The sequence below is a fragment of the Pseudoalteromonas ruthenica genome, from assembly GCF_008808095.1.
GTDB lineage: Bacteria > Pseudomonadota > Gammaproteobacteria > Enterobacterales > Alteromonadaceae > Pseudoalteromonas > Pseudoalteromonas ruthenica.
In genome coordinates this window covers 115,343-173,013 of the sequence record NZ_CP023397.1, presented here as the reverse complement: position 1 = coordinate 173,013, position 57,671 = coordinate 115,343, and the positions used below count along the sequence as shown (strand labels likewise).

At 48.8% G+C, this 57,671-nt stretch carries 48 protein-coding genes and 2 pseudogenes (2 of these 50 running past the window's edge); 28 read left to right on the top strand and 22 right to left on the bottom strand.

What is annotated here, in order from left to right; all coding sequences use genetic code 11:
• Positions 1-3,607: the 5' portion of a rhombosortase-dependent M36 family metallopeptidase gene (locus tag PRUTH_RS16100; protein WP_151173866.1), read on the bottom strand. Its footprint begins 407 nt before the window's first position; 3,607 of the gene's 4,014 nt are visible here — the first part of the coding sequence; it begins with the start codon at positions 3,605-3,607; its stop codon lies beyond the left edge, outside the window.
• A 77-nt stretch (positions 3,608-3,684) separates the two neighbouring features.
• On the opposite strand from PRUTH_RS16100, the gene PRUTH_RS16095 reads away from it, so the two are divergent.
• From PRUTH_RS16095 to PRUTH_RS16085, 3 genes are all read left to right on the top strand, one after another.
• Entirely contained in the window at positions 3,685-4,101 is a 417-nt protein-coding gene (locus PRUTH_RS16095) for a hypothetical protein (RefSeq protein WP_151173865.1), read from the top strand.
• 151 nt (positions 4,102-4,252) lie between these two features.
• Positions 4,253-5,032, top strand: coding sequence for a hypothetical protein (locus PRUTH_RS16090; RefSeq protein ID WP_151173864.1), 780 nt, complete (start codon positions 4,253-4,255; stop codon positions 5,030-5,032).
• A gap of 92 nt (positions 5,033-5,124) precedes the next feature.
• Positions 5,125-7,389, top strand: a complete 2,265-nt coding sequence (locus tag PRUTH_RS16085; protein ID WP_151173863.1) for a tetratricopeptide repeat protein — start codon at positions 5,125-5,127, stop codon at positions 7,387-7,389.
• Between the two features lie 42 nt (positions 7,390-7,431).
• Here PRUTH_RS16085 and PRUTH_RS16080 read toward each other — a convergent pair whose 3' ends face one another.
• Positions 7,432-8,928, bottom strand: a complete 1,497-nt coding sequence (locus tag PRUTH_RS16080) for an arylsulfatase (RefSeq protein ID WP_151173862.1) — start codon at positions 8,926-8,928, stop codon at positions 7,432-7,434.
• Between the two features lie 460 nt (positions 8,929-9,388).
• On the opposite strand from PRUTH_RS16080, the gene PRUTH_RS16075 reads away from it, so the two are divergent.
• From PRUTH_RS16075 to PRUTH_RS16065, 4 genes are all read left to right on the top strand, one after another.
• Positions 9,389-10,879 carry a SulP family inorganic anion transporter gene (locus PRUTH_RS16075; protein WP_151173861.1) on the top strand — a complete coding sequence of 497 codons (1,491 nt, stop codon included), beginning with the start codon at positions 9,389-9,391 and terminating at the stop codon, positions 10,877-10,879.
• 9 nt (positions 10,880-10,888) lie between these two features.
• Positions 10,889-11,740, top strand: coding sequence for a universal stress protein (locus PRUTH_RS16070; protein ID WP_151173860.1), 852 nt, complete (start codon positions 10,889-10,891; stop codon positions 11,738-11,740).
• A 355-nt stretch (positions 11,741-12,095) separates the two neighbouring features.
• Positions 12,096-12,263, top strand: a complete 168-nt coding sequence (locus tag PRUTH_RS19170) for a hypothetical protein (RefSeq protein WP_170268987.1) — start codon at positions 12,096-12,098, stop codon at positions 12,261-12,263.
• A 163-nt stretch (positions 12,264-12,426) separates the two neighbouring features.
• The gene (locus PRUTH_RS16065; protein ID WP_151173859.1) at positions 12,427-13,947 is read left to right on the top strand and encodes an arylsulfatase; all 1,521 of its coding nucleotides are present in this window, start codon (positions 12,427-12,429) and stop codon (positions 13,945-13,947) included.
• 27 nt (positions 13,948-13,974) lie between these two features.
• Here the strand turns inward: PRUTH_RS16065 and PRUTH_RS16060 are convergent, their stop codons facing one another.
• Positions 13,975-14,616 (bottom strand): class I SAM-dependent methyltransferase, encoded by a 642-nt coding sequence (locus PRUTH_RS16060; RefSeq protein WP_151173858.1) that lies wholly within the window; start codon positions 14,614-14,616, stop codon positions 13,975-13,977.
• A gap of 9 nt (positions 14,617-14,625) precedes the next feature.
• The gene (locus PRUTH_RS16055) at positions 14,626-15,108 is read right to left on the bottom strand and encodes a DUF2938 family protein (RefSeq protein ID WP_151173857.1); all 483 of its coding nucleotides are present in this window, start codon (positions 15,106-15,108) and stop codon (positions 14,626-14,628) included.
• A 94-nt stretch (positions 15,109-15,202) separates the two neighbouring features.
• On the opposite strand from PRUTH_RS16055, the gene PRUTH_RS16050 reads away from it, so the two are divergent.
• Together PRUTH_RS16050 and PRUTH_RS16045 are read left to right on the top strand one after the other, a co-directional pair.
• Positions 15,203-16,105, top strand: a complete 903-nt coding sequence (locus tag PRUTH_RS16050; RefSeq protein WP_151173856.1) for a LysR family transcriptional regulator — start codon at positions 15,203-15,205, stop codon at positions 16,103-16,105.
• Positions 16,106-16,274: 169 nt separating this feature from the next.
• On the top strand, positions 16,275-16,865 hold the full coding sequence (locus PRUTH_RS16045) for an acyl carrier protein phosphodiesterase (RefSeq protein WP_151173855.1): 591 nt from the start codon (positions 16,275-16,277) through the stop codon (positions 16,863-16,865).
• Here PRUTH_RS16045 and PRUTH_RS16040 read toward each other — a convergent pair.
• The 3 genes from PRUTH_RS16040 to PRUTH_RS16030 form a co-directional block, all read right to left on the bottom strand.
• Entirely contained in the window at positions 16,862-17,236 is a 375-nt protein-coding gene (locus PRUTH_RS16040; protein ID WP_138548133.1) for a diacylglycerol kinase, read from the bottom strand. The two genes, PRUTH_RS16045 and PRUTH_RS16040, sit on opposite strands and share 4 nt — an antisense overlap.
• A gap of 39 nt (positions 17,237-17,275) precedes the next feature.
• Positions 17,276-19,150, bottom strand: coding sequence for an LTA synthase family protein (locus PRUTH_RS16035; protein WP_257221100.1), 1,875 nt, complete (start codon positions 19,148-19,150; stop codon positions 17,276-17,278).
• Between the two features lie 295 nt (positions 19,151-19,445).
• Positions 19,446-19,616, bottom strand: coding sequence for a cold-shock protein (locus PRUTH_RS16030; protein WP_151173853.1), 171 nt, complete (start codon positions 19,614-19,616; stop codon positions 19,446-19,448).
• Positions 19,617-19,963: 347 nt separating this feature from the next.
• Between PRUTH_RS16030 and PRUTH_RS16025 the strand changes: the two genes are divergently transcribed.
• The gene (locus PRUTH_RS16025; protein WP_151173852.1) at positions 19,964-23,179 is read left to right on the top strand and encodes a S41 family peptidase; all 3,216 of its coding nucleotides are present in this window, start codon (positions 19,964-19,966) and stop codon (positions 23,177-23,179) included.
• 715 nt (positions 23,180-23,894) lie between these two features.
• Here the strand turns inward: PRUTH_RS16025 and PRUTH_RS16020 are convergent.
• From PRUTH_RS16020 to PRUTH_RS16000, 5 genes are all read right to left on the bottom strand, one after another.
• A complete protein-coding gene (locus tag PRUTH_RS16020; protein WP_151173851.1) occupies positions 23,895-24,563 on the bottom strand; it encodes a M15 family metallopeptidase in 669 nt (222 codons plus the stop codon).
• A gap of 86 nt (positions 24,564-24,649) precedes the next feature.
• Positions 24,650-25,660 (bottom strand): tetratricopeptide repeat protein, encoded by a 1,011-nt coding sequence (locus PRUTH_RS16015; protein ID WP_151173850.1) that lies wholly within the window; start codon positions 25,658-25,660, stop codon positions 24,650-24,652.
• Positions 25,661-25,787: 127 nt separating this feature from the next.
• Positions 25,788-27,725: a phytase gene (locus tag PRUTH_RS16010; protein ID WP_151173849.1), complete on the bottom strand. Its 1,938-nt coding sequence runs from the start codon at positions 27,723-27,725 to the stop codon at positions 25,788-25,790.
• Entirely contained in the window at positions 27,715-28,710 is a 996-nt protein-coding gene (locus PRUTH_RS16005; protein WP_151173848.1) for a metallophosphoesterase, read from the bottom strand. The genes PRUTH_RS16010 and PRUTH_RS16005 overlap by 11 nt, the downstream gene beginning before the upstream one ends.
• A gap of 44 nt (positions 28,711-28,754) precedes the next feature.
• The gene (locus PRUTH_RS16000) at positions 28,755-31,049 is read right to left on the bottom strand and encodes a TonB-dependent receptor plug domain-containing protein (RefSeq protein WP_151173847.1); all 2,295 of its coding nucleotides are present in this window, start codon (positions 31,047-31,049) and stop codon (positions 28,755-28,757) included.
• A 285-nt stretch (positions 31,050-31,334) separates the two neighbouring features.
• Here PRUTH_RS16000 and PRUTH_RS15995 point away from each other — a divergent pair, with 285 nt between their 5' ends.
• The 3 genes from PRUTH_RS15995 (at position 31,335) to PRUTH_RS15985 (ending at position 33,655) form a co-directional block, all read left to right on the top strand.
• Complete coding sequence (locus tag PRUTH_RS15995) at positions 31,335-32,261, top strand: GGDEF domain-containing protein (protein WP_151173846.1); 927 nt, start codon at positions 31,335-31,337, stop codon at positions 32,259-32,261.
• On the top strand, positions 32,236-33,240 hold the full coding sequence (locus PRUTH_RS15990; protein WP_151173845.1) for an AraC family transcriptional regulator: 1,005 nt from the start codon (positions 32,236-32,238) through the stop codon (positions 33,238-33,240). Before PRUTH_RS15995 ends, PRUTH_RS15990 begins: the two co-directional genes overlap by 26 nt.
• Positions 33,241-33,316: 76 nt before the next feature.
• Entirely contained in the window at positions 33,317-33,655 is a 339-nt protein-coding gene (locus PRUTH_RS15985; RefSeq protein ID WP_053909528.1) for a DUF1232 domain-containing protein, read from the top strand.
• On the opposite strand, the gene PRUTH_RS15980 is transcribed toward PRUTH_RS15985, so the two are convergent.
• The 3 genes from PRUTH_RS15980 to PRUTH_RS15970 form a co-directional block, all read right to left on the bottom strand.
• Entirely contained in the window at positions 33,652-36,498 is a 2,847-nt protein-coding gene (locus tag PRUTH_RS15980) for an FAD-binding and (Fe-S)-binding domain-containing protein (RefSeq protein ID WP_151173844.1), read from the bottom strand. The genes PRUTH_RS15985 and PRUTH_RS15980 overlap by 4 nt on opposite strands.
• A 216-nt stretch (positions 36,499-36,714) precedes the next feature.
• Positions 36,715-37,098, bottom strand: a complete 384-nt coding sequence (locus tag PRUTH_RS15975) for a hypothetical protein (protein WP_151173843.1) — start codon at positions 37,096-37,098, stop codon at positions 36,715-36,717.
• Entirely contained in the window at positions 37,086-37,889 is an 804-nt protein-coding gene (locus PRUTH_RS15970) for a hypothetical protein (protein WP_151173842.1), read from the bottom strand. Before PRUTH_RS15970 ends, PRUTH_RS15975 begins: the two co-directional genes overlap by 13 nt.
• A 493-nt stretch (positions 37,890-38,382) precedes the next feature.
• On the opposite strand from PRUTH_RS15970, the gene PRUTH_RS15965 reads away from it, so the two are divergent.
• The 8 genes and pseudogenes from PRUTH_RS15965 to PRUTH_RS15930 all read left to right on the top strand — a co-directional run.
• On the top strand, positions 38,383-40,203 hold the full coding sequence (locus PRUTH_RS15965; protein WP_151173841.1) for a glycoside hydrolase family 3 N-terminal domain-containing protein: 1,821 nt from the start codon (positions 38,383-38,385) through the stop codon (positions 40,201-40,203).
• Between the two features lie 31 nt (positions 40,204-40,234).
• Positions 40,235-41,029 carry a putative hydro-lyase gene (locus PRUTH_RS15960; protein ID WP_151173840.1) on the top strand — a complete coding sequence of 265 codons (795 nt, stop codon included), beginning with the start codon at positions 40,235-40,237 and terminating at the stop codon, positions 41,027-41,029.
• An 8-nt stretch (positions 41,030-41,037) separates the two neighbouring features.
• Positions 41,038-41,766: a 5-oxoprolinase subunit PxpA gene (locus tag PRUTH_RS15955; RefSeq protein WP_151173839.1), complete on the top strand. Its 729-nt coding sequence runs from the start codon at positions 41,038-41,040 to the stop codon at positions 41,764-41,766.
• A 41-nt stretch (positions 41,767-41,807) separates the two neighbouring features.
• A complete protein-coding gene (locus PRUTH_RS15950) occupies positions 41,808-42,626 on the top strand; it encodes a glutamate cyclase domain-containing protein (protein WP_257221099.1) in 819 nt (272 codons plus the stop codon).
• A complete protein-coding gene (locus PRUTH_RS15945) occupies positions 42,623-43,480 on the top strand; it encodes a D-amino acid aminotransferase (RefSeq protein ID WP_151173838.1) in 858 nt (285 codons plus the stop codon). Before PRUTH_RS15950 ends, PRUTH_RS15945 begins: the two co-directional genes overlap by 4 nt.
• A 203-nt stretch (positions 43,481-43,683) precedes the next feature.
• Positions 43,684-44,607: pseudogene (locus PRUTH_RS15940) on the top strand (MFS transporter); the annotation flags it as partial.
• 59 nt (positions 44,608-44,666) lie between these two features.
• A protein-coding gene (locus PRUTH_RS15935; RefSeq protein WP_151172498.1) for an IS3 family transposase occupies positions 44,667-45,775 on the top strand; the annotation gives its coding sequence in 2 pieces (ribosomal slippage) (positions 44,667-44,916 and positions 44,916-45,775; 1,110 coding nt in all).
• Positions 45,776-45,791: 16 nt separating this feature from the next.
• A pseudogene (locus PRUTH_RS15930) lies at positions 45,792-46,100 on the top strand (hypothetical protein); the annotation flags it as partial.
• A 3-nt stretch (positions 46,101-46,103) separates the two neighbouring features.
• Here the strand turns inward: PRUTH_RS15930 and PRUTH_RS15925 are convergent.
• On the bottom strand, positions 46,104-46,805 hold the full coding sequence (locus tag PRUTH_RS15925) for a FadR/GntR family transcriptional regulator (protein ID WP_130146181.1): 702 nt from the start codon (positions 46,803-46,805) through the stop codon (positions 46,104-46,106).
• A 189-nt stretch (positions 46,806-46,994) separates the two neighbouring features.
• On the opposite strand from PRUTH_RS15925, the gene PRUTH_RS15920 reads away from it, so the two are divergent.
• Both PRUTH_RS15920 and PRUTH_RS15915 read left to right on the top strand, forming a co-directional pair.
• Positions 46,995-48,494 (top strand): dipeptidase, encoded by a 1,500-nt coding sequence (locus tag PRUTH_RS15920; protein ID WP_151173836.1) that lies wholly within the window; start codon positions 46,995-46,997, stop codon positions 48,492-48,494.
• 200 nt (positions 48,495-48,694) lie between these two features.
• Positions 48,695-49,567 carry a LysR family transcriptional regulator gene (locus PRUTH_RS15915; RefSeq protein ID WP_022945468.1) on the top strand — a complete coding sequence of 291 codons (873 nt, stop codon included), beginning with the start codon at positions 48,695-48,697 and terminating at the stop codon, positions 49,565-49,567.
• A gap of 144 nt (positions 49,568-49,711) precedes the next feature.
• Here PRUTH_RS15915 and PRUTH_RS15910 read toward each other — a convergent pair whose 3' ends face one another.
• Both PRUTH_RS15910 and PRUTH_RS15905 read right to left on the bottom strand, forming a co-directional pair.
• On the bottom strand, positions 49,712-49,966 hold the full coding sequence (locus tag PRUTH_RS15910; protein WP_052698265.1) for a hypothetical protein: 255 nt from the start codon (positions 49,964-49,966) through the stop codon (positions 49,712-49,714).
• A gap of 213 nt (positions 49,967-50,179) precedes the next feature.
• Entirely contained in the window at positions 50,180-50,785 is a 606-nt protein-coding gene (locus tag PRUTH_RS15905; RefSeq protein ID WP_052698264.1) for a DUF2306 domain-containing protein, read from the bottom strand.
• Between the two features lie 365 nt (positions 50,786-51,150).
• On the opposite strand from PRUTH_RS15905, the gene PRUTH_RS15900 reads away from it, so the two are divergent.
• Positions 51,151-51,636, top strand: a complete 486-nt coding sequence (locus PRUTH_RS15900; protein WP_138510463.1) for a tetratricopeptide repeat protein — start codon at positions 51,151-51,153, stop codon at positions 51,634-51,636.
• Positions 51,637-51,773: 137 nt separating this feature from the next.
• Here the strand turns inward: PRUTH_RS15900 and PRUTH_RS15895 are convergent, their stop codons facing one another.
• Together PRUTH_RS15895 and PRUTH_RS15890 are read right to left on the bottom strand one after the other, a co-directional pair.
• Positions 51,774-52,151: a hypothetical protein gene (locus PRUTH_RS15895; protein WP_138510465.1), complete on the bottom strand. Its 378-nt coding sequence runs from the start codon at positions 52,149-52,151 to the stop codon at positions 51,774-51,776.
• Positions 52,151-52,513, bottom strand: coding sequence for a hypothetical protein (locus tag PRUTH_RS15890; RefSeq protein WP_179954360.1), 363 nt, complete (start codon positions 52,511-52,513; stop codon positions 52,151-52,153). Before PRUTH_RS15890 ends, PRUTH_RS15895 begins: the two co-directional genes overlap by 1 nt.
• 219 nt (positions 52,514-52,732) lie before the next feature.
• On the opposite strand from PRUTH_RS15890, the gene PRUTH_RS15885 reads away from it, so the two are divergent.
• From PRUTH_RS15885 to PRUTH_RS15870, 4 genes are all read left to right on the top strand, one after another.
• The gene (locus PRUTH_RS15885; protein WP_151173835.1) at positions 52,733-53,296 is read left to right on the top strand and encodes a dihydrofolate reductase family protein; all 564 of its coding nucleotides are present in this window, start codon (positions 52,733-52,735) and stop codon (positions 53,294-53,296) included.
• Between the two features lie 354 nt (positions 53,297-53,650).
• Complete coding sequence (locus tag PRUTH_RS15880) at positions 53,651-54,160, top strand: hypothetical protein (RefSeq protein WP_151173834.1); 510 nt, start codon at positions 53,651-53,653, stop codon at positions 54,158-54,160.
• A gap of 111 nt (positions 54,161-54,271) precedes the next feature.
• A complete protein-coding gene (locus PRUTH_RS15875) occupies positions 54,272-54,730 on the top strand; it encodes a nuclear transport factor 2 family protein (protein ID WP_151173833.1) in 459 nt (152 codons plus the stop codon).
• Positions 54,731-54,834: 104 nt separating this feature from the next.
• Complete coding sequence (locus PRUTH_RS15870; protein WP_151173832.1) at positions 54,835-55,419, top strand: DJ-1/PfpI family protein; 585 nt, start codon at positions 54,835-54,837, stop codon at positions 55,417-55,419.
• Positions 55,420-55,564: 145 nt separating this feature from the next.
• Here PRUTH_RS15870 and PRUTH_RS15865 read toward each other — a convergent pair whose 3' ends face one another.
• On the bottom strand, positions 55,565-56,524 hold the full coding sequence (locus PRUTH_RS15865) for a glycoside hydrolase family 18 protein (RefSeq protein WP_151173831.1): 960 nt from the start codon (positions 56,522-56,524) through the stop codon (positions 55,565-55,567).
• Between the two features lie 216 nt (positions 56,525-56,740).
• On the bottom strand, positions 56,741-57,671 hold the final stretch of the coding sequence (katG, locus tag PRUTH_RS15860) for a catalase/peroxidase HPI (protein ID WP_151173830.1). Its footprint extends 1,280 nt past the window's final position; the window shows 931 of its 2,211 coding nt (coding positions 1,281-2,211); its start codon lies off the right edge, out of view; the stop codon is at positions 56,741-56,743.

The following is a 57,671-nucleotide window of genomic DNA, read 5'->3' as shown; positions in this document are numbered from 1 at the left end:
CACACCCTTCCACGTCGCCGGGTACAACCTGATAAAACACCTCAGAGCTGATCCCCGCAATACTGACATTGTCTATCCACCAACCGGTATCTTCTACGCTACCATCGGAGCTGATACGAAAACGCAATTGCACTTGCTCACCTGCCAGTTGCTGGCCAAAATCAATGGTTTCCATATTGCCAAACACGCTGTCGGTGCTATTGCGCCCAGTAAACACAGGACGCTGTTGCAGCGACTGAGCCGGGTTCTGGTTGAGTTGTCTATTATAGCCGACAGCGAACTGCCCTCCCGCCTCGGTGACATCTTGCCAACCTTGATCATTGATGTTCACTTCAACGACCGCGCCATCCCAAAACTCTTCTAGGGCATAGAAGTGCCAAAAAGAGACGCTAAAGTCTTGCTCTTCAGCAACCGTAAACGCTCGCGTAGTCAGAGCCACATCGGACTCAAAACTATTGTTGCGTAAAAATAAGCTTTGCTCGCCCAGCTGCACACCTCCTTGTTCAAAGGTGTCGATGATATCTGAATTATCAAAGCTTAATGTTTGCTCAGAACCCACCGTGTCTTTGAGCAAAGAAAGCGCTAAGTTCTCTTTACTCAGTGCCGCTAATTCCATGTCGTCACTTTGACTACCATCGGTGAGAGGCGCATCCGCAAAGGCAATATTTACTGTAAACGTCTGGGTGATAGGTTCGGGACGTTGCACGCTCTCGCCATCATCGGGGAAGCTAACTTGAAGCTGTAAAGGCGAGGCGATATCAGCACCATTTAAGCTCACATCGATGGGCGTGCTTTGAGCGCTGGCAAAGGGCTCAATGGACACCACTTCACTCTCACCGCCATTGCCTAGGGTTACATCTTGCGGCGATAGGACGCTAAATTGCACAGGAATGTTATTAAGCGTTTCACTTCCGGTGTTACTGATTTGCACCGTCAGCGTACCGGTTTCACCAATATCAAGGTAGCCATCGGCACTACAGAAGCTCACTCCTTCGGGGTCGAGCGTTATTTGCTCGACACTAAATGCTGACGCTTGTGTTTCATAGGACTCGACCACGCCATCTAAAGTAGTACTGAAACGCTCAGGCGATTGCGCACCCAGCCCCATCCCTCGGTTGGCAAAGGCATTCAGTGCGAGGCGATAGTCGTCGACGTCCTCTGCGGCAATGGCCGCTAATAAAGCATCTCGTGCTTCGGTGTAAAGCGGAGAGACCGGGGTCATTTTATACCCGGCAACGAGATAGCGCGCCATGCGTTGTTGGGCCTCACTAAAGCCATGTTCATTAATCAACGCCACGTAGCTATCCCACAGCACAGATGCCCATAGCTCACCCGGTGCATGAGGTGAGGCGACACTGGTAGGCGGTAAACCAACGTCGCCACCTGCACCTTCAGTGATATGCCTAAAGTTCAGTGGGTTGATATCTTGGTTCGGCGTATAAGGAACACGACGAATACCGAAGTAAAAATCCTCTACAAAGGTGCCGGTAGCATAAGGCTTGGTAAAGTCGCTATTACCCGCAATTTGCGCATCACTGGCTTTAGCAATAAACAGCAGTGAATGAAAATCTGCCCAGCCCTCGCCCATAGCACGGCCTTGGAAGTTACCCAGCCCGGAGCCGTTGCCAATCAAACGGTTACTGATGTAATGACCCCACTCATGAGCGATTATACCGTTATCAAAGGTGCCATCTTTGAGCGGGTTGGTATTAAACATTCGCACCGTGACCGAGCCCAACAGCATGGCATTATACAGCTGTTGGCCGTCATCGAAGCTGAGGCCCATATTGCCAATGGTGACGGTCGCGTCCTCACCGCCCATGGGGGCTGGGGTGCCATCATCGACATTGTTAGTAACAATAGCGCCTAATGCACCAGCATCTTGTGCGTTTTTAACCTTCACCGTGAAGTTACAACTGCCACGCTCGATAATAGCGATTTTATTCGCCAAGGTGCTGGGGTCGGCAGCGGACTCACATCCATCAAACACACTGCCTGAATCAACATCGTTGCCATCGTTAAAGCGCGCAAGCTCGCCTGTTATATCAAATTCTGAAGGGCCAAAGGCCGAGCGCTGTGATGAGCTCAAAGTGCCTATTCCCGTCGGCCCGATAACACCAAAATCCTGACCAACTTGGGCGTCTTTGGAGTTATACAAATACATTTGCATTCTTGGGCTGGCGCCATCTGCAGGGGTGGCCATATTAGCGTTATTCAAACCACTGTAATCTTGTGCCTGCGCCTCTATCGGGTCGCCAGCAGCGCCACCTCGACCATAATTATTTTGCTGAGCGACCCCGGCGGCCTCATCAAAGCCATAGTCGTAAAAAAAATCATGTAAAAAGTTATTCATGTAAAAGAGGTTCACCACCGCCGCTTTTACATTGCCTTCAGCAGTCGGAGCTAATTCGGGATCAATGGGATAGTCAAAAGTGAACGCCGAGGTCGTCTCGGCGGTGATATCGCCAGAGGTAAAACCTTGGGGAGCATTGATATCTGCATAAGCAAAAACGTTGTTACCCTCGGTGCGAGTGGCACTCTCGCTAAGCCATGGGTCTTGAGTTGAAATCGCCGAATAATAGGCAAGAGTAACCAGTGGTGCAGCTAGAATCGTGGTTTCGTCGGTTTGATTCGGTCCATCGGCGGGGATCACATCACCATGCGGCCCCTCTAGGGGATAGCCGCTTTGCATATCAGCGTAAACTCGGTAGTTATACTCCGTGGCATGACTGTGCAAATTGTTTTTAAACAGCACTTTACCGGTGTCACTGGCAATCACATAAGCAAAGTAATCACTCTCCAGTGAATCGCTGCGTTTGCGTTCCACTTCAACGTAATGGGCAGCTTTCAACTCATCGGCAAGTGGATAGAACACCGCCTTCACGCGCACATTGTCAAACTGCTGCTGGTCGCTGGCACTGCGCACTTCAAAATGGTTATATCCTTGACGAATACGGCGTGCATCGAGTTGTACCGGCACATCACTGAGCTCGGCGATAGCCCTAAGAGCTGCCTCCTGCTCAGACGAAAATGCGCCAAGGGCGGTAAAGTTCTGCGCGCTTTGCGGTACATCAGCAAAATATCCAGCGCCAGCAACGAGGCTACCTTGACGGTTGAGCATAACGCTGTAGCGGCGATTAAATACTTCAATACCTTGCACAAATTGCTGATAACGCGCCACGATAGCGCCAGTACTTATGTCGTGCCAGTCATTGAGGCGCACATCCACCTGAGATGATTTGAGCGCACTGATGCCGCTGAGCCGTTGCATATGTGTGTGTGCTCGGGTTTTTAAATCTGTGACTTGGGCAGTGACGGGTACCGTCTTAGCTTGACCCCACACGAAGGTGGCGCGCTCTAGGGTGTTATCAAAATGAGATTGATGGCCACTGGCCGTTGGTTGCTGTGCTAGCCTTCTTTGCGCCACTGCCAGCGGCGCTGCGGCCTTAACCACCGCTTGGTAATGGTCTTCGCCAGCCTGTTGTGGCGCGCCATGCAGCGTTAGCGGCATACTCAATAAAGCAGCGCTCAATGCAGTAGTAACTGCAACGCTTGATGCCGTTCGCGTTAATTTAAAAGAGTTACTGCGTTGTTGAGATTGAGCCATAAGTCACCTTGCGTTCGCGGTTAAATCGGAGCTACCTTAAAGGTAGACCATATTACTAATACACAGTCGGAGTAATAATGCGATCAATTTACCTCCTACTCAGCGCGCTATTGCTAACCAGTTGCATGCCTCAGGCGCCGACTTCTTCCACGGCACAAAAAACCACACCGGCTGTTTACACGCTAAACAACAACGGCGATAAGATTCGCTGGCAAACCCCTCGCTTGCAGGCTGGAAACAAGGTATTCAACGTATCGACAGGTGAATATGGCACGGTGGTAGGCGATATTGTTGTGACCAGCCAAGCATTACCCGCTGACATGCTGCGTGCTCGGTATAAAATAAACAGCCTCTCTGGGAATAATTATCGCTTAACCCCCATAAATAAAATTGATTTAGCCGCTGAGATGATGCAACTGCAACAAAACGAAGCCATCGACGTTGTTGAACTATTAGTGGATTATTCAAAACCAAGCCAAGCGGCTATCAAGTGATGAGAAGCATTCTGGTTGTGCTAGCACACTGAGCTCGGTTAAATAAAATGTATCTTTTGCAGGAACTTTTTAGGGTCTAAGCTATACTCTTTAGCATTTGTGGGAAGACTCGCTCTCGCGCTTATTGTGGACTGTTTTGTTAAGGATAATCATGAAACCCCTCATTTTTTTACTATTGCTTACTCCCATGCTGGTTCTCGCCAATGACGATGAAGTCCAAGATATGTCTGATCCCTTGGCAGTGTATACCCAAGCCGGTGTTGGCGTTACCGACAAAGGAGTCAATTTTAAAGTCGGCCAGTCTTACGATACTGGTAATGAACAAACCGCCGCAATGAATATCATCGAGGCTAAAGGCCTGTTAGGCGACACTCTAGGTTGGCGCTCTGATATGCGTACGTCACAGTCACTCGACTCATTTCGTTTTCGCAACTTCAATGTTACGCTCCCCAAAGGCCAAGCGAAGCAGCTCGATGTTAATTACAACTTTCGCGGCAGTTTGGTTGCTGATGAAAGCGCTGATATCTCTTACAGTTTTATTCAGACACTGCCTGCTCACGGAGCTCTTAGCTTCTACCCGCTCGCCGGGGTGGGTCTTTCTGTGGGTAAAGACCGAGTGCAAAGCGATGGCGGCATTGATGACGGCTACGCGCTTATGGGCAGTTATGGATTGTTAGGTATGTACTCTAAATGGGCTATCAGCGACAACATTTGGGTAAACTACAACCCTTTTTGGTTAACTACGCTAACCGGCTCCAGTCAATACAGAGATAACTACTATGGCGCCCAAGAAAGCACCCTACTCACCCATGAGTTCGCCCTCAGCTATCAGCTCACCCCGCGTATGAACCTGCGCTACTTTGCTAATTGGAATGAAAACACCGACTTTTTTGCTGGCGATCATCGCTTAGAGTTTAACTATCAGCTTTAGTAACAAATACTTAGTGCAAAAATGCTGTGCTTTACTGCGCAGCAAATAAACTGTTATAAACAAGTTAAATTATCAATGCAGTGAATGTAGCAATGGATTTGAGCAAATTAGGCAAATGGAGGATCGTTGGTATTGCCTTGGTGCTCTTTACTACACTCGCTTTTGCCGACCCTAAGCAGTGCGCCACCTGCCATCAACAACAGGTCATGGATTGGCAGCAATCAGATCATGCCAACGCGATGGCGCTAGCCAGCAAAGAGACCGCCTTAGGGGCATTCGATAACCGCACATTGGCGTTTCAAAACCAACAAGCGACCTTTAAGCAACGCAATGCGCAATTAATTATCTCCATGCCTGACTTACAAGGGCGAACGCGTGATATTGAGGTGACTCACACCTTCGGTCACTTCCCTTTACAACAATACATGTTTGCGTCAGACAATGGCCAACTACAGTTTTTTCCATTCGCTTGGGATAGTCGCCCAAAGGCACAAGGAGGCCAGCGTTGGTTTGTTCTTCACCCTGAACAGCAGCCCCACGACGAATTCCATTACAGCCAAAAAGGGCAAAACTGGAATCATATGTGCGCTGATTGCCACTCCAGTGATTTTGAGAAACGTTATTTAGCAAAACAGCAACAATTCGACTCGCGTTACAGCGCTATTAATGTCGGCTGCGCGTCCTGTCATGGCGATAGTCAGGCGCACTTGGCATGGGCAAAGGGCGACAAAACCATTAACGATAAAGGCTATGAACACACTATCGGTGTAAAAACGCCGCTGTTTGAGCGCCAGACGGATGGCAGTATGAAAGCGGCCAGTCCACTGCGTCCCAGCTCTCAAGTTGCAGTGTGTGCCACTTGCCATGCACGACGCTCGCAAGTAGCCGACCGCCAAGGTCCGCATAGTTTTATGGACAGTTTTCAACCAGCGCTGCTGGAACCTGAGCTGTACCATGTTGATGGTCAGATATGGGATGAGAACTATGTTTGGGGCTCATTTGTGCAAAGTAAAATGCACCAAGCGGGTGTCACGTGTGCGAACTGTCATAACCCGCACAGTGGCAAATTAACTCTGCCAGGGAATCAAACCTGTACCCAGTGCCATACTGCTGAAGTCTTTGATACCGCCAAACACCATGGCCACAAACACGACGGTGAGGGCAGTCAGTGTGTCGATTGCCACATGCCAGCAACTACTTTTATGCAGGTGGATGCACGTCGCGATCACAGTTTTCGCGTACCACGTCCCGATTTAACGGCGAAAACACAGGCTCCCAACGCCTGTAACGGTTGCCATCAAGATAAAACGCCGCAATGGGCAACGTCGCACATAAAGCGCTGGCACCCGAACTCAAATTACTTGGGCACGCCGCACTTCTCCGAGGCCTTTTATGCTGCAGACAATGACTTGCCGAGTGCATCCGCCATGCTGACAAAAATAGCGCAGGATAAGAGTTACCCAAATATCGTCCGCGCTTCAGCATTGGCTCGCATGGCAGATCAGCCAGATAGAAATGCCGTGGTCGCAATTGTTCGCGCGGTGCGGGACGACGAGCCTTTAAAACGCCAAGGAGCCATAGCCGGTGCGCGCAACTTTGCCATTGCCGAGCGTTATCGTATGCTACAGCCTTTGCTCACAGATCCTCGCCTGCCCATTCGCGCGGAAGCAGGGCGAGCCTTAGCTGAAATGCTCACAGCTCGCTTTGCGACTCAATTAAGTGATAAGCAGCGCCTTGAGCTTGAAGATGCACTAAAGGACTACCGTCAAATGCAGCATTATCAAGCTGAGCGCGGCTACAGTCATACTAATCTTGGAAACTTGGCACGCTCACTAGGCGAGCATCAGCAGGCTGAGCAACATTACTTAGCTGCCATCGCAGTGGAACCCATTTTTATTCCGGCTTATGTCAATCTGGCCGACCTTTACCGTGCGCTATCGCAAGAGCGAAAGGCCCGTACTACGATTGAGCAAGGGCTAAGCGTTAATAAAAATGCTCCCGCATTGCACTACGCTTTGGCCATGAGCTTAGTGCGCTCAGGACAAAAACAGCAAGCACTCTCCCATTTAGCGCGCGCAGCACAAAGTAACAATGGTGATTATGTGTATACCTATGCGCTACTTCTGCAAGATAGAGGGCAGCACCAAGAGGCGCTTGTGCAACTAAACAACGCATTTGCACTTACACCAGCCAACCCTGATATCAGCTATAGCTTGATGCAATTGCATGCACAGCAAAAGCAGTATCGCCAAGCCTATCGCTATGCCCAGCAACTACAGCAATTGCTGCCAGATAACCCACAGATAGCGGCCATGGTCGAGAAGCTCGCGATGATGCAGCAATTGCAAAACCAGTAACAGCGCAACCAGAGTGAGCAACCTCACTCTGGTTACACGCGCTTAACGGTTATGCGATGCCGATTTCGCCTTTTTAATTGCCTCATTAATATTTAGTGAAGCTGCTTCTTGGCGCGGCGGGAATTTTTCAAAGCTCTTAATGTGTTTGGTCAACAGGGCAATGGCTGGTTGGAATACCCAGCTTTTTTTCATGATTTGGTGAAAGCCTGTCACGCCATCATAATGCTCCATTGGGTCTTTGCGCAGATTAAACAACTTCGGCATGGTATGAGTTACTAAATCTTCGTAGTAGCGGCCACCGGGTTTTGAAGCAAAGTGCATTTTCCATGGGCCAACGCGAATAGCTGTTAGTTGTGATTCATAGTAATAAAAGAAATGATTGCGCGCAGACTCATTAGCCTTACCACGCCAATAATCCAGATTGTTCTCACCGTCGATATAAACATCGAACTCTTTTTCCATCTCGGTACGTAAATCATCCTCACCGACGGCTGCGGCTAAGGTCGGGAACACGTCCTCATGCGAAGAAATACCATTGAGTTTTAAACCAGCGGGAATTTCCTTGGGCCATCGCACTAAAAATGTCACGCGCACTCCCCCCTCCCAGGTTGTCATTTTTTCACCCCTGAACTTGGTGGTGCCAGCATCCGGCCAAGAACTCTGTTCAGGGCCATTGTCGGTGGTATAAATAACAATCGTATTATCAGCGACTTTCAACTCATCCAGCTTATCCAATAACTGACCAACATGGCCATCATGCTCCAATAAGCCACTGCCAAATACGTCTTCTTCGGAGCTAATATGAGTTGCTAAATGGCGGCTTTCAGGTTTGAGGTGAGTGTAGACATGCATACGACTAGGGGCATGCCAAATAAAAAACGGTTTATCGGCGGCCACCGCTCGCTCCATAAAATCCAATGATTTGGCTAACACTTCCTCATCAAAGGTTTCCATACGCTTACGCGTCAACGGGCCGGTATCGACAATACGACCATCGGCAAACGCCTCAATCACCCCGCGCGGTCCAAACTTGTTCTTAAACTCTTTGCTTTTTGGGTAATCCTCTTGTTCAGGCTCTTCCGACACATTGAGGTGATAGAGGTTGCCGTAAAACTCATCAAAGCCATGACGAGTGGGTAAGTGCTCGTCCAAATCACCTAAGTGATTCTTACCATACTGCGCGGTCATATAGCCGCGCTGTTTTAGAAACTCTGCCAAAGTTGGGTCGGCCTCTTTGATCCCTAATGGATTTCCTGGCTGACCAACTGTTGTTAAGCCTGTGCGTACTGGCAGTTGCCCCATTAAAAAGGCAGCTCGTCCAGCGGTACAACTGGGCTGGGCATAATGGTCGGTAAATAGCGCCCCTTCGTTGGCAATACGGTCAATATTTGGGGTGTTATAGGTCATTCCATGGGAATACGCACTTAATGAAACTTGCGCCACATCATCCACCATAATGGCAAGCACATTGGGATCATCCTGTGCACTTAAGGTGAAAGTACTTAGCGCTAACACAGCCGCCCCTAGGTATTTTTTCATGATGTTTCCTTACTAACATTTGTACGATTTATTTAATTGCAAATAAAATATAGCAGAACAGGGACAAGCTGCTGGGTGAGCACCGTAATTGAGTAAAGTTTCCAACAATAAGTTGATCTGAGCCCATATAGACCGAGCAAAGCTGCTGTTATTAAGTGCGCACATCATCGCTAGGCGATTGTTTTTCATACGCTAACCGTGTAGCCTAAAAAAATAATTAAGTATTTGGAGCGTCATTGTGACATTTACGCCGCCCTAGGCTTTTTCCTTCCTTTTGTGCACTACACTTAGTGCCGCAACCTTTATTGTGTGCGCAGTATGCGAACACACTCAATAACACAATCATTGTCCATTGAGGCAACGAATAGTTCGTGCCATGTTATCGAGGCTGTGACGCGTAGCTTTTCAGCGTTTGTAGCTTACCCAAGGGCGCCAACTAGTAACGCGTTAGGTTATCTCTATGTTTGAACACGTAAGACAAGACTGGTTTTCTAATATTCGCGGCGATGTGCTTGCTGGAATCGTAGTGGCGCTTGCACTGGTGCCCGAAGCCATTGCTTTTTCCATTATCGCCGGGGTCGACCCTAAGGTGGGGTTATACGCCTCTTTCTGTATCGCCGTGGTAATCGCCTTTGTTGGTGGTCGTCCGGGGATGATTTCGGCGGCCACCGGTGCCATGGCGCTGCTGATGGTCACACTCGTTAAAGAGCACGGCTTAGAGTATTTACTGGCCGCGACCCTACTCACTGGGGTGCTGCAAATCATTGCTGGCGCACTGCGCCTCGGTGAGCTAATGCGGTTCGTTTCTCGTTCGGTGGTCACCGGCTTCGTCAACGCCTTGGCAATATTGATATTTATGGCACAACTGCCGGAGCTCACTAATGTCACCTGGCATGTGTATGCCATGACCGCTGCCGGCTTGGCTATTATCTATTTATTCCCTTATGTTCCCGTGGTCGGCAAAGTGATCCCCTCGCCACTGGTATGCATCGTATCGATGACCATTGTTGCCATGGTCATGGGCTTAGATATTCGCACTGTCGGCGATATGGGTGAGCTGCCAGACACCCTCCCGGTATTTTTGTGGCCGGATGTGCCTTTGAACCTTGAAACCCTTAGCATTATCTTCCCCTACTCTGTCGGTCTTGCCGTGGTGGGCTTACTGGAATCGATGATGACCGCCACTATCGTCGACGATTTGACCGATACCCCAAGCGATCGTAACCGCGAATGTAAAGGCCAAGGTATCGCCAATATTGGTGCTGGCTTGTTCGGCGGTATGGCCGGGTGTGCCATGATTGGGCAATCTATTATCAATGTTAAATCCGGCGGTCGTGGTCGGCTTTCTACTTTTGTTGCTGGCAGCTTTTTATTGATCATGGTGGTGTTTCTCGATCAATGGCTAAAACAAATCCCCATGGCGGCGTTGGTGGCAGTGATGATAATGGTGTCGATTGGTACTTTCTCGTGGTCGTCTATTCGCGACTTACGCACCCACCCATTATCGACTAATGTGGTGATGATCAGCACCGTTATCGTGGTCGTTGCCACCCATAACCTCGCCTTGGGTGTGCTCGTTGGGGTGTTACTCGCCACGCTATTTTTCGCCAATCGCATTGGTCGTTTTATGGCGGTTACAACCAGTCATAATGAACAGCAGCACAGCGTTACCTACACCGTCAAAGGGCAAGTCTTTTTTGCCTCGGCAGAGCAATTTATTGCTGCTTTTGACTTTAAAGAAGCGGCCCCCAAAGTGATTATTGATTTAACTCATGCTCACTTTTGGGATGTGACAGCCGTGGCTGCGTTAGATAAGGTAGTCATAAAATATCGCCGTGAAGGCGCAGAGGTCAGTGTTATCGGAATGAACGAAGCCACCGAAACCGTAGTAGACAAATTTGGCGTTCACAACGATCCCAAAGAAGTGGATAAGCTCATGGGCGGACATTAGGAGCATACTATGAAGAAAATAATTACCTGCGTGGATGGCTCAGCAATCACCCAAGCGGTCACTGACGCCGCTATATGGTCAGCAAATAAACTGCAACACCCGCTGTGTTTTTTACACACCATTGAGCGCCAACAGCAACACGGCGCGGACGACCTTAGCGGTGCTATTGGTCTCGGAGCCCGCTCATCGTTACTCAATGAGATGACAGAGCTCGATGAAAAGCGCGGCAAAATGGCGTTGGAGTTGGGGCAGCAGCTACTCGAAGATTTGGCCACACAAGCCAAACAGGCTAACGTTGAGCAAGTAGAAACGCGCCAACGCCATGGCGATGTGGTCGAGGCCATTATTGACCTCAGTGACATGTCACGGTTAATCGTTATTGGCCGCTGTGGTGAAAACCATGAAAATAACTTCAAAGCATTGGGCTCACACATCGAGACTTTACTACGCCAGGCCAGCGCGCCAGTGCTATTGGTGCCAAAGCAGTTCTCAGCACCGAAGTCATTTATGATTGCCTATGATGGCCGCGCCACCGCCGACAAGGCACTGCAAAAGGTTATCGACGGGGGCCTTTTACATGGCATCCCCTGCCACTTGGTGGCGGTAAAAAATAAAGAACGTGACTTAGCACCAAAGCTAAAGCTAGCCACGCAACGTTTGCAAGAGCAAGGGTTTGATGTCAAAGCCGAGCTGCTTGAAGGCCCTATTTACGACTCGCTGATGGCCTATAAACAAGCCAATGATATCGAGTTGATGGTTATGGGCGCTTTCGCGCACTCGAAACTGCGGCAACTTTTTGTTGGTAGTAATACCCTACGGATGCTGGAAACTTTGGATATCCCGCTGGTGGTGTTACGTTAAACACACTTCAAGCCCGCTAGGCGCTTTGCGGCGCGGGCTTTGCCTTCAATATTTGCAAAGTAAGTGATTATTTACTTGCTTTTCACAATCAACTGCCTTATAGTGGCCGCTTGTTTGCATTATCTCACCAAGCAAACCCGACACCACAGTGTCATCGTGATGCCTTTCCTTGATCCAGTCAGTTCCATCGCCACAATACAAGCCTTAAAAGTCTGACCAGAGATTTATAAGCTCAATGCCTTTATCTGTTGCAAGTAAAAGCCAGAGCCTGCTCCGTGTGAATAACGCGGCCATTTCCAGACGATAATAAGGCTTATTTTTTGCGCCCGAGGCGCCCAAATAAAAGAGTTTTATTATGTCCTATTTATATCAAAATCAGCGTATTGATATTGCGCTACCTATCCATGCTATTTCCGTGAACAAACATGCGATGGCGATTCGCCACCATCAAGGAAAAAGCTACATTGAGTTTGCCAACAAAGCCGATATGCAAGGTTTTATGCATTGGCTCTCAGGCCAGTAATCAAGTGTGCGGTGCACCTAAGCGCCGCACCTCTGTTATTTCACATAATTTGACCTCAATCATCTTACTTACCATTTATACTATAAATTCTCGGTGGCCTGCTTGATTAATTTTTAGGTACTAACTATACCTAGTTGAGTTTAATCACGAACAAGGAACCAAGATGCTTCGCCTCGCTGTTTTTATATTACTTTTGCCCTGCTTCTCTGCCTTTTGCGCTGACAAACCCAACATTCTAGTGATTTGGGGTGACGACGTGGGTATGTGGAATATTAGCGCTTACCATCGCGGTATGATGGGAGGCAGTACGCCTAACATTGACAGCATTGCCAATGACGGCATGATGTTTATGGACCACTACGCCCAAGCGTCATGCACTGCCGGACGCGCAGCCTTTATCACAGGCCAATACCCAATGCGCACGGGGCTAAGTACCGTTGGCTTGCCTGGGGCGAAAGAAGGGATCCAAGAAAGTGATCCAACACTGGCAACCTTACTCAAAGCTCAAGGTTATACCACCGGTCAATTTGGCAAAAACCATTTAGGTGATCGCGATGAGCATCTGCCCACCAATCACGGGTTTGACGAGTTCTTTGGCATCCTTTACCACCTTAATGCCGGTGAGTACCCGGAACAGCAAGATTACCCTCAAGACCCTCAAGTTCAAGAACGCCTAGGCTTAAAAATGCGTGGCGTAATTCACTCCAAAGCGCTGGAAAACGGCGGTCAACGCATCCAAGACTTAGGTCCGTTTGGACAAGAGCGACAGCGTAACCTAGATCAAGAAGTATTGGTTGAGTCAAAACGCTTTATTCGTGAAGCAGTTAAACAAGATAAGCCATTTTTCGTTTGGCATAACACTACCCGCATGCACTATCGCACTAACCTTAACGACCAATACCAAGGTCGCAGTGGCTATGGATTATATGCCGATGGCATGATGGAAATGGACGACGATGTTGGTGAGCTTTTAAACTTACTTGATGAACTTAAGGTCGCCGATAACACCATAGTTATGTTTTCGACCGATAATGGTGCTGCATCTAATTCGTGGCCAGATGGCGGTAATCAGCCCTTTCATGGCGAGAAGGGCGTTGGTGGTTGGGAAGGCGGCTTTCGCGTGCCATTGGTCGTAAAATGGCCGGGCAAAATTCCCGCAGGCGTGAGCACTGGCGAATTCATGACCATGGAAGACTGGCTGCCCACCCTTATGGCATGGACTGGCAATAGCAATATTAAACAGCAGTTACTGCAGGGCAAAGAAGTCGCCGGGCGCTCATATAAAGTACACTTAGACGGTTATGACCAAAGCGATTTGTTGCTCAACAACGGGAAAACCAAACGAAAAGACTTTTACTATTTCACCGAGACCACTTTTCATGGCCTTCGCCATGGCGACTGGAAGCTACTATTCACAGAGCAAGAGCATTGGTTCCGCTCACCACAACAGGCGCTCACCACCCCCTATATTACTAATTTGAAGCAAGACCCTTTTGAGCGTTTCCACGAAGCACGGGGCTATGACGAATGGGCCGAAAACCGCAGCTGGATCCTTGGCCCAGCAGCGAAGCAAATAGCTGAATTTGTTGCTACTTTTAAAAAGTTTCCGCCTTCGCAGAAGAGTATGTCGGTACAAGTTACTGATATTAGTGAGCAGATCAGTAATCAATCAATGGGGCGCTAATCACAGATGGCAGGGCATGCGCCCTGCCTAGCCTGCAATGCAGAGATGCCAGGTGCTATTAAACGCTGGGGTAAACCCTTTTATGCCCTCGGGCATGGCTGCTCGGTTAAGGCAATCAAGGCGATAATGGTCACCATAGAGTTGCTGTAATTCATTTGCTGGAACCGATTGCGGTGTACTTTGTGGCTCGGGTTGAGGGTACTCCACAGTAACCACAAGCTGCTGCGCCTGAGGGCACAGCTCTTTTAGCTTGGCGCTGTAACGCATGCGCAGGGGCGCATCTAAAGCAACCAGTGCGCCGCGATCGTAGATAGCCGTCACTCCCTCTAACTGTGCCCGTTCAAGCGCAAACACATCACCCACATACACGCAGAGGTTGCCCGCCTGATAACACCGGTGCTCACCCTGCTGAGAGATATCTGGAGTGAGCTCAAGCGCTTGAAACAACGCCTGCACTGCGTCTTCACTGAGCTCCACCGCAACCACAGCGTGCCCTTGTTGCAACAGCCACTGCACATCAATACTTTTACCACACAATGGCACAAACACCCGTTCGCCAGGAGTCAGTGCCAGGGTGGGGAAAAACGCCACTAGGTTGCTATTAGGCTCTTGTTGATCAAAGCCAATATCCCCTTGCTGCCAACGTTGTAACCAATATTCAGGATTCATAATACACTCTCAATGACTCACAATTAGACTGCCAATGTGTAGGCCGACACCAAAAATACCATGGCTCAGCATGCTTTTACCCCGTGCCCGCCAGGGCTTGGGGCTGTGGCGCGCGGCTAAGCCTGCGCCCATGCCCGGCTGCATTACAAAAAATGCAAATACCACCGTGGCTAAGGCGTAGGCGATAGCAATCATTAGACTGGGTGGGCGGTGCAGCCACTGCAACATAAGAAAATACCCTAAGGCAAAGAGTATTCCAATAGCGTAATGCACGCTCCAGCCCAGTGCACATTCACCACGATGCCCTGGTTGTTGCGCAACATGGCATTGCACCATGCCCTGCTCAGGCATTTGCAGTAGCCAGCGCCCGAGCACACACAAGCGCAATGAAGGCACTTGCAGGGTCGATTTTAATAGAACCCCCCAGGCATCAAGTAACGCGGTGGCGATCACTCCGGCAATAAGCGCCGATAACAACATGTCTGTATTCATATGCGACTCCCAAAAGATATTGGCAGTAGCATATTCAATTTCACTAATAACCTATACACTGAAATAAACAACTTTAAATTTCATTTATGAAATTATGCTTGATGATATTCGTGTATTTGTTCATATTGCTCAACAAGGCGGACTAGGCGCCGCCGCTCAGGTTTTATCGCTGCCACCGGCCACGGTTACCCGGCGTTTACAACGCTTAGAGCAGCACCTTAATTGCAAACTGGTAAACCGCAGTGCTCGTCATTGCCAACTGACGCAACAAGGCGAGGTTTACTACCATGCCTATGTCGATTTGGTGGCGCAATTTGAGCACACTGAGCACCGTCTTAACGAGGCCAACGCCTCGCTAACAGGACAACTAAAGGTATTGGCGCCGATGAACTTCAGCCACGGTTTTTTAAAGCCGTTTTGGCTGCGGTTTACCCGCACCTACCCACAAGTTGCTCTGCAGTTGGAGCTCAGCAATGATAAGCAGGATATGGTCAACACCCAAGCGGATATGGCAATACGCATTGGCCCCCAACACGATAGCGCGTTTATGCAACAACGCTTAGGTGAAAGTGACACCTTATTGGTCGCCAGCCCTGAATTTATGCAACGGCAAAACTGTGAGGAGGTATACACCTTAGAGCAGCTGCGTACCTTGCCTTTAATTGGCACTACGCTGCGTAAAAGCTGGCAATTAACGCACTTACCCTCGAAACGCCGCCATAAGTTTGTGCCCCGTTTTATGCATCAATTTAACGATACCAGCTTTGTAAAGTATTTGGCCTGTGATGGCCAAGGCGCAGCGCTGCTACCCCGCTTTGAAATTATCGACGAGCTACAGCGCAATGAACTAAAATGCATCGCCCCAAATTGGCGCTCTGAGCCGCGTACAATTTATGCACTATGGCCCAGTGGCCGATTACTCAGCCGCCGTGCCCAGCTATTAAAACAGCAACTAAATGAATTTATTGCCACGCATTTACCATCCGAAAATGGCTGATTGTTGGCTGCAACGCAAACATCCAGTCACGCTCGTTTCACTCGTACAGAGCATAAAATGTGAATAAACGGATATATGTTTGAAATTAGTTGATGCATTCAAAAGTTGTTCGCCATGCCTTGCTCATGCTTTACACTAAATGCATGTAGCCTGCGAACACTTAGCCGTCATGAATTACCTCGCGCATTTATTTTTGGCCCAAAACACAGCGGATTCCCACTTTGGTAATCTGCTTGGTGACTTTCGCCGTGGTGTTAGTACCGAGCAATTACCTCGGCCTGTGTATTTGGGATTACAAAATCATTTATTAGTGGATAAGTTCACCGATAACAATGAGCAGGTTAGGCAGGCCAAGCAGTTGTTCTCACCTCAGCGCCGCCGCTTTGCCGGAGTGGCATTAGATGTGTTGTTCGATCACTTTCTCATTCGCCATTGGTCGCGCTTCAGTAGCACGGAGTTTGCTAACTTTCGCAATCACGCCTACACGCTGCTACTAAGGCGTCAGTCGCATATGCCCCAGGCCATGCAACAGGTGGTTGCGCGTATGAGCGACCAAGACTGGTTTAGCACCTATGCCCACTTAGACGGCGTGGCTTTGGCGCTGGATAACATTGCCAAACGTATCCGCTTTAACAATGAGTTTGCTGGCAGCATTAACGATATTGAGCAACATTTTGAGCAGTTTGAGGCGGTGTTTTTACACTTTTTTCCGCTGTTGCTCGCTCACGTCAAACGTCATAGCGTCGAAAGCCAGCTCTAAAACGCAGTAATGACAGCTACCCAAACGAGCGCATAGATGATTAATGCCACGAGTACAGCGGCCGACCCTAAATCTTTTGCCCGTCCAGATAAAGGATGAATATCTAACCCTACTCTATCGACGATCACTTCAATTGCGGTATTTAATATTTCAGCAAACATCACAAAAAGTGTGGCCCCAATCACGGCTATCCATTGATAAATACCGGCTTGTAACACACCAAGCGCGACTAACGATACGAGTAGTAATGTCACCTCTTGCTTAAATGCTGATTCGTTTTTTATTAACCAAGAAAGAGCCCTTAACGAGTGTCGCAATGCAAAGACAATTCGCTTGAACCCTTTTGGCTTTTTGGTGTTGTCAAAGCGCATAGTCAACCTTCTCTCGTTTTATCATAGTGTGGTAATTCATTACTTAGGTTGTGGCAGTTGATATAAGCGTTTTTGATACGCCATCGTGCTATATAAGGCATGGGCCAACGCTTTATTTTTCAAAGTGACCAACTTATTGCCCGTTGATAACGATGTTTGCGTTTTTGATGCTTTGTTATAAGACCAATAGCTAGCCCTTTCACCGGGCATTAATACCACCGCTTTGTCATTTTCTAGGTATGCAAAGTTGTCGTAATACTGCATAAGCGCTCTTTCTACTGGATAATGCTTTGTAAGATCAAACCCAGTCATAGGCGTTGCCGCTTCAATACCTGCTAAGGAGAGTAAAGTCACTGGCAAGTCTATTTGACTGACAAGCCGATCATCTTGAATGCCGTCAAAAGGAGAATTGAGAATAACGCCGGGAATATGAAAGGATTTAATTGGCACTGGCTCACGCCCATACACCCTAACATCATGATCTGCAACGATAAGAAACACAGTATCCTGCCAATATTCACTGTGTTTTGCACGCTCAATGAATTGACCAAGCGCCATATCGGCATATTTTATCGCCAAATCTCGCTTAACATGTTCATTGGTACCGACCGCATCGAGGACGACTTTATTCTCTGGAATATCAAAGGGGTCATGATTACTAGAAGTAAAAATAAGACTAAAAAAAGGTCGTTGCTGCTGCGCTAAATAAGAGAGTTCTTTATCTGCTTGAATAAATAAATCTTCGTCACTGACCCCCCAAGAGGACGTAAACTGAGGCTCGGCAATATCATTCATATCGACAATATCCTGAAACCCATTCCCTAGAAAGAAGCTTTTCATATTATCGAAGTGGCTCTCGCCACCATAAATGAATTGTGTCATATAACCGTGCCTAGCAAGCAGCTGAGCAATGGTAAAGAATTGCTTCTGGGACTTTGATAGCTTCACCACTGAACGTGAAGGCGATGGTAAAAAGCCACTAATAACCGCCTCAATGCCTCGCACCGAGCGCGTGCCCGTTGCATAAAGGCTATGAAATCCCCATCCTTGAGCGTATAAATTATCTAGTTGTGGGGTTAATCCTTTACCACCCAAGGCGCCAACAAACCGCGCTCCCAGGCTTTCCTCTAAAATAATAACCACGTTTTTACTTTGACCTTGGTGGTAAGGAGCATTAATCGTGAGTGTCGGTATATGCTCATCGCCCATTGAGGAACGAAAAGTGGATGACTTCATTATCTTAACAACCTGCTCCTCAGCCATCGTCCCGTACAAGGTCTGCGCGCTGCGTTCCGAGGCCATATTTTTGGCTGCAAAAACCACACTGTATGACGAGTTCAAAATGAGTGAATTCACTAAAGCGTCTTGAGAGAAATAAACTAGTGCAGGGTTTAAAGGACGATGTGCAAACGTACCTCGAGCTAGAACCGCCAGCGTAACTACCGTGACTAAGACTGCAAATACGCTGAAGCGACGAGACTGATGTTGGCAATAAGGACGTGGTATATAACGGATTGTAGCAATGGCGAAAATCAAGGCCAGAATGAGTGAGGTTGCTGCCGCGAGAAAGTGTCCATTCGCAAGCATGGATAGAACCTCTTTGGGGTATTGCACATATTCTATGAATAATCGATTTGGTCGAACGTCATACTGCAAGATAAATGCTGGTGTTGCGGCTTCGACCAACACAATTGTCGCAATAGTAAGTGCCGCATAAGCTTTTAATAAAATAAATAAAACGTATTTCAATTTGCGTGGTGCCATCAAGTACACCACATTGATGATGAATAGTGGCAGAGCTATATAAGCAATACTGCTCAGATCAATACGCACACCACCTAGTAATACCAACCCCCACTGACCTGCTTCCAAACGCTCATGTTGCCAGAGCATTAAACCGAGCCGAGTAGCCATAAAAATTACTGCTAAAGTAGTTACGAATAAAATAAAGGGGGCAAATTGCCGTATGTATAATTTGAGCATGTCATCGCATTAAAGAGAATTCATGCGGCTAACATAAAATGTGAAACTTAAGTGAAGCTTATGGCGATGAGAAAACAATAGAAATGCGAGCACGGTAGACAAAAAAATACCCAAGCTCAGGCTCAGGTATTTTTTATTGCAAGTGAGCGTATGCGCTCAATTACATCACAGATTAACGCCGTTATTAAACAGCAGTAACTTGTGTAGCTTGTGGGCCTTTAGCGCCTTATTCAACAGTGAACTGAACTTCTTGGCCTTCTTGCAAAGTGCGGTAGCCGTCATCAGAAACGATAGCGCGGAAATGTACGAATACGTCTTTGCCGCCATCAGTAGGAGTGATGAAACCGAAACCTTTGCTCTCGTCGAACCATTTAACTGTACCAGTTGTATTAGACATAGTGTCTCCAAAATCTTTTATATATAAATGTGCGCTGCTTAACAGACGCGGTAATGCCAAACTAAGTACTAGCTAACACGAACGGCTTGGTGCTTAAATTCGGGTGGAACACTAACTGGATAGGACTCACGAAGAACTGAAGGACAAAAGCAAATATCGAATCTGGGTAGAACTCATCAGACAGGGGCACCTTAACACAGGCACTAGGGTTTACCTAATGTTATTTCATTTATCTGCGCCAAGCTCAGTAGCTGACATATTTTGTAACAGCCTTTTATCGCAGCGCTGTCGCAATTGTAAGTACCCTTGTTATGATGTAACAGCTTCTAAAAAAAGGGTTACCAAAGATGAGAAAAATAACCACCTTGGCACTCGCCATGGCCGCAACGCTGGCCCCGTGGGTGTCAGCCTATGAAACTGAAGACACACGCTTATTGCGCTTTCCTGATATTCATAACGAACATGTCACCTTCATTTACGCTGGCGATGTGTATGTAGCAAACACCGAAACCGGTGCCAGCCAGCGCCTGACCGATCATGTCGGCTTTGAAACTTTCCCTAAATTCTCCCCAGATGGCCAACGGATCGCGTTTGCCGCCGAGTATAATGGCAGCCGACAAATCTACGTCATTAACCGCGATGGTTCTGGCCTTAAACAGCTTACCTATTACAACGATGTTGGTCCTATGCCACCGCGTGGCGGTTTCGATTACCGGGTGCTTGATTGGACACCCGATGGTAAACATGTGGTATTTCGTGCAAACCGCACTCCTTGGGGTAAACGCATGGGCCGCCCATATATGGTGCCTGCCGATGGTGGCCTAGAGCAGCCTCTGGCTATTCCTGAAACCGGGGGTGGTATGCTAAGCCCAGATGGCAGCAAATATGTATACACCCCGATTGATCGTGAATTTCGTACCTGGAAACGCTCGCGCGGCGGTCGTGCCCAAGATGTATGGGTGTATGATTTAGACCAAAACAGTTCCAAGCAGCTGACCACAGATCGCGCCACCGATCAGCAGCCAACTTGGGTGGGCGATAATATCTACTTTGTCTCTGATCGCGACTACACCTTAAACCTGTATCAATACCGTGAAGGCGAAGCGCCTAAAAAGCTCACCACCCATGAGGACTTCGATGTGCTGTGGCCATCAGCTGGCCCCAACGCGGTGGTGTACGAAAATGGGGGTTATTTATATCGCTTCGACCCCACAACCGAGCAAAGCAATAAACTCACCATTAATGTCGCTGGCGTGCGCCAATATGCCATGCCTTACAGCAAAAATGTGAGCGACTTTATCGACTCTATGTCGCTGTCTCATGATGGCAAACGGGCCTTGTTTACCGCCCGAGGCGAGCTATTTAGCGTCCCCGCTCAAAAAGGCCCAACTCGCAACCTTTCCTACACCCCTAAAGGCCGAGAAATAGACGCCAGTTGGTCACCCAACGGCCGCTATATTGCCTACATGAGCGACGAATCCGGTGAATACGAGATTTATTTGCAGGACCGCGCGGATAATAACGCCGTTAAGCAACTGACCAGTAATGGCACCATTTGGCGCTTTACCCCCATCTGGTCACCCGACAGCTCCAAGCTGCTTTTTGCCGATAAAAACCACACGTTATGGTGGCTGGATGCGCAATCAGGCAAGCAGCACAAAATTGATACCAGTATCTATGATGAAGAGGGCATTCGTCAGTACACGTGGTCACCTAATAGCGAAGACATTGTCTATGTTAAAAACAATGAAAACCGCTACGGCTCGTTATGGCATTACAATACCGACGAGCAAGACGTGACTCGCCTGACCGACGAGATGACCAATGAGCACAGCCCCACTTTCTCACCGGATGGCAACTACCTGTATTTCACCTCTGAGCGCGACTTTAACTTAGCCTTTAGCAGCTACGAGTTCGATTACATGTTTAACCGCGCCACACGCATCTACGCTGCGGCGGTGAACACTGATATAACGCCATTGGTTGCATTGCAAAGTGACGAAACCACCATAGTGAGTGACGACGATGCGCAAAGCGATGCCGACAATGGCAACCAATTGCAAAGCACGGGCTTTATGCAACGCGTGACCGCGCTGAACGCGCCCTCGGGCGATTATCGCTCACTGCATGGCGTTGACGGTGGCGTGCTGGTGATGGCTAACGGCGCCTTGCAACTACTTGGTACCGAGCACGATAGCGAGCTGAAAACCGTGGCCAAGGGCGTTAGCAGCTATACGGTATCGGCAAATGGCGAACACCTGTTGGTGCGCGCTGGCGATGACTACAGCATTATTGCGCCTAAACCAGAGCAAGATTTAAGCGCCACAAAATTGGATTTAACCAATATGACGCTGAAAATCGACCCTCAGCTTGAGTGGCAACAAATGTATGTGGAAGGCTGGCGCACCCTGCGCGATTGGTTTTACGATGAAAATCACCACGGTCAGGACTGGGATGTCATTGTTAAGAAGTACCAAGGCATGGCCAATGCAGTGGCCCACCGCGCAGATTTAGATTATGTTCTCAGTGAAATCGCCGGGGAAATTAACGCCGGCCATATTTACGTGCAATCCGGCGACATGCCCAAAGCCGAGCGTAAAAACCATGGTCTTCTGGGTGCCAAACTGGCCAGCCACCGCTCTGGCTATGTGCAAATTGAGCACATTTTCCAAGGCGAGAACTGGCACGAAAACTTCCGCTCTCCGCTTGGCACCACCGGTGTGAAAGCCAGCAAAGGCGACTTTATCATCGCCGTTAATGGTCGCTCAGTAAAAACTGTAGCGAACTTTTATGAGCTGTTGGAGAACACTCAGGGTGAGCAAGTTGAGCTCGTGCTTAACGACAAACCCATTAGCAAGGGGGCGTGGCAAGTCAGTGTCGAGCCGGTTGCCAGCGAGCAAGGGCTACGTTATTTGCATTGGGTTAACACCCGCGCCGCTTATGTTGATAAGCTCTCTGACGGGCGTATTGGTTATGTGCACTTACCGAATACCCATTATGAAGGTAACCGCGCCATGTTTAAAAATTACATGCCGCAAACCACCAAAGACGCCATGATCATTGATGATCGTTATAATGGCGGTGGATTTATTCCCGAACATATGATCACCTGGTTGGCTCGCAAGCCTCTTAACTATTGGAAGCGCCGTGGTGTCGAGCCGACAAAAACGCCGCAGTTTGCGCACGATGGACCAAAAGCCATGCTGATCAACGGCTATTCCAGTTCCGGCGGTGACGCCCTACCCTATTACTTCCGTCAAGCAGGGTTAGGTAAACTGATTGGTACCCGCACCTGGGGTGGCCTCATTGGGATCTCGGGTAATCCCAGCCTAGTGGATGGCGGCCAAGTGATTGCCGCGACCTTCCGGATTTTAGATAACGAAGGTAATTGGATCATCGAAAATGAGGGAGTCACCCCTGATATAAAGGTGATTGATCGCCCAGAGCTTATTTACAAAGGCCAAGACCCATCGATTGAACGTGCGGTTGAAGAGCTGTTAAAAGAGCTTAAAGCGAATCCGAAAAAACCACTGAGTGTGCCGCCGGCCCCCAGTGAGTTTTAATTCACCTTAACCAATGAAAAGGGCGCAAATCGCGCCCTTTTACATATAAAGGAATTGGCTAGCTGTTATTCATCTGCCTTTTTATTAGCACTGTTGATTCACGGTTTCCATGTATTTAAGCACTTTGCGCTTTCTTCGGTGTAAACGTCTTAGTATCAGGGCACTCACGTAGGCTAACCTGCTGTTAAGTAACCATAAAGACAGGCTATTCAGGCTCAAAAAAACCAATGCTAATGTGGGTGGGTATGAGTTAAGCTCGGCACCGCCTAAAACCAACAAATATAGGTGCACAATAAAACAGAGTAACACTGCCAACTTACAGTATGGCAAAACGCCTACCTTACCTCGAGATAACATCCACCCCACTGCGCACACTATGAGTACCCCCAGCATAGTAGCCATATACCATTCTTTAAGGTGTTGATCTAAAGAGAACACTATATTGACAGTGATCGATATCGTCGTATAACAGAACAGCAACGCCATGATGCAGGCGACTAAAGTCAAAGAATACCTCAACTTAGGAATGAACTCATTTATTGGCAAATCTTCGGCTTTCATTATTCACATGCTCATTTTAAGTTTTCGAGAGCTCTTTCACCATTAGCGTATGGGTAAGAAGTTAGAGGCCATTTGCAGATTTGCTCACACTATGAAGTGCCCCTAACAGGGCTTCAATATGCAGCAGGTTCCGAGTCTATAACTTGTTTGTTTTCTAACGCACCACAAAGTCAAAATAGGTATCTGGATAGGGTTGGGGTTTTAAGGAAAAGTGCCACCATTCCATCGCGTAGGGGGCAAAGCCCTGTGCAGTCATGAGATCGCGTAGCAAATAGCGATTTTTGCGCTGTTGCGCACTGATACGCGGATCATCAGTATTTGATATCGGGTCAAACATATCAAACGCCGAGCCCATATCCAGCTCCTCACCGGAAGCCATGTCGACTAAGGTTAAATCAACGGTTGCACCTCGGCTATGGCCCGACTTTGCGGCAATGTAATCACCAAGTAACACGCCCTTATCTAGATTCGGGTAATAGTGTGCTTTGGTATCTTGTGCGCTGGTATCGCTCACCCAGCGGACAAAATGATCAACGGCGCGCTGTGGTCGGTAACAATCAAACACTTTCAGGGTCATGCCTTGTTGCAGTGCCTTTTTTTGTACCTTTGCTAGCGCTTTAGCGGCATCTTGATGTAACAGACATTTAGATGCCAAGTAACCATCGATAGTCGTACCAACAAAGTTATCACGACCAAAATAACGGATATCTTTTCGAATACTGGGCGCGATATCAGCAATGGCGACAAATTCACTCGGCTTCGCTGCCACAGGGTTGATAGTAGCGCAGGCAAACACAGCGGCACCGATGACACACCCTTTCATAACCTTTCATTCCTGTTTTTGCCCAAAGCGATAAAATCAACAATACCCTATTCCATCGCTAAGGAAAACCACCGCTCACGCGGGACTCACCGATGCACATGTTCGTTGAGGTTAGCGCTTTGACAGCGCGCCAGTGCCGCCTGCATGGACGCACTGGCGCTTTCGCCTTGGTGAACAGTTCGCGCGGGTAAGCTCAGGTTTAAATAGTCGGCGCTGTAGCGCACTAACTGGGCTAGGCTGTCATCTTTTATGTGTGTATAGCGTACTCTTAGTTGCTGCTCAGTGTGGCGCACTGGTTGGTGTTGTTGCCTATCGAGCATTGCGTGCAGGTATGCAGCCAAGGTATGGCGGTCAGGGTCAGCAGACTGTGCAACTAACGCATCTATATCGGCAAGTAATCGTGCTCCGCGCTCGCTCTGCTCGTTTAACAACAGCGCTAAGGTCAAGTTCATCGCTGCATTCAATTGACTTAACGCGAGATTATGTTGCTCTTTTAAAAAAGTGGCTTTACGAAAATCCCCCACAGCTCCTTTAATATCACCCAAACTTAACCTTAACATACCCATATTATTGGCAAGGCTGGCGCTCAAAGCATCATTAGGGTGGGCTTGTAAAATGGCTGCTGCGCGGTCGTAATAACTTTGCGCCAACTGATAAGATTGCCGATGACGGGCAACAATCAACATATTATTGAGATAGATAGCGCGATAAATAGGTCGTGATTCGGTTGTAAATGCGCATTGGTAGGCGTGCTCTGCATCGGTTAATAGGTGGTTTTTCTTAAGCCAAATACCCAATAAATTATAGCTACGACTTAGCTGCTGCGCTTTGGGATCATCAAGGGCTAAAAGACTGTCGATAAGATCGCGCGCCTGGCTAAAGTTATTGCTGAATATGGCCGCTTGAGCAGCCGCGAAATACCAGCGAAAGCGCACCGACGTCGGTACAGAGCCGAAGCTATCATTGTATTGTTGGTATAGGGCCAATGTTTGCTGCGGGCGCTCACGTGCATGGCTTTCGGCCCGCATCAGCACGTCATTTAGTTGCATGGAGGTTAACGTTGCGGCTAACACTATTAAGCTGGGAACTACGGCCATAAACGCACTCTGTTATTGTCGTCACCGTCAAAGTATAGAAACATTTTACCATTTCAGTTATGACAATAATTCAATTCGCACGTTGGCTGCGCGATGCCCCGGCTCATAGCCAGACATCGCGCGCTACTTAAGGCAGTAATTTATCTATCTGCCGCCAATCAATAATTTTAAAGTTTTGTGGTTGTTGCGGCATACGGTTATAACCATCTTGAACAACCAGCACGCCTTGAGGGTAACCTGGTAAAGCATGGGCGGTGACCGTTAGTCCGTCTGTTTCCGATACACCATCTATGCCTTTTTCAATATCAGCCGTCACCGCAAACTTCACTAATCGCGTTAGCGTCGGCTCTAAGCGCGTGCCCTCTATGCGATAAAGCACATAGCTGTTATCACCCTGACTGGATACCACCAGCAATCGTGTGCCATCGTCGCGATGATAGATCTCCATGCCCTCAACATCGGCAACAAGGTGACTATCTAGCTGCTGTATACGCTGTGCCCTGGTGCCAGCATCAGGCTCCGCGCCGATAAACCAAATACCCGCATCTTCCTCACCCATAAATAGTTGCCCGGATTGGTCGTCAGCGCTGCAGCCTTCAGGCTGGCTTGGCAATGAGAACTGGCGTACACGTTGACCGTGAACCTCAGTGTTTTGCACACCAATACGGTACTGTTGATAGGTGCCATTTTTGTCATTCACAAACACATAATGGCCACTTTGCGCGCTGTACATACACAGGCCATAAATTTCTGTTAGGTTAGTGGCAATATCACTGAGCTGCTGTACCTGCCCATCGGTGCTCACGGTAAACAAACTAATGCTATTGTTGCTGCGGTTACTTGCTGCAATTAACGTGTGGGTGGCGTTATTGATACCTTGATGCTGGCGCACATCGACATTGTTCACCCGGCCCACAGCGAGCTGTTGCCGTAACTGACCATCAAGCCCATAGACCATTAAGCCACGACGTTTATCTGTGCCCAAAATCAGCGAGTGTTGCGCGTTATTCGGATGGATCCAAATAGCGGGGTCGTCCGCCGCATCGCCAAAGGCGGCTACCGGCGTAGTTTCAGCGCTTGCGCTCACCTGTTGCAACCCTTTTGCATGCCTCGCAGGCACCTGTTTAGCACTGGGTAGCTGGGTGCTGATATAGCTATCGAGCTTATCGGCAAACAATACGGCTTGTTGTTGCCTTTGGCTGTTTGCGCCCACAGCAATGGCCTCAAGGCCTAACTCGGGACCCTCAAGATGCCAGTTTTGCAGCGTTTCACGCAGTGGGTCGTAGCGATACACCTGCTGGCGCTGACTGCTGGTAAAGTAGATATAGCCCTCGGAGTCGCTGCTGAGCGCCGCAATTTCCGGTGCCAGTTGCCCAAAGGGTGAGACCAAGGCGACAGGTGTTTTATCGGCCCGCGATTCGCTGTTGGCGTTTATCTTCCACACACCCAGCTCTGCCTCACCGATAAAGAGCTGCTGAGCCTCATCGCTGACGGCACAGCCAGACGCTTCACTGACTCCAGCAAAAGTGCGAATCGGCAGCTGCATCGGCTGCGCAGCCTCTAGATCATATACCAGCGTTTGCGAAATAAGCCCGCGCACATCGGCAACAAATACCGACACCGTGCGCGTTTGCGCATCATGGTATAAACAGGCCGCTTCCGGCTGCGCTTGCGGCGGTGTTAGCCGTGACAGCTCACCAATCTGCCATTGAGCGCCATCATAATCTAACTGCCATACCACCACCGCATCGGCACTATTATCAATACTGGTTAGCACATAGCGCTGTGGGCTTAGCTGGCGTAAGGACAGGCCTTCATAGTTACCAGCAAGCAACGGGGTAATCTGTTGCTGATATTGCTCGAGCAGCAATAAGCCTTGGCTTTCACTGGCGAGCAGCCAGTGCCCGGTGTGCAACCACTGAGCCTGCGAGCCCTGCATATTATGTTGCTCACCGAGCTCCGTCACCGCCAAGCTTTCGCTGTAACTATGTTTAGTAAACAGGGTTAGCGCCATTAGCGCTGCCGCCATACTGACATTAACGAGCTTATTATTTTTAATGGTCATGTTTTTGCTCCTTATTACGGCGCAGTTGTTTATGTTGGTAACGCACTTCGCCTCGGTGATTAACCGCCGTCATCTGCAGTGCATCGGCATTAATTGAAAACGTTAAAAAGCCTGGGGTAGCTTCGGCGTAGCGCGTAAATTCTCGTTGCTCGACGCTGCGCGCCTCGCTGCCGCCGCCAGAAACATAATGCGCCAGATCACTGTGTTTAATTTGGTTATGTTGTAAGTCATGTTCATGGCCGGCTATATAGGCATCAACGCCATAGCGCTGCAGCAGCGGTGCTAACGTCTCAACCAAGCCGTTATCGCGACCATAGCGTTTGCCACTGGTGTAAATGGGGTGATGGCCCACAACGAGGGTCCATGCCGCTTTACTGCCCGCCAATTGCCGCTTTAGCCATGCGAGCTGCGGCCCTGGGTGCAGCCCTTGGGTGGCGCGATACTTGGCGCGAGTGCGATAGTCACTAACTAGGGTATTGGTATCCAAAAACAACACCAGCACAGGCTCACCGCTGGCCAACGTGAAGCGCTGGCTGTAGTAACGTGCCGGCATCTGCCAACGGCCACTGACATTGCTGTAATCAATTTGCGCTTGGGCATTGCCTAAGTAGTCATGATTGCCCAACACACTGTGCCATGGCACAAAACTATGAGGGCCGTGATATATCCGCTCAAAGGCACTTTGCCACAATGGATCCTGGGTACTGGCAACACCATCGGGATAAAAGTTATCGCCGGTGGAGATCACAAAGTCGCCATCTAGTTGGTACAAGGCAATCTCTAACTGGTGGGCAACGGGGCGCTGGTAAAAGTGGCCGTTGTGGCCCCAATCACCAATAACGGCAAAGTTGATGCTATCAGCCAAGGGTGCCAACCCTTCAATGCGCTGCTGTTGATAGAGCGCATCACTATAAATGGGCGCGCTCTGGGCCAATAATGGCGGTGCCACGAGCAAGGCAATGAGAGTTATTAACTGCTTAATCATGTTCTTTCCTCATTAGCGTGGTGCATAACGCACCACGCCTAAAATTAAAAGGCGTAGCGCAACATCAATTGCACCACGGGCCCGGCCTGCTCCGACTCCAATTCGTATTCATCAAAATCCCGCTCGATTTGCTGCTCCAGAGTATCGAACTTGTTGAATACTTCCTCTTTACTGGCATCCAGTAAGTTGGAGCCGACCATCCGTAGCGTCAGCTTTTGCCAACGTTTTTCTATAAACAGCTCAAGATCAGCGCCATAGTGCGTGCTTACCTCTTCACCGACAAAGCGCCCGAGGGCATCGCCTTGCTTGCGATAGGTGGCCCCGAAAGACGCGCCTAGCTGAGGAAAGTCATGAATAAATCCGAGGTTATAGACGTAATCTGATTGGTCGTTAAATTTACGCTCACCGAAAAAGTCTTCGACTTCACTATCAAGCCAAGAGTAATTCACAAATACCCCGGTATTGGGTAGCCCCAACGCGCCTAGGGGTGTCGATAAGTCGAGCTCGACGCCATACACCGTGCCATCGCCGGTATTACGGGGTTGCAGCACAAAGGTGCCCTCGCCCTCGGCCCCTTGCATACCGGTATTGGCGATTTCAATTAAATCGCTGACATCACGATAAAACAGATTCACGCCCATCACCCCGGTCTTACCGAGACGATACTCATAACCTAGGTCGACGCCCCACGCCGACTCCGGCTCAAGTGCCGGGTTACCCAATAAGTCGTTGTCGGCTAACTCTTCCTCACGCAGCGCGGGGGTAATATAGTCAAAGTCCGGACGACGTAAGCTGCGCGCTAACGACGCGTTGATACGGCCGTTTTCTGCCACTTGCACGCGAATATGAGCGGAAGGCAAAATAAAGTCGTAATCGTTGTCGGTGCGCACCGCATCAACATGGTTGTCCACCTGCGAATCGGTGCTCTCCCAACGTACACCCAGCTCCCAAGCAAACTCCTGACTCTCGTGTTTAAGCAACGCAAAGACATCAAAACGCTGCTCTTGCACTGTGTTCACACCTCCACTAACGGCCTCAAATGGCGCATCAAACGTGGCCAGCGACAGCGGCGACTGCGCGAATTGGTCCCAGCTGCTTTGCATGGTTTCTAATTCACTTTCAGAGGCGTAAATACCGGTATCCCGCTCTTTTTGCTGCCAAAACGCGCCAATTTGCCATTGTTTGTTATCGCTGTAGGGCTGACTGTGCTGCCATTGTAGCGTCCACTCTTTATCATCAATGTCGCTGCGCTCTTGCTCCTGCTCCAATACCATGGGCAATTCAGCGGTATCGAGTTCAACCTCTTGTTCAAATACCGACTCTTCAAAGCGCGCCACAGCCACCTTGAATTTACTGTTACCGCCAAAAAGTGGCTGGTTATAGCTGGAGCTCAGGCTGTAATTGGTCTGCTCAATATCGGCAATATTGGCATTATCGGTCAGCAAACTACCGCCGTTGGCCGCATCACCACTGGCCGCACTGGGGTGGTTATACTCATATGAGCGTTCATCTTCGCTGCGCTCGGTGTCGACCCAAATACCGCTGATATCAAAATAGGCGCCATCGTTAAAGGTGTATTCATAACTGGCGTTCAGTGAGGTGTCATCACCATCACGGGTATCGTCTTGATGTTCGCGATTATCGAAGCTTTGTTCACGGTAGTCGGGGTTGTTTTCCGGGCTATCACCGTAGCGAAAACTGGTCTTTTTCTTGGGGTTATAGCGCCCTTGTAAATTAGCTCCCAGCAACAAGCGCCCGCCGCCAAGTTCGGTGCCATAGACACCACCTAGGCTTTCTTTAAATTCACCATCATCGTAGCGCAGGCCACCGGCGCGCAAATAACCACCGTCTAGGCTATAGCCATCACGCAAAACGATATTCAGCGTACCGGCAATGGCATCGGCGGAGCGGTTAGCACTGGGCGAGCGGATGATCTCCACTCGTTCGATGAGCTCAGCGGGAATGCGATCAACAAAGAATGAGCGGTCGGCGCCAGCACCAGGTACTTCTTCGCCATTGATCAGCACCTTCGTATAGGCAGGACTCAAACCGCGCATACGCGCGCCGTCGGATTCCAGCACATCAGATAAAAAAGTCACACTCGGCACCCGTTTAAGGGCATCGCCAGCGGTCAGTGGTTCAAAGCGCTGAAAGTAATCTTGGTCATATTCCAAAGTGGGCGCTAGCTGCTGCGAGCGGTTGCGATAACCGATGTCGCCATACACCACCAGCTCCTCAGAGACTTTCACCTGTTTGTTGGCGTTTTCTTGAGCGCCGTAGGCGCTGATATTGGTCAGCGCTAATGCCGCCACCAGCGCTTTTAGTTTAAAGCTTGTCATTGCTGTTTTCTCCTGCATGTCCTTGGTATGGCGCTAAGCTAAAAACCGCAGATGACAGCACTGTGACAGTCGCTGCTATCGTGCTGCCGAAGCGAGCTAAATGTGTCGCGTTATGGCTGCTTTTGAGCTGTAAGAACCCTACTCGCAGGGCAAAGAACGGGCGCTTGCACGGTGTTATCGCATGGCGTGGTCATGATGCTGTCATATCATTGAGCCAATATGACCCTGCCCATAGTGAAGTTGGCCCGCTAGCATAACCACACACTCATTAACTCAAGGTCTTTCATGCGCTTTAACCCATTTCGCACTCATCCCTTACTGGCTCATATAAGCATCGCTTGGCTGGTACTTGCCGCGCTACTCAGCTATCAGTTGGGGGAGCTCAAATACAGTGGTGATATTGCCTGGCTTGATATCCTTGGCGAAGGCGGCATTGTGCTCATGACATTAAGCTGGATTGTCGCGCTACTGGTGTCCCGGCCACCGGGGAAGGTCACAACCTTGCTGGTGCTAGGGCTGGGGCTATTTATGTTTTCTGCATCATTAGACTTGCTTGATGAGTGGTTACACCAGCCCAGTCGCTATTGGTTAAGTTGGATTGAGTCTCTGCCTGCACCCATAGGCATGTTATTCACCAGCGCCGGACTGTATTGGTGGCATCAAGAGCAGTTTGTGCTGAACCGCCAACTGGCTCGCCGTGAGGCACACATGCGCGACCATCAAAAAGTGTGCCCGGTCACCGGATTATATCGTATTCAGTATGTGCAAAAAGTCTTCGATAGCAGCCGCGAGAGCGATCCTAAATGCTGTATTGCCATGATTGATGTAGAGAGCTTTGCCACCATCAACGCCCGCTTCGGCCTTGCCACCGGCGATCGATTACTGCGTGAGCTCAGCGATTTAATGGTGATGAATATTCGTATGGGTGATGTACTCAGTCGTTATGCCAGTGACAGTTTCATACTGCTTTTGCCCGCCACCACGAGTCGTCAAGCACAGCAGCTTATCGCGCAGTTACAAAACGCCATTCGCCACTGCGCCTTTCGCCTTGACCCTCAAGGGCAAGCCCACTACGTAAACACCTACAGCGCCGTTATTGAAACCGCAAAAGATGAGCCGTTGCCGCAGCTGTTGAGGCAACTGCAACAGCAATTACAACAACAAAAACACCGACCGGGCCAGGGTGATGCCACGCTTTGCTCTTCAAGATAGAAAAGTCATTAGCAGTGAGGGGCTGATCAGTGCCATCGCCGAGCTGGCTCTGGCTCGTGGTGCTGATTTGCACAAGCTACTGCGAGGCACGGGGATTTTTAGTGACGACTTACTCGACCCACACAGCCGTTTTAGTCATCATCAGCTAATGCGCTTGCTGGCACAATACCAAGGCCAATTCCCTCACCCCGATGCGGGGTTTTTATTAGGGCAGCAACTGCTTAATGAACTGGGCACTGTCGGGCAAGCCTTGCTAAGCGCGCCAACTGTTGGCGAGAGCCTACGTATGCTGCAACGCCTCTACCAACACATTGCGCCACTGGTCCATGTTCGTTATCACCTTTATCAGCGCCAAGTGCATGTGTTTATTACGCCAACGCTGGCCCCAGAGAGTAAGGCAACCGAATTACTTATGCAGGCCTATAGCAGCGCTTTCTATGCGCTGTTAAAGCGCCTAAGCCAAGGCTATCCACACTGTCACTTTGATTTTGCCTGTAAGCGCCCACGCCATATGTATGAGTTTGAGCACAACTTTGGCACGCGTTTACGCTTTGCCCAGCCCGTATATAAATGGTCCTTTGCTGCCACGATGCTCAGATGCACTAACGACAATGCCAGTCTGTTGCGCTGGCAGCGTCTGCAAAGCCAACCTCATTGTGAGTCGCCGCCGTATTTCATCGCTGCGCTGTGCCAGTTGTTATCGCGCCAACCGCATCTTAGCTTAGCCGCTCTCGCGCAACATATGGCCATGAGCCCTGCCACTTTTAAGCGCAAACTCAAGGAGCATGGCTGGCGCTTTTCCCAATTACAACAACAACAGCAAACGCTTAGAGCGGTTTATTTACTTAGCATTCGTGATAAAGGCAACGATTATGTGGCGAATCGCTTAGCTTTTTACGACACCCCGAACTTTCGTCGCGCGTTTAAGCGCTGGACCGGCCTCACTCCGAGCGAATTAAAAGAGTTAATGAGCCTGTAAAAAGGCATAGGGTAACGCCGTGTAATAGTTTTATTGTACGCAGGCATTATGCTGTCAGTAACAACAGGAGTGACTTATGCACAGCAATCCCAATTTAAATCATCGAAGTGCCTATCCACGCTGGCTACTCATCGGCATTCGCGCCTTGCTCGCAAAGCTGCTAACCCTGTATTTCGCATGGCATTCACCGAAATGCACGGCTACGTATAAATTAGCGTTAATCGCCGCATTAGCGTATCTGCTTTTTCCCTATGATTTAATCCATGACTTGGCCACAAGTTTTGGTTACGCCGACGACGGCACCTTTATGGGCGCGGCGATCATGACGTTTTCATCATGCATTGATGCGCGCGTGAAAAGCCTAGCCAAACGCAAAGCACAGGCCATGGTCTATGTCCCCAAGGGCAAGCGTTAACTGCGTGCTTGCGCTTGCTCATTTAAGCGCAGCAAAAGCGACGTAAACACCACACCACTGTGCGCTTTGAGGCCAATTTCACAGGTGCGACTGTTGCTGTAACCGCTTTTGCAGCCCTGGGGCTGCGAGTCTGTGAGATGACGCAAAGCATGGCTGTTGAGCTCAGGATGCGTGAACCCTTTATCACCGGCAAAACCACAACAACTGATATCGGTGGTACTGACTTTCTCACTCAATGCATGTGCCAACGCCAACATGGCCTTGCCTCCGTCGAGGTGTTGCGAGCTACAGGTGACATGTAACCAGATAGGCTCGGCACTGGGGGTAATGTGTAGATGTGGCAGCAGGTACTGCTGCGCAAAGGTAATACTATCAAGCGGCGCGATGTCGCCGTCACTGGAGCTGTGCAAGGCACAGGGGCTGGCATCCATGACCACCGGACAACGCCCGTTGTCACTGAGCTCGGCCATAACCTGCTGAAGCTGTTGCTGCTTATACTGGGCTTGGTGCTGCGCGCCTCGACTGTGAAACGCCATACCACAACACAAATGCCCTAGTTGTTTGGGCACAATAACCGTAAAGCCTGCTTTGGCACATAATTGTTGCAGTGTTTGCTGCACACTGTGCTCGCCATCGTTGGCAAAAACCCTATTTGCACAACTAGGAATGTACACCACTTTACGTTCCCCGGACTTACTGTGGCTCTGTGCTAGGTTTGGCTGCTTCTGCCCTTGCGGCCAGGCGCTGAAATAGAGAGGGGTACCAAAACGCTGATGCAACCACTGGGTGCTGTTGTGTAACTGCGTCTCGCCCACTACATGGGCCAGTTTTTTCATGCTACTGAGGCCAAAACGGGCAAGCTGCGTACTGCCCTGAAAATGCTGCGCACTGTATTGGGCAATGCGATTAGCCAAACGCGATTGCGCAAACCCCTGTTGACGTAGCGATTTCACATAGGCACCGGTGTCTATGCCAACAGGGCAGCGCGTTGCACATAATCCGGTCGCGGCGCAGCTGCTATCGACTAAGTGCTGAAAGCGGCTTTGAACGGCCCCTAAACGCTGCCGTAAACGAGGGCTTGGGCTGGTGCTACTGGCTAATTGCGCCTGAAGCTCTTGTTGATGACGACTCAAACTAATACGTTGGCGCGGCGTTAATGTGTAACCTTGCGATGGACAAACAGGTTCGCAAAAGCCGCACTCGATACAGCTATCAATAGTGTCATCGGTCGCTGGCAGAGCTTTAACATGCTGCAGGTGCGCACGCGGGTCGCTGTTGATGATCACTCCAGGGTTAAAAATCCCCTTGGGATCAAACAGCTGTTTTATCTGTTTCATGACTCCATAGCCATCATCTCCCCACTCTAGGGCTACAAAGGGGGCCATGTTTCGTCCCGTCCCATGCTCGGCTTTCAGCGAACCATTGAGTTCAACGGCCACCAACTGCGCCACCTCGGCCATAAATTGCTCGTAGCGCGCCACCTGCTCATCGTTATCAAAGCGCTGGGTAAATACAAAATGAAGGTTACCGGCTAAAGCATGACCGAAAATAATGGCTTCTTGGTAATCGTGCTTGGCAAACAAGGCATGCAACGCCTTAATGCCGCGTGCCAAATCGCTGAGCGCAAAGGCGACATCTTCAATAATCACTGTGGTGCCTATCTCCCGCACCGCCCCCACCGCTGGGAAGGTGCCCTTACGCACATTCCACAGCGCCTGTGCCCGCTCGCTATCACTGCTAAGAGCATATTGATGAATAATATCACTTTGATAACGCTCCAGTAAGGCACTGACAGCGGCGCTGGTGGTCTGTAATTCAGACTCGTCAGCGCCGGCAATTTCAATCAACAGCGCGGTGGCCTGCGCCGGAAAATCAACAACCTCGTTGGGCATAATGGCTTGTTCGCGCACCGACATCAGCGCGCGTTTATCGAGCATTTCCACCGCCTCTACGGGGTAGCGACTGAGCTGCTCAATAAAATCGCAGGCGCTGTCTATTGTCGCAAAGGTAAACAGCCCAGTGTGTTTATGCGCACTATGAGGCACGGTGTGGTAGGTAATATTGGCAATGAATCCAAGGGTGCCTTCGGAGCCGATCAGCAAATGCTTGATAATATCGATGCCATCTTGGTAATCGACAAGCGCATTCAGGCCATACCCTGTGGTGTTTTTCAGTCGGTATTTATGTTCAATGCGCGTGCGCAGCGCTTGGTTTGCCCGCACTTGCTCGCCGAGGTGCTCGAGGGCCTGTACGAACTCGCCGTGACTGCGACGAAATTGCTCACAAGAGTGTGCATCTGCGGTATTTAGCTCAGTGCCGTCGGCCAATATAATGTGCATGTCCTTAAGCGTGTGGTAGCTGTTATGCTTAACACCACAGCACATGCCTGAGGCATTATTTGCGGCAATACCGCCCACCTTGCAGCTGTTGATCGAAGCCGGATCAGGGCCTATTTTACGGCCAAATGGTGCCAGCAGCTGATTGACCTTAGCACCGATAAGCGCCGGTGATAGCGTTATCCAATCACCGTTGCTACCGATTTCATAATCCTGCCATTGCTCACTAAGCACCACCAATACACTGTCGCTAATCGCCTGCCCCGAGAGGCTGGTGCCGGCAGCACGGAAGGTTAACGCAACCCCAAAGCGCTGGGCTAGGGTAATTAACTGTTGCACCTGCGCGCGGTGATGTACCCGTACCACACACTCGGGGGTAAGGCGGTAAAAACTGGCGTCGGTGCCCAAGGCATAACGCAAAGCATAATCTGTGATCACCTGCTCGCAGGATAAGGTTTCACGGGCAGCCTCAATGAAGGCTTCCATGGCGGCGCGGTACTCTGACATAATGACGGTCACTAATAGCGGGCGATGTGTCTTAGCATAGCTTGGAATAAAATATTATTAAATCCTTTAAGGTAGATAGTTTACACCTAAGCAACCAGTGCCCTGTCGCTAACTATTGTGACCAAGTATTTGGTATGGCAAGCCAATTAAAAGCAATAGCGGGGAATCGAGCCAATTCTGTGTTGGTAAATTTAGCCTAATTTAACTGAGAGTGTATTATTTACCGCAAGAATCAATAAAATCTTGTGGCTCAATAACAACTTCTAGTTCATGATTCTCAACTTTTTTATCAATGGCATCACGGTTTAAGGTAATTGTACATCCGTTACTATTTGTCGCCTCAACTTGAGATAAGTCTTTGTCTATTTTGGTCATTACTAATGATGACTGCTCATAGTGCCAAAGCTCATTTTCTTGCGATTTAATAGGTTGTAGCTCTAAGATCTGAGTACCATATTCATTAGAAAAAGTAAGCTTTACATGAATTACTTCACTCGTGTTGTTTTTTATACTACCCCAGTAAACATTAGAACAACCACTAACAAAAATAATAACCGCAGCAAGTAATGAACATTTAAAAAAAATATTTATATTACCCATGTAATTTGAGAGCTCCATATTAGTCGTTTGATATCCATTTCAACAGCAACCGAGTCTGTGACTCTTTGATATGCACTTGGCGGCCTTTTGATAGTGTCATAATACTTCATTAGATCAAGCTTCCCATTAGTTGGGTAACCCGGCGTAGACTTCTTAACACTCTGAAGTAATGCATTAGTAGAGCCTTTATGCCCCCAAGATAGACTTATCCCCCCCACATACATTAATACTGAATGACCAAACTCATGTGCAGATACTAACTTAAATTCATCTGCAATTTGTTTCTCTGTTGCGCGAGGCGCGCCTCTTTGATAAACAAAACTCGCATCAATACCTAAAATAGCTGGATTCATTGAACGGCTATAACTTTCACTTTCTTCAATTTCTAAGTCCACTGGAATAGCGTCGGAACTATTTTTATGTAAAGGATTAACTATTACGCTAAAACGAACATCGGCTACTGTAATTGTATTCGACCAATATTGTTTAATACCCGCGATAGCAAGCTCTTTTAACTTTATATAATCATCTTGATTCAAACTATTTTTTTTAAAGTTGAGGTAAACATCAATATTAATAGTTCTTGTACGGCTGTTGATGGTCGTTTTAGCCCATGTGGCTTTGTGAGCTCCATTATGAACTTTTAATTTGGCGCCTCGGCCATTTCTTGAAGGCCCAACCCGTACCGTACGATAATTAACAGTTGGTTTATCGATTGCCTTGTGGAGGTTTTTTTCAAAGACATCGAGCGTAAGTGAGCTTTTTTGCGTGGTTGTTGCTGTTAAATCCATTTTATATTCCATTATTACTGGATGATTATTGCTAACACAGTTTTGTTTAGCAATTTTACTTAGTCCCTTTAGCTAGTACAGCATACCTTTACTAAGATTTTTTTGTCAAGGTGGCGATGCTGCGATCGGTATTTATGTTCAAATCGTGTGGTTTGCCCGCACCTGCTCGCAGGATAAGGTTTCACGGGCAGCCTCAATGAAGGCTTCCATGGCGGCGCGGTACTCTGACATAATGATGGTCACTAATAGCGGGCGATGTGCCTTAGCATAGCTTGGAATAAAATATTATTAAATCCCTTAAGGTAGATAGTTTTACGCCTAAGCAACTGAGATCAGTACATGTTAAGGTCAGTCCGTCTAAAGTGGTTGTTTTTTTACCACTACACACTATAGAATCGTGAATAGTTTATTCCAAAGATCAGTCTCGGAGCGAGCCGTGTTTTTTCGCCAGATAGCCAAGGCACTAAGCCTTGCCATAGTAGGATATGCCGTTATGAGTGCCCCAAGTTTTGCCGCTACCCAGCTCACCTTAAAGCAGCAAATTGGCCAAAAGCTAATGTTAGACTTTCGCTATTACTGCGGTGATAGCACTGCCAGTGACCGCTGTCGCACCCCGATGACCAAGCTGCCACAGGCCCTTGCCGATGCCATTAGCACGCACCACATTGGTGGCGTGATCCTATTTGCCGAGAACATCGACAACACCGAGCAAATTGTCGCGCTGAACCGCGACTTACAACAAGCGGCGCTGGCCTCCTCATTAGCGGCCCCTTTGTTTATTAGTGTGGACCAAGAAGGGGGACGCGTTGCTCGTATTCCCCGTCATCTTGGTACGGCGATGACTGGCAATATGTCCATCGGTGCGACCTATGCAAAGCATGGCAGTGATTATGCCAGCGCCAGTGCCAAAGTGATTGCTAAAGAGCTTCGGGCAGTTGGTTTTAACGTTAATTACGCGCCCACCTTAGATGTCAATATGAATCCTAACAACCCGGTGATCAATGTGCGCTCCTTTGGTGAAGACCCGGCCCGAGTCGCTGAGCTTGGCGGCGCTCAGGTTGACGCCTATCAACACCAACAGGTCATTGCCGCGTTAAAGCACTTTCCGGGTCATGGCGATACCAATGTCGATAGCCACACCGGTTTGCCCAAGGTCATGCATAGCAAAGAGCAGGTCATGGCCCAAGATATTGCCCCGTTTAGGGCGGTGATTGAGGCCGGCCATGCCCCGGGCATGATTATGACCGCACACATTCAATACCCGGCGCTCGACAGCAGCACCTTTGTCAGTAAACAGGGGCAAACAATGGTTAAACCGGCCACCATGTCGCGGGCCATTATGACCTCACTGCTGCGTGAGGAGTTGGGTTATCAGGGTGTCACCATCACCGATGCGTTAGATATGGCGGGTATCAGTGACTTTTTTACCCCCGAGGACGCGCTCATTAACACCTTCAAGGCCGGTGTCGATATTGCGCTTATGCCCATTGCTATTCGCAATGAACAAGATATTGCCGAGCTTAATAAGCTCATTGATGCCGTAGCCCATGCCATTGAGCGCGGCGAGTTAGAGCGCGGCGAATTTGCGCAATCAGCGCAGCGAGTTATGGCTTTGAAAGCCGACTATCAATTACTGCCAGCGCACTTTGACAATCACCTGCTACAAACCGAGCTAGCGGCGATGACCTTAGGCAACGCCAGTCACCGGGCCATTGAAGCCGAGCTGGCCAGCGCCGCTATCACCGATATCAAAGCTGGACAGCGGGCCACCACCTTAATTAAACAAGCGCGCAAAGTGGCGCTCATTATGCCCGATACCCGCAAGTGTATGGCGTTGCAGCAAGCTCTGGATCACCTCAGCGAGCAGCACCGAGTGTTTCACTGCATTAGTTTGCAAGGCCACGACCCTGAGCAAGCATACCTGGATATCAATGACGCCGATGTAGTCATCGCGGCGAATGCCAGCCCACCACAAAGTGCCGTCGAAATTGGCGGCATGGACGATGTTTCAGCCTTAGCGCAGTTTGCACTGAATCGTCAGCAGCAACCCGATGCGCTGGAATCGTTATTACAACACGCGCAGCAAAGCGACACCCCGGTGATATTTGTCAGCTTACGAGCCCCTTATGACATTACTCAATTTGGCGCCTACGCGCAGGCCGTGTTGGCAACCTATGCGTATAATATTGATGTTGATGATGGCGAAACCGTACAAGGCCCAGCCTTTACTGCACTGGCCAAAGTACTCTTAGGACTGCGGCAGGCCCCTGGAGAACTGCCGGTTACTATAGCGCCGACCAAGGTTCTGCGCTAGGGTGGGGATAAACACGATATAAGATACTGTTATGGACGCAAACGCCTCTTTAAAAACACCTGCGGACATCCGCCGGTTGATACGCGATGGTCATTATTCAGGGCATACCTCTGGGTTTGCCCCCGGTTATGTGCAAGCAAATGTGGTGATCTTGCCTAAAAAGTATGCCTATGATTTTTTGGGCTTTTGTCAAAATAACCCACGCGCCTGTCCGTTACTCGGTCACACAGAAGCGGGCGCCACCGAGCTACCGCGTTTAGCGCAGGATCTGGACATTCGCACCGACATTCCCAAATATCGGGTGTATGAGCTAGGACAAAAAGTCAGTGAGCAAACCGAGATCTCCTCGCTGTGGCGCAAGGACTTAGTGACCTTTCTGATCGGCTGCTCATTTTCTTTTGAAGAGGCGTTATTGGCCGATGGCATTGAAGTGCGTAATATCACCGAAAACTGCAATGTTCCCATGTATGTGACCAATCAAGCCTGTCACCGCAGCGGCGTTTTTGGCGGCAACATGGTGGTGAGTATGCGGCCCATGACCCCTAAAGATGCCATTCGCGCCATTCAAATATGCAGCCGCTTTCCTAGTGTGCATGGCGCACCGGTGCATTTTGGCGATCCTCAGGCCATTGGCATTAACGATATTAAGCGGCCCAACTTTGGTGATGCGGTGACCATAAAACCAGGCGAGGTGCCGGTTTTCTGGCCATGTGGGGTGACGCCGCAGGTGGCCATTGCCACTGCTCGCCCGGATTTTTGCATCACCCATAGCCCCGGGCATATGCTGATTTTAGATATTAAAAACACCGCACTATCGAGCTTTTAGGAGTGTTTATGCTATTGAATTGCGACTTAGGTGAAAGCTTTGGCAACTGGCGTATGGGTGAGGATGCCTTAGCCATGCCCCATATTGATTTAGCCAATATCGCCTGCGGCTTTCATGGCGGCGATCCTCAGGTAATGGCCCGCACCTTAGCACTGGCCAAACACCATCAGGTAAGTATTGGCGCACACCCCAGCTACCCTGACCGCCAAGGCTTTGGGCGACGCTCCATGGCGCTCAGTGCCGACGAACTGTGTAGCGATTTACATTATCAAATCGCCGCTTTAGAGGGCATGGCCAGGGTGCAAGGGTTAACGCTGCGCTATGTGAAGCCGCATGGCGCCTTATACAACGATATGATGCGTGATAACGCTATTCTCGCCAACGTGATGCAGGCCATCGCCGACTATCCGAGCGAGTTGCAACTGATGTTGCTGGCCACCGGGCAGCGCCAACAACATGAATTAATGGCGCAGCAGCACGGCCTGTCATTATTATTTGAAGCCTTTGCCGACCGCCGCTACACCGATCAAGGCACCCTTACCCCACGCTCACAATCAGGCAGTGTGCTGGATAAACAAGCTATGCTTGAGCAAGTTCAATTATTGGTGGCCGAGGCCAAAGTCATCACCGACAGTGGCCAAAGCCTCGCGCTCAATGCCGATACCTTGTGTGTTCATGGCGATAATCTCGAAGCCGTCAATGCCATCAAAGAGATCCGTGCGCTGTGTGCCCGCTAACACCGCAACTACAGCTCAGTCGACACATTGAAGACTGCCTGGTGGCGCAGAATTTACGTGGCATGGCGCAGGTACAAAAGGCGCTGCAACCCGGCTATGTCTATCGCGCCGCGAAGCACTTATTTGCGGCCCAAGAGCAAATTTTAATTGCTACAGGCTTCCCCGTAGCGGGGACTTTTGAAACCGATGGCCCGGTCGGCGCAATGGCGCTATATCAGGCGCTAAACACACTCGGCAAAGAAGTTAAATTAATCTGCGCAGATCCGCTATACCGGAAAATAGCCGAGGATTATAACTGTATGCCGCTGCCTTTAAATGATGTCGTAGGCGCTCATCAACAAGCCCAGGCCTACTACCACCATCACCGGGTCAGCTGTGTGCTCGCCATCGAGCGTCCTGGGCTCAACGCGCAAGGACGCTACACCAATATGCGCGGTGAAGATATTAGCTCCGGCTGCGCCAGCTTTGACCCCTATATGACGTTGGCCCCGTGTCCAACCTTGGCCATTGGCGATGGCGGCAATGAAATTGGCATGGGTAAGGTAAGCGAAGCCCTTGAACAACTCGCAATTACCCCCAGCGTCACCAGTTGTGATGAGTTGGTTGTGGCCGACGTGTCGAACTGGGGCGCATATGGCTTAATTGCTTTTCTGGGGTTGTGGCAGCAACAAGACCTGTTAGGTGATATTGATAGCCCGGCGTTATTGCGCTACTGCAGCGAGCTTGGCAGTGTCGATGGCGTCACTTTACGCAATGAGCTGACCGAAGACAGTCTCGATGCCAGCCACGGCCAAGGTATCATCAACCAATTACGACAGTTAACGGGCTTTTTGCCCCAAGAGAATGAGGAAACCCCATGAGCCTTGTGTATTTAAATGGCGATTACATGCCACCAGAGCAGGCTAAAATCTCACCGATGGATCGCGGTTTTTTATTTGGTGACGGCATTTATGAGGTGGTGCCCGCCTACCACGGTAAGATGCTCGGGTTTGATGCCCATATCCAACGCATGCAATCGGGGTTAGCGGCCATTGATATTGAGCTTGACTACACGGCGCAGCAATGGCGGCAAATCTGTGACACCTTGATTGCCAAGAACCCGGGCCCAAACCAAGGTATCTATCTGCATGTTAGCCGTGGGGCCGATAGCAAACGCAACCACGCTTACCCGCAAGGTATCACGCCCACGGTTTTCGCCTTTTGTTTTGAGCTGCCCGGCGAGCCGGTTTGCGATCCGGAGTTAGCCACCAGCTACCATGTTTCCCTCGAGCAAGATAAACGTTGGCAACGCTGTAACATTAAGTCCACCGCCCTGCTTGGCAATGTGATGCATTATCAAAGCGGCGCGGCGGCAGGTAACAAAGAAACCATCTTATTCAATAGTGATGAGCACATTACCGAAGCAAGCTCCAGCAATGTGTTTATCGTCAAAGATGGCGTGATCAGCACCCCGCCGTTAGATCACCAGATTCTTCCTGGGATCACCCGCTGGCTGATCCTCACCATTTTAGCCGAGCACAGCGACTTTGCCGTGCAACAACGCGTGATCAGCAAAGCGGAATTACTTAACGCCGATGAAGTATGGATCACCTCGGCAACCAAAGAAGTCGGTCCGGTGGTTAAAGTCGCCGATCAAGTCATTGGCAGCGGCCAACCCGGCCCGGTATGGCAACAAGTGCAAAGCCTGTTTAGCCAACATAAGTTCGACTACTAACAACGACCTCTTATAGCGCCGGTGTGAGGCTGGCGCTGCATTCGAATTCAGGGTACAAACCTAAGCTCAGCCCTTGCTTGAGGGTGCCACTTTAAATTATCATACAAATAGGCGTCGTACAGTCTCAGACTCAATCTCTCTCTCCTGTTTTTCTGTCTCCATTGGCGCCGATAATCACAACCAATTACTACAAAAGGGTTCTTATGCACCACCTTGATAGTCAGGGCCGCCAACCTATTGGCGTTATTTTACTCGTGTTGGCCTTGGGGACCTTTATTTTAGGTCTGACCGAATTTTCGATGATGCCCATGTTACCTTTGATCAGTGAGACCTTTGCGGTAACCCCCGGGCAAAGTGGCTATGCCATTAGCGCCTATGCCATCGGCGTCGTGATTGGCGCACCGGTGTTTATGCTCGTGTGCGCAAACATGAATAAGCGAAACGCGCTGGCCATATTCGTTGCCATTATGTTTGTTGCCAATGGCCTCAGCGCAATGGCCCAAACGCTGGAGCAGCTCGTGCTATTTCGTTTATTAAGCGGCCTCCCCCATGGCGCATATTTTGGTACTGCGCTGTTGCTGGCGGCTCAGCTGGCCCCCGCTCATCGCCGCGCAAGCTTTATGGCTAAGGTATTTATGGGGCTGACCATCGCCACTATTGTCGGTGTGCCGCTCGTTACCTTAATAGGCCAATCACTCTCATGGCGCTATTGTTTAGCTCTGGTGGCCCTACTCGCCTTAATCGCTTTTGTGCTGGTGTTATGGCTGGTGCCAAACCAAGCCAACAAAGAGCACACTCATTTAGGCGATCAGTTAGAGGTGCTTAAGAATCCACTTGTTTGGTCTATTCTTGGAATTATTATCATAGGTTTTGGTGGCGTCTTTTGTATTTATACCTATATCGCCGACACCATTTTACAGGTTACGCAAAGCGCTGCCGTCACCATTTCCATCGCTATGGTGATGTTCGGTATAGGCTGTACATTAGGCAATTATGTACTGGGTAAAGCCGCCGACCACTCTGCGCTTATCACCACAGGTGCAGCGCTTCTTGGCGCGACCTTGTTTGCGTTGCTGTATGTTAATGTAGCCACAAATATTTATCTGCTGTGTGGGGTTGTCCACTTCCCATAAACTGAGACAGACATAATTAGAGTTTTCTGTAATGATTAATGCAGGAGACGACTATGAAAAAATCACGCTATACAGAATCTCAGATCATCGCAGTATTAAAAGAAGTCGATGCGGGTAGGAAGGTTGAGGAAGTGTGCCGTCAGCACGGTATCAGTAGTGCAACCTATTACAACTGGAAGTCCAAATACGGTGGGATGGAAGCCTCTGACGTCAAACGGTTGAAGGAGCTTGAAGAGGAAAATGCCAAGCTTAAAAAGATGTTTGCAGATGTTAGTTTGGAAAATCATGCGATTAAGGAGCTTTTCGCAAAAAAGGGTTGGTGACAGCGGATAAACGAGAATGCGTCAGCGTAATGGTTGGTGCGGGGCTAAGTATCGTAAGGGCTTGTCTGTTTGTTGGCATTGGCCGTTCGACCTTTTATCGCCCTGAACGAGACTGGCGTAAAGCAGATGCTGCTGTCATTGATGCTATCAATGCCGAGCTTGAGAAGTCGCCACGAGCAGGCTTCTGGAAGTGTTTTGGCCGAATGCGCTTCAAAGGCTTTCCCTTCAACCATAAGCGCGTTTATCGCGTGTATTGCCAGATGGGGCTGAACCTAAAACGAAGAACGAAACGTGTGCTACCCAAGCGAATTGTTCAGCCCTTAGAAGTGCAGGAGCAAGCCAATCACCAATGGGCGCTCGATTTTATGCATGACACATTGTATTGCGGTAAACGATTCAGAACGTTAAATGTGGTGGACGAAGGAACGCGAGAGTGCCTTGCAATTGAAGTGGATACCTCGTTGCCCGCTAGCCGTGTCGTACGCGTGTTAGAGCAGCTTAAGGCTGAGCGCGGATTACCGAATCAGCTGCGCGTAGATAATGGCCCAGAGTTAATATCGGCCACCCTGACTGATTGGTGCGAGGCCAATCACATTGAGCTGATGTATATCCAGCCTGGCAAGCCGCAGCAAAATGGCTTTGTTGAACGCTTTAACGGTTCATTCCGCAGAGAGTTTCTTGATGCCTACTTGTTTGAGAATCTCAGCCAAGTGCGAGATATGGCTTGGTTCTGGCGATTGGATTATAACGAAGAAAGAACCCATGAAAGTCTCGGAAACCTGCCACCGGCTGCTTACCGAGCAAAACTGGAAGATTCTAATTTAGAACTGTGTCATTAACGGGGAAGTGGACAGGGTGATCTTCTTTATTGGCTTTAGTGTTGGTTTAGGCACGGTGATCCAGTCGCTGCTTATGCAGGTCTCGCCACAAGGCCATGCCATGATTGGGGCGCTGGTGCAATGTGCCTTTAATACTGCCAATGCAATCGGTCCGTGGGCTGGGGGCATGGCCCTTACTTATGGTCTACAGATGAACGAAACAGGCTATGTCAGTGCAAGTTTGTTTGCCGGTGGCTTGGTGATGTGGGCGCTGAGCGTAGTGTTACTGCGACGTAAAGCTGCGGCACCTGCAGATTACCAACAATATGCGACTCGACGCCTGTAAACGTTACCTGTTAACTTGTTCAATTAATGCAATCGCCTCTTCAATCATACTCACCGATAAAGCCCTTGCCTTGTCGACTTCGCCATTTGCAACGGCAAGGAAGAGGTTTTTGTGCGCCTCAACAACCATATGCGTGTCGCCCTTAATCGGTGTAGTGTAACGAACACTGACATTAAGTGCGGTACTGGTAAAGTCTCTGAGCTGACGAAGAAAGCGGTTGCCACTTGCGTTAAGTAACTCTAGGTGAAAATCTATATCGTAGCGATGAAAGTTACTGTCGCAATCCACAGAGGCTGCCATGTTTTTCCAAGCGTGTTCTATTTTAGCGATAGACTCACTATCAGCACGCTGAGCCGCTAAAGCTGCGGCTTGTGGCTCAATAGCGAGCCTCATTTCCAAGAACTCCTTGAGTATCGATAACGAAGGGTTGCTGTCTAGCATCCAAGTAAGAACCTGCGGGTCGTAAAGATTCCAGTTATCAGCGTCTTCTATGCGTATTCCTTGGCGTGGACGAGAAGAGATTATTCCTTTTGCCGCCAGCATTTTTACTGCTTCACGTACGGCTGTACGACTAATATTGTATTGCTCACATAGTTTAGCTTCAGTAGGCAAAGCGTGGGCGCTATTGTAGTGTCCAGATATTATTGCTTTTCCCAGTTCATCGGCTAATTGCATGGACAAACTGGTCTTTCTTAGTGGTGCCATAAATTGAAATGTTACTTATAACTAGTTAAATAAGAGTGTGTGAGATATACCCACGATACAGGTGTTAAGTGTTTAAGTGTACTTGCTTTTGCGCCTTTTGTTTTTTAACTTCAACTCAGTATATTACTGGTTCATATTTTCACTAAAGGTTACTATATACTTCAAAACCTTATCTTAACGGGATCTGCTTTGAAGTCATCACTTTTCGCTGCCGCATTGGCACTGCTAAGCCACGCGAGTTTAAGTCACGCCACCCCCACTTACCACGACGCACTGGCACAGTACGCTGTCGATGAATACCAAGACGCACAAATTCACACTCTCGCGAATATGGTGTCGTTCGCTACGGTTAATACAAGTGCATATAAAACACCTGATAACCCTGAGTTTATTGGCTTCAAACACCTTTTGAAAATGAAGGCTGCACAGCTCGGCTTGGATTACCAAGATTTAGGCTACACCGTGCTTATTGGCATGGGTGAGCAGCAGGACAAGGTGACTATAGTGACCCATGGCGATGTGCAACCAGCCGATGCAACAAAGTGGGCCAAAAGCCCGTTTGTGCTCGATAGCACAACCGAGCCGGGCAAACTAATCGCCCGGGGTACCGAGGACGATAAAGGCGCAATCGCCACCGCGTTGTATGCCATGAAAGCCATTAAAGACCAGGGCATACAATTAGATAATCGCATTGAACTGATGATTTATTTGGCCGAGGAGTCCGACTGGCAACCGCTACGCACCTTTATGCAAAGCTATCAGCAACCTAAATATGCGGTGACCATCGATGCCAGTTACCCTGTGGTGGTAGCCGAAAAAGGCTGGAGCCTAGTGGCCCCCACTTTTAGCGGTACTTATCAGGGCTCACAGATGTATGTCAGTGAGTTAACAGGAGGCGCGTTTGTAAGCCAAATTCCTGAAGATGCTAGCGTGCGCGTGCACAATGCCAGTGCCGAAGCGATAGCTACGCTGCGTGCCAATGCGGCAGAGCTCAGTGACGTTGAGGTTCAAATTGAAGAGCTGGCCGATAATGAAGTGTTAGTGCGCGTCAAAGGCACTTCAGCGCATTCGTCGGAGCCCGAGTCTGGAGTCAATGCCATTGCCCACTTAGGCGCGGTGTTTAATGATCTGGAGCTGGCAACCAATGCCGATGGCCAAGCCTTACTATTTATTAATGAACTTATTGGTTTAGATCTTTATGGTAAGCAGTTTGGTGACATTGCCTATAGCCATGACTTCATGGGCCCAATGACGGTAGCACCGACCTTAATTGAGCGCCAAAACGACACGCTCACCCTCTCGGTGAACTTACGTCGGCCAGAGGGCAAGCCTGAGTCGCAACTGCGTACAGAAATTAACAGCGCTTTGAACAACTGGCAGCGTCGCCATCAAGTTGAGCTGGCAGCGGTTGATATAGAAATTGGCACCCCTATGCTATTAGATGATGCCCCGCACGCCGACGCCCTGCTAAATATTTTTAAGCACTACACTGGCGATGAGCAGGCGGAGTTTGTCTCCATTGGCGGCGGCACCAATGCCAAACTGTTTGATAACGCCGTGTCCTTCGGCCCTTCCATGCCTGGCAAAGCCTATACCGGTCATTCCGAGCATGAGTTTATGACCCCTGAGCAGCTACGTCTCAACCTCAAAATGTACACCGCCATGATGGTGACCTTAGGTAATATGTAGTGCTTCAATGACAGCCGTTATGGATGACGGCTGCTTGAATGCCAGGTGCACAATAACGATTCGCGCTGCACCGAGTTAGTGCAGCAAGCACATTTTAATTAAGCAATAGCAAAGGCTGCGTGCGCTATACCCTAGTTTAAACACAAGTGTATAGTTGGTTTATAAATTGCTTCTTCTCTATTTTACTCAAAAAAATACTTATGCAGACACCCATTAGAGGACTTCGCGCATTCTGTTTCGCAGCTCGCTGCTTGAGCTTCAAACAAGCGGCTGAGCAACTCTACCTCACCCCTTCGGCTGTCAGTCACCAAATTAAACAACTCGAGCAGCAGCTTGGCTTCGCACTTTTTCAGCGCCGTACCCGAGCAATAATACTGACTAACGAAGGTAAAAACTTCTTCGATGCCATAGAGCCTATTATCACTGATCTTGAGCAGACCATTCGCACCTTTAGTCACAAAGATAATAACGTCACCATTAGCATTGCCTTGCCAGAATTTTTCGCCAGCGAGCTATTGATGCCAGTGCTCAGTGAATGGACTTCACAGCATCCCGATGTCAATTTAGAGGTCGACACTTTGCGCACCCGCACACAAAAAGTGCGCAGCACCGATTTATCAATTGTTCTCTCGCATGACACTCCGGTCAGTGGCATTGCCACTGAATTATTTGCGTTGGAATATATTCCCGCTTGTAACCGCACTACCTACGAGCAGTGGCAACATAATAGCGAGCAGGCATTAAGTGAGCTGCCACTAATCGTCCATCAGTCGCGACCTTGGTCTTGGCATCAGTGGGCTGAATACCATTATGCAGGAGATTTCGCGCCCAAGCAGATCATTCAACTTGATAGTATGTTTGGGGTTGCCCGCGCAGCGCAGCAAGGAATGGGGGTGGCGTTAATCCCCATGCCGATTAGCCGCACTTGGTTTAATGAAGGATTACTATGGCCATTGGTCAACAAGCCCTTATGGACCAAGGATAAATACTATTTAGTTGAGCATGAAGTGGCTGAACCTGACTCGCCCCTGGCTGATTTTACCCAGTGGGTGATCAATACCTATAAACAGTAACGCGATAAGTCCTCTGGTATCGACAACCAAAGTAGCGTGTTATATCAATAAGTGAGCTGCTAACACTGTTAAGCCATCGCTTAAAAAAACGGGTGCATATTGTGTCAGCAAGCTCGCCTAAAACTTCAATTTATCTTGATAAGATTAAACAACAGCATGGCCTATGGTGATATTGATGGTATTTCCAGCAAAGGCCCACACGCCCAACAGGTAGCCGAAGTGATACATATTGCCATTGTTATTCGTTTCGTAGATGCTGACACCATCTTTAAATAAACTGACAATGAAAAACACAGGCATTAATAAACCATGCCACAGCCCAGATAAAAATCCGGCTTGCGAGGCATCCTCTGCTTTGTATTTTGATTGAAATCCTGGCATTGATAGCGCATAACTCATCGTTTACATCTTCCTTATTATTGTTGTTATCTCAAAGCGGCTCTTACATCAAAAGCAACAACCTTTCGCTTTGTCCTGATATTATTACTTTTACCAAACCTGAGTGATGCTTCCAACGACAGAGTTGTTACAAACTTTGTAAGTGTGTCTGTACTGTACACAAGATGAGATTGATGCCTTGGATAGGTCAATTAGGGTTGAGAATTTTTGATTTTATCTGGGCGCAGGATGGCGATTGAATAGCCAATCCGCTATGAGAAGATTAGGGACCCAGCTTAACCAGGCAAGTAGCGGATAAAAATCAGTAAAAGGTATGCCTGACGCCATAAACGCCCCCAGATAAATGCGCAAGGTGACAGCAGAGAAAGTGACAGAGAAGTTGCGTATCATCCAACGTCGATGAGCATCAAAATCCTTTTTCATAACACAGAAAAAGGCCATGAACCCAGTGATTAACCACACCAAAGCTGAACCAGTAAACCCAACGATAGACACTAAACCACCAAACGCAGTTTGTGCCAATGCCAAGCCAGCGAGCCCACCTAGCAGTACACCGACTAGTAGATAAACACGGCCAAACCAACGGTGCAGCTGCGGGTAACGCGAACGCAGAGTAGACAAAAATTGCCACGGACCCAGCGCTAAAGCCGTTAGCGAGCCAAACACATGCACATAAATAGCCAGTTGATGTTGGTTAAACACCACTTGCATATCGGGGTGCACCAACGAGCCGAGAGGCAAAAAGCTGTAAGCGTATAACGCATAACCAGCTACACCTAATGAACAAAGTAACAACGCCCACCAGCTTAAAGTTTTCACGGTTGTATCTGCCTCAATTGCAAAAAGTCAGCGCTTAACAGATACCGCGTCAAGCTAGGGTCAAAGCATAGTCCTTAATTTAGGTAAAAACCACCATGCTGATAATTGCTATTTTCAACATTTTTAGCAGGCAATAAAGTCCAGACGCAACCATCTAGACAACGGCGATAACCTAATCAGGGGCTAATTAATTGATTGTATTTATATTATCAGCTTCGCATAGAACTCCGGCTGCACAATGAACTCGCGGATTCATCTATAGATAAATTTTTTTCATTTAACGGTGCGATTTATATCGTTTGTAGAGTAAAAGCTTTAAACCTACAGTTAATACCGAAGCAAACACACAACCCGAGGATAGCACCGTGAAAACGCTCAAATTAGCTCTAGCCATTACGACAGCCACATTTTTAACGAGTAGTTACGCCGCTGACTACAAATTAGCCGTCATCGATGACAACGACACATCAAAAGCAGTACTTGCAGGGCAATACGACCAGGTAATTAACTTAAGCAATGTCACTGAGTTAGACCAGCAAGCTGCATTCGAGAAGTCGGTGAACCAGTGTGCTGCGCACATCCAAGTAGGCAAGGCAGACGAAGCGCTTTCAATGTGTAGCCTCGCGATTGAACTGATCAGTGAGATAGATGTAAATGCCAACAAGCGTCGCGAGCTTACTGCTTACGCCTATGGCAACCGTGGCATCGCCCACTCTTTGAAAAACGAATACCAGGCCGCGCTGGACGATTTCAGCGCCGCATATAAAACAAAGCGCAATACCATTACCCGTGCAAATCTAAAAACGGCGCAATCTAGTCTCAAGCAATTGCAAGGCCATGTAGCACCGTAAGACCCTTCTCATAGTGTGTTGTTCCTGCTCAAAGGAACCCCCAAAAGCGTCCATCTGGGCGCTTTTTTATATTATCAGCCCCGCTCTAAATATTAATAATATTCGCGGACAACTTCACGCAAACCATAGCGTGTAGCCTACCCACTTTTACGGCTGCGCGGGCCGCCGAGCACAATAGCCAGCTGACATAAGCACACACTGAGAAACGCGCTGACCCCGAGGGCGCCGCCATAACCGTGTAAATGCGGCACCAAGTAATGAAATAGCAATGCAAACAACACGGCCGCACTGGTTAAGGTGTAGTAGCCAAAGCGCGCCGGGGTACTCATACCCACGAAGGTACCGCCAAAGAAAACCACTGAATACAGCTCTGCATGAGTGCTCATCAATAAAAACAGCGCATACGCAATAAGAGACAACAAACTAGAGGCACGTAGCGCGTTGAAGTAACGCAGCTTGGAAAGGAAATAGGTGGCAAACGCAGCAGTCACCGCAATAACAATAGTGAGCACCATTAACCTACCCCTCCTTGCACTAACATAAATAGCGCCACACTGACAAAGGCCACGCTTCCAAGTTTACCGCCGAAGCCAGTAAAAAGATTCATCGTCAACGCGTACAACGTTGTGCCAATAAAGGCGATAACGGCTAGTTGCCAGTAACCCGAAATGAGCTCAGCTGAACACATACCCGCAAAGCTCCCGGCATACACAGCGGCATTGGGGTGGCCTGCAAAGCGTTTTGGAAAGGGAATAACGGAGCCTATTAACCCAGTTGCAGCGGCAGCGGGAACGAGCGGCACAGCCCAATAGCTATGTAAAATAAAGCAGCTTAAACAGCCCGATAGAAAAGCAAGGTACTTAACAACAAAAAACAACCACAGCGCCCTTGGATAAAATAAGGTGGGGCATTATGCCACAGCTTAACGTTTACCTCGACATCAGCTCAGTGAGCGAGCCACCACCGCACGGGGGCACCTGAGGCGCAAGCGCTCATAGTGTTGGCTTGTTCTCTTTCGTCGCTATTTTTAGCCAAGTACTTACAATTCTTTTAGTGTAGGCTGCAAGCAGTATCAGCGATAAGAACAAAATAGAAAATGAAATGCTCTGTATATATAGCAACAAGCGCAGACGGTTACATTGCAACTAACGAAGGAGCAGTGGATTGGCTCCATAGTGCCGGTAACTCTGATGCTGATATGGGAAATAACCCAGACATGGGGTTTAGCGCTTTCATGGCTGCTGTTGATTGCATGGTCATGGGACGCAAATGTATGGAAACAATTGCAAGCATGAATTTAACCCCCGAACAATGGCCTTATGGTGATACGCACATCGTTGTTTTAAGTAACACAGTAAAAGAGCCACCCGAAAATTTGATGGGTAAGGTAGAGATGTTCTCTGGTGATATTACTGATTTAGTTAAAGGATTAGCAAACAAAGGATTCAAGCATGCCTACATTGATGGTGGCTCTACGATTACTTCGTTTCTTAATCTTAAACTCATCAATGAAATGACCATCACTAGAGCACCTGTACTATTAGGAAGTGGAATCCCACTTTTTGGTAAACTCGACAACCCCATAAAGCTCGTTAACTCTAAGGCAATAGCCTTTGCTAATGACTTCGTTCAAGTAAAGTACGATGTAAAATACCCATAACAAGCAGGCGTAGTGGGTTATTTTACACGGGACCGGATACTCTCACCCGGCCACAGGTATCACGCGTAAGGAATTAAAAAATACCAAAACCTTGAACGAGCCAGATTCAGACAGCCATCCCGCCACCGAAATCACCGTGTATGCATCTAGGCACTTTGAGTTTCTCCCACAGTCAGGAAAACGACCCATTGGGTCGTTTTGTCGTGTCTGCTTGTAGATCAATATAGCGAAACTTCAACGCTGGTAAGTACTTCCTTAATTTGCTATCAATGGTCATAGGACAAAACGAGGTTGGTTGCGGCAGAAAAACGACCCAATCGCTCGATATTAAATTGTTATATCACGAGAGTATATATGTCAGAACGTTCATTAGAGTTAGCAAAGCAAAGCATGAATGGAGTAAGTAAATATGACTACTTCATTGTTGGAATCGGAGCAGCTACGTTTGCATATTTTGCAAAAGGATTTAAAGCCAATGCGGTTATTGGTTTAAATGAAAGTACATTCGTTTTATTTACACTACTTCTTTTAGCTCTTTCAGTAATTTCAGGGCTTAAGAAAATTGAGCGATATAATACATTTCTTGAAAAGAATGGTAAGTACCTAGATTATTCTGAATATTTGGCTGCGTATAAAAAGAATGCCATAGAGGGTGAACATTCTATTAATGAGGAAAGCGGTGAAATTTTAAAACCTGAAGATTCTGCAATTAAAGCTGAGGCCCTTGAACAGTTATTACCAAAATGGAAGGATACCTTGGAAGGTTTAAGTAAAAAAATTTGTATTTGTAGTAATGTTAGAGATTACACGTTGTTTCTTTCTTATGCTCTTTTAGCAGTTAGTAAAGTACTACCTGTTTTGTGATATAACAAGCAATTCAACAGGGATAAAAAACTTGCAGGCTATTCGCTTCGCTCAATTTTAGCCCACAATTTTTTACCCGTTAATCGGGCGTTATGTCTTTTGGAGGAAACCATGAAAATAATAAGAAAACTTGTGTTGGCTCTATCGTTATTCTCTGGGTCGGTTTCAGCGCAGGTGGATCCGGCTTTTGAGCCAGTTATGGCGCTATTTTCCGCAATGTCGGAAATTGACCACTCAGGTATGAGGGCGGCGGTAACAGATAAATTCAAACTCCTTGAAAACGGAGAAGTTTGGGGTATTGATGAACTTGTCGCTGTTGTCGCTCCAAGTGAATACAAGAGAGAAAATTTCTTTAGTCTAATCTCTTCTGATGTGAGAGAAGATATCGCGCTTATAAATTACTGGAATAAAGCCGTATTTTCGTCAAAAAAATCCACGCAGAATGTTGTGTGGCTAGAAAGTGTGGTGGTAGTCAAGGACAACGGAAGCTGGCGTCTGCAGCAGATGCATTCTACGCATGTTAACGAGGAAAAGGTTCCGGATTCTGTAGCATTTACCGAGATGCGCTAAAACATAACAAGCGGTTGTAATCGCCGCGAAATACGCGACTGGGACGGCTTACGCTACGCTTCAGCCTCTAAACACAGCGTTATGACAAGAGGGACATAATTCAGGTGAACGTAGGAATTTACATCTATGATCAGGCCGAGGTTTTAGATTTTTCAGGACCATTTGAGGTATTTTCAACGGCTTCGCGAGTTTGCAAGAATGACAACCCTTTTGACGCTTTCTTGGTCAGCGAAAGCGGTAATGCGATTAGCGCCCGGGCTGGTTACAGGGTAATGCCAAACTATGGGTTTAATGACCATCCTATGATGGATGTTCTAATCGTTGCAGGTGGTGTTCACTCCAATGAAATAGGCAAATCCCAGGTGATGGAATGGATCTCCCAACAATCGACAAACGCATCCATAACAGCCTCTGTTTGCACTGGTGCGTTTTTGCTAGCTAAAGCAAAAGTGCTGAAAGAGCATAAAGTCACGACTCACTGGGAAGATATGGCTAATCTAAGGAGCAAGTTTCCCCAGCTGAACGTTATCGAAAATGTGCGATGGGTCGATGAAGGAAATATCATTACTTCAGGTGGTATCTCGGCAGGAATTGACATGAGTCTACATTTGGTAAGTAGGTTGCACAGCAATGACTTGGCCGAAAAAACTGCAAGGCAGATGGATTTTTCATGGACAAAGAACTCATAGCCAAGCTAGTCACGGCGCCGTCTACCACATAGCGTAGCCACGCGTGCTTAGCGGCGTTGCCATCGTCCACTTCTAGCACCCAGCTGACCTTCAGGCCAGCCAGTGTGCCAATATAAACTTTAATCTTCTGGGTCACTACGCATAGCTACGGGCAGTCATTATTCAGGCCTTGCGTAATGGCTTTGCTATAACTGGCCGCCGTGGGAATGGCACCATCACAGGCGCTTTTATTGCTGAGTACGGCGTCATACTTCCATATAAAGCCACCGGTAAGACCCTGCTCACTCACTGCCGCGAAGGATTGGCAGAACGCGCTAGGGCACAGCTCTGGGTTGGAGTCGCTGGCCCCTTTTACCGCCAAGCCTACGACCAGGTAAGCGCCGCCCTGCCCTTCACCGACAACGGCCGAAAGCGCATCTAGCCAAGGTTGTAAGCGCTCAAGATTACCAAGGCCACCGGAATAACATTGTAGATTCCACCAACTAACGCGGTAGCCCTTATCCCACAAGGTTTGCATATACCCTTGCCACAACGAGGGTTGTTGGTAAGGGCAAAAGGTAACCTGATAACCCAGATCAAACAGGATTTCGGCAAACTCAGTAATGGTACTTGCTTTCACCACCTCTTCATTATCGAAATCGACGCCATCAATTAGGCACTCGCCATCGACCGTAAAGGCCTCTCGCAATGTTTTAAAGTTGGCTTTAATTTGCTCGCGCATGCCATTTTCCAACATATACTCAATAGCTTGAAAATCGCATACTCCCCAGCCACCGATAGAAATAAAGATTTTTTCTACCTTGGAGCCATGTTGTTTTAGCTGCGCCAATTTACTAGGCCAAGCAGCTATGTCGGCGTCATTATTGGGGTTAAAGGTGTCGCCATCGGTAATGCGGATATTGCCATCATTGAAAACCAGCTCTCCCCATGATTGGCCGGGTACAGCTTGGCAGTTACTGTTATTTAAATCACCCGCGCGGCCAATATGCATGGCCCAGAGAATAAGCGTGGTAAAACCACTTTGCTGCGCGTCGCCAATGCATTCGTTGGTGATCCCGGGGCCAAAATCACCACTGCAATAGGCGGCAAGATTAATCGTACTCATAATAAACACTCCTTTGGTTAGGGTGAGGTAGCCACCATGGCGTGCGCTCTCGCTGTCGCCATGATGCTACTGTGTCATTACTATGAGGCTAGCTTTGCGGCGCGAGCGGCGCTGTGAGGTGTTAGCAGCTGTAACAAAGTCAATGTCTCGCAGTGCAATTCCTGCGGCCATAAAAAAGGCCACTCAACAGTGGCCTTGGTGGGTAACATCACAATTTTATTTTAGGTCAAAGCGATCCGCTGTCATCACCTTGGTCCAAGCGGCCACAAAGTCTTCAACAAACTTTTTCTCGGCATCTTTAGACGCATACACTTCAGCGATGGCACGCAGCTCTGAGTTAGAGCCGAAAATCAAATCAACCGGTGTCGCCGTCCACTTTAACTCGCCGCTTTGGCGGTCGTGGCCTTGGTAGATACCTTGCTGTTTATCTGACTTGCTCCATTTCGTTGACATATCCAGCAAGTTGACGAAGAAGTCATTGCTTAATGTGCCTGGTTGGTCAGTAAACACGCCATGATCCACGCCTTTATAATTGGCATCCAAGGTGCGCATACCGCCCAGTAGCGCCGTCATTTCCGGCACACTTAGGTTTAACAGATTGGCGCGCTCAACCAGCATACCGGTAGGCGATTTCCAACCACTGTCGTAGTAGTTACGGAACGCATCAGCGGTTGGCTCAAGTACCGCAAACGACTCAACGTCAGTGTACTCTGGCGATGCATCCATACGTCCTGGTTTAAACGGCACCGTAATTTCATGGCCCGCGTCTTTGGCTGCTTTTTCAATGGCTGCAGCGCCCCCTAAGACGATAAGGTCCGCTAATGAAACCTGTTTGTCGCCGCCTTGGCGGTTAAAGTCTTGCTGAATGTCGCCCAATACCTTTAATACTTTAGCCACTTCTTCAGGGTTGTTCACCGGCCAATCTTTCTGCGGCGCCAAACGTAGGCGCGCACCATTGGCTCCGCCGCGCATATCGCTGCCACGGAAGCTAGACGCTGATGCCCATGCCACACGAACAAGCTCTGGCACGGTCAATCCTGAATCTAGGATCTGTTCTTTAAGTGTACTGATGTCTTGCTCAGTGACCAGCTCATGGTCAACCTCTGGAATATAATCTTGCCAGATTAAGATTTCCTCAGGAACTTCG

Excerpts from the sequence above, each read along its gene's own strand:
- PRUTH_RS16020 (WP_151173851.1), bottom strand. The coding sequence starts at position 24,563 with ATGAAAGGGTGTGTCATCGGTGCCGCTGTGTTTGCCTGCGCTACTATC.
- PRUTH_RS16055 (WP_151173857.1), bottom strand. The coding sequence starts at position 15,108 with ATGAATACAGACATGTTGTTATCGGCGCTTATTGCCGGAGTGATCGCC.
- PRUTH_RS15875 (WP_151173833.1), top strand. The coding sequence starts at position 54,272 with ATGAAAATAATAAGAAAACTTGTGTTGGCTCTATCGTTATTCTCTGGG.
- PRUTH_RS15910 (WP_052698265.1), bottom strand. The coding sequence starts at position 49,966 with ATGAGTTATGCGCTATCAATGCCAGGATTTCAATCAAAATACAAAGCA.
- PRUTH_RS16025 (WP_151173852.1), top strand. The coding sequence starts at position 19,964 with ATGAGAAAAATAACCACCTTGGCACTCGCCATGGCCGCAACGCTGGCC.
- PRUTH_RS15955 (WP_151173839.1), top strand. The coding sequence starts at position 41,038 with ATGCTATTGAATTGCGACTTAGGTGAAAGCTTTGGCAACTGGCGTATG.
- PRUTH_RS15895 (WP_138510465.1), bottom strand. The coding sequence starts at position 52,151 with ATGGTGCTCACTATTGTTATTGCGGTGACTGCTGCGTTTGCCACCTAT.
- PRUTH_RS15880 (WP_151173834.1), top strand. The coding sequence starts at position 53,651 with ATGTCAGAACGTTCATTAGAGTTAGCAAAGCAAAGCATGAATGGAGTA.
- PRUTH_RS16090 (WP_151173864.1), top strand. The coding sequence starts at position 4,253 with ATGAAACCCCTCATTTTTTTACTATTGCTTACTCCCATGCTGGTTCTC.
- PRUTH_RS16080 (WP_151173862.1), bottom strand. The coding sequence starts at position 8,928 with ATGAAAAAATACCTAGGGGCGGCTGTGTTAGCGCTAAGTACTTTCACC.
- PRUTH_RS16000 (WP_151173847.1), bottom strand. The coding sequence starts at position 31,049 with ATGACAAGCTTTAAACTAAAAGCGCTGGTGGCGGCATTAGCGCTGACC.
- PRUTH_RS16010 (WP_151173849.1), bottom strand. The coding sequence starts at position 27,725 with ATGACCATTAAAAATAATAAGCTCGTTAATGTCAGTATGGCGGCAGCG.
- PRUTH_RS15985 (WP_053909528.1), top strand. The coding sequence starts at position 33,317 with ATGCACAGCAATCCCAATTTAAATCATCGAAGTGCCTATCCACGCTGG.
- PRUTH_RS15965 (WP_151173841.1), top strand. The coding sequence starts at position 38,383 with ATGAGTGCCCCAAGTTTTGCCGCTACCCAGCTCACCTTAAAGCAGCAA.
- PRUTH_RS16070 (WP_151173860.1), top strand. The coding sequence starts at position 10,889 with ATGAAGAAAATAATTACCTGCGTGGATGGCTCAGCAATCACCCAAGCG.
- PRUTH_RS16095 (WP_151173865.1), top strand. The coding sequence starts at position 3,685 with ATGCGATCAATTTACCTCCTACTCAGCGCGCTATTGCTAACCAGTTGC.
- PRUTH_RS15995 (WP_151173846.1), top strand. The coding sequence starts at position 31,335 with ATGCGCTTTAACCCATTTCGCACTCATCCCTTACTGGCTCATATAAGC.
- PRUTH_RS16050 (WP_151173856.1), top strand. The coding sequence starts at position 15,203 with ATGCTTGATGATATTCGTGTATTTGTTCATATTGCTCAACAAGGCGGA.
- PRUTH_RS15960 (WP_151173840.1), top strand. The coding sequence starts at position 40,235 with ATGGACGCAAACGCCTCTTTAAAAACACCTGCGGACATCCGCCGGTTG.
- PRUTH_RS15990 (WP_151173845.1), top strand. The coding sequence starts at position 32,236 with ATGCCACGCTTTGCTCTTCAAGATAGAAAAGTCATTAGCAGTGAGGGG.
- PRUTH_RS15945 (WP_151173838.1), top strand. The coding sequence starts at position 42,623 with ATGAGCCTTGTGTATTTAAATGGCGATTACATGCCACCAGAGCAGGCT.
- PRUTH_RS15980 (WP_151173844.1), bottom strand. The coding sequence starts at position 36,498 with ATGTCAGAGTACCGCGCCGCCATGGAAGCCTTCATTGAGGCTGCCCGT.
- PRUTH_RS16015 (WP_151173850.1), bottom strand. The coding sequence starts at position 25,660 with ATGGCCGTAGTTCCCAGCTTAATAGTGTTAGCCGCAACGTTAACCTCC.
- PRUTH_RS19170 (WP_170268987.1), top strand. The coding sequence starts at position 12,096 with ATGTCCTATTTATATCAAAATCAGCGTATTGATATTGCGCTACCTATC.
- PRUTH_RS16075 (WP_151173861.1), top strand. The coding sequence starts at position 9,389 with ATGTTTGAACACGTAAGACAAGACTGGTTTTCTAATATTCGCGGCGAT.
- PRUTH_RS16005 (WP_151173848.1), bottom strand. The coding sequence starts at position 28,710 with ATGATTAAGCAGTTAATAACTCTCATTGCCTTGCTCGTGGCACCGCCA.
- PRUTH_RS16085 (WP_151173863.1), top strand. The coding sequence starts at position 5,125 with ATGGATTTGAGCAAATTAGGCAAATGGAGGATCGTTGGTATTGCCTTG.
- PRUTH_RS15885 (WP_151173835.1), top strand. The coding sequence starts at position 52,733 with ATGAAATGCTCTGTATATATAGCAACAAGCGCAGACGGTTACATTGCA.
- PRUTH_RS15970 (WP_151173842.1), bottom strand. The coding sequence starts at position 37,889 with ATGGATTTAACAGCAACAACCACGCAAAAAAGCTCACTTACGCTCGAT.
- PRUTH_RS15975 (WP_151173843.1), bottom strand. The coding sequence starts at position 37,098 with ATGGGTAATATAAATATTTTTTTTAAATGTTCATTACTTGCTGCGGTT.
- PRUTH_RS16060 (WP_151173858.1), bottom strand. The coding sequence starts at position 14,616 with ATGAATCCTGAATATTGGTTACAACGTTGGCAGCAAGGGGATATTGGC.
- PRUTH_RS15865 (WP_151173831.1), bottom strand. The coding sequence starts at position 56,524 with ATGAGTACGATTAATCTTGCCGCCTATTGCAGTGGTGATTTTGGCCCC.
- PRUTH_RS16065 (WP_151173859.1), top strand. The coding sequence starts at position 12,427 with ATGCTTCGCCTCGCTGTTTTTATATTACTTTTGCCCTGCTTCTCTGCC.
- PRUTH_RS16045 (WP_151173855.1), top strand. The coding sequence starts at position 16,275 with ATGAATTACCTCGCGCATTTATTTTTGGCCCAAAACACAGCGGATTCC.
- PRUTH_RS16040 (WP_138548133.1), bottom strand. The coding sequence starts at position 17,236 with ATGCGCTTTGACAACACCAAAAAGCCAAAAGGGTTCAAGCGAATTGTC.
- PRUTH_RS16030 (WP_151173853.1), bottom strand. The coding sequence starts at position 19,616 with ATGTCTAATACAACTGGTACAGTTAAATGGTTCGACGAGAGCAAAGGT.
- PRUTH_RS16035 (WP_257221100.1), bottom strand. The coding sequence starts at position 19,150 with ATGGCTACTCGGCTCGGTTTAATGCTCTGGCAACATGAGCGTTTGGAA.
- PRUTH_RS15915 (WP_022945468.1), top strand. The coding sequence starts at position 48,695 with ATGCAGACACCCATTAGAGGACTTCGCGCATTCTGTTTCGCAGCTCGC.
- PRUTH_RS15925 (WP_130146181.1), bottom strand. The coding sequence starts at position 46,805 with ATGGCACCACTAAGAAAGACCAGTTTGTCCATGCAATTAGCCGATGAA.